Source organism: Cellulomonas sp. zg-ZUI22 (genome assembly GCF_017353535.1).
Lineage (GTDB): Bacteria > Actinomycetota > Actinomycetes > Actinomycetales > Cellulomonadaceae > Cellulomonas > Cellulomonas wangleii.
The window spans coordinates 1-56,586 of the sequence record NZ_JAFMUZ010000004.1; the positions used below are offsets into that span (position 1 = coordinate 1).

General features: G+C 75.3%; 52 protein-coding genes and 4 tRNA genes (1 of these 56 only partly in view). 24 read left to right on the plus strand and 32 right to left on the minus strand.

What is annotated here, in order from left to right:
* Positions 1 to 135: 135 nt before the first annotated feature.
* Complete coding sequence (locus J1G43_RS12750; protein ID WP_207340616.1) at positions 136 to 672, minus strand: hypothetical protein; 537 nt, start codon at positions 670 to 672, stop codon at positions 136 to 138.
* A gap of 5 nt (positions 673 to 677) precedes the next feature.
* Positions 678 to 1,298: a DsbA family protein gene (locus J1G43_RS12755; RefSeq protein ID WP_207340617.1), complete on the minus strand. Its 621-nt coding sequence runs from the start codon at positions 1,296 to 1,298 to the stop codon at positions 678 to 680.
* A 235-nt stretch (positions 1,299 to 1,533) separates the two neighbouring features.
* Between J1G43_RS12755 and pepN the strand changes: the two genes are divergently transcribed.
* Positions 1,534 to 4,140 carry an aminopeptidase N gene (pepN, locus tag J1G43_RS12760; protein ID WP_207340618.1) on the plus strand — a complete coding sequence of 869 codons (2,607 nt, stop codon included), beginning with the start codon at positions 1,534 to 1,536 and terminating at the stop codon, positions 4,138 to 4,140.
* A 123-nt stretch (positions 4,141 to 4,263) separates the two neighbouring features.
* Here pepN and J1G43_RS12765 read toward each other — a convergent pair whose 3' ends face one another.
* Complete coding sequence (locus J1G43_RS12765) at positions 4,264 to 4,806, minus strand: AAA family ATPase (RefSeq protein WP_207340619.1); 543 nt, start codon at positions 4,804 to 4,806, stop codon at positions 4,264 to 4,266.
* Positions 4,803 to 6,929, minus strand: a complete 2,127-nt coding sequence (gene malQ / locus J1G43_RS12770; protein ID WP_207340620.1) for a 4-alpha-glucanotransferase — start codon at positions 6,927 to 6,929, stop codon at positions 4,803 to 4,805. The genes J1G43_RS12765 and malQ overlap by 4 nt, the downstream gene beginning before the upstream one ends.
* Positions 6,930 to 7,045: 116 nt before the next feature.
* On the opposite strand from malQ, the gene J1G43_RS19645 reads away from it, so the two are divergent.
* Positions 7,046 to 9,250 (plus strand): prolyl oligopeptidase family protein, encoded by a 2,205-nt coding sequence (locus J1G43_RS19645; protein WP_207370793.1) that lies wholly within the window; start codon positions 7,046 to 7,048, stop codon positions 9,248 to 9,250.
* A complete protein-coding gene (locus J1G43_RS12780; protein WP_207378588.1) occupies positions 9,247 to 10,482 on the plus strand; it encodes a mechanosensitive ion channel family protein in 1,236 nt (411 codons plus the stop codon). The genes J1G43_RS19645 and J1G43_RS12780 overlap by 4 nt, the downstream gene beginning before the upstream one ends.
* Before the next feature lie 7 nt (positions 10,483 to 10,489).
* Here J1G43_RS12780 and J1G43_RS12785 read toward each other — a convergent pair whose 3' ends face one another.
* Both J1G43_RS12785 and J1G43_RS12790 read right to left on the minus strand, forming a co-directional pair.
* On the minus strand, positions 10,490 to 10,957 hold the full coding sequence (locus J1G43_RS12785; RefSeq protein ID WP_207340623.1) for a PTS glucose transporter subunit IIA: 468 nt from the start codon (positions 10,955 to 10,957) through the stop codon (positions 10,490 to 10,492).
* Positions 10,958 to 10,970: 13 nt separating this feature from the next.
* Positions 10,971 to 11,267, minus strand: a complete 297-nt coding sequence (locus tag J1G43_RS12790; RefSeq protein WP_256439610.1) for a glucose PTS transporter subunit EIIB — start codon at positions 11,265 to 11,267, stop codon at positions 10,971 to 10,973.
* 215 nt (positions 11,268 to 11,482) lie between these two features.
* Between J1G43_RS12790 and ptsP the strand changes: the two genes are divergently transcribed.
* The 5 genes from ptsP (at position 11,483) to J1G43_RS12815 (ending at position 17,467) form a co-directional block, all read left to right on the plus strand.
* A complete protein-coding gene (ptsP, locus tag J1G43_RS12795) occupies positions 11,483 to 13,168 on the plus strand; it encodes a phosphoenolpyruvate--protein phosphotransferase (RefSeq protein ID WP_207378589.1) in 1,686 nt (561 codons plus the stop codon).
* A gap of 74 nt (positions 13,169 to 13,242) precedes the next feature.
* Positions 13,243 to 13,626 (plus strand): globin, encoded by a 384-nt coding sequence (locus tag J1G43_RS12800; protein ID WP_089802120.1) that lies wholly within the window; start codon positions 13,243 to 13,245, stop codon positions 13,624 to 13,626.
* A 3-nt stretch (positions 13,627 to 13,629) separates the two neighbouring features.
* Positions 13,630 to 14,508, plus strand: coding sequence for an acyl-CoA thioesterase II (locus J1G43_RS12805; RefSeq protein ID WP_207340625.1), 879 nt, complete (start codon positions 13,630 to 13,632; stop codon positions 14,506 to 14,508).
* A gap of 137 nt (positions 14,509 to 14,645) precedes the next feature.
* Positions 14,646 to 15,638: a DNA topoisomerase IB gene (locus J1G43_RS12810; RefSeq protein WP_207340626.1), complete on the plus strand. Its 993-nt coding sequence runs from the start codon at positions 14,646 to 14,648 to the stop codon at positions 15,636 to 15,638.
* Between the two features lie 44 nt (positions 15,639 to 15,682).
* The gene (locus J1G43_RS12815) at positions 15,683 to 17,467 is read left to right on the plus strand and encodes an SDR family oxidoreductase (RefSeq protein ID WP_242635731.1); all 1,785 of its coding nucleotides are present in this window, start codon (positions 15,683 to 15,685) and stop codon (positions 17,465 to 17,467) included.
* Here J1G43_RS12815 and J1G43_RS12820 read toward each other — a convergent pair.
* The 7 genes from J1G43_RS12820 to J1G43_RS12850 all read right to left on the minus strand — a co-directional run bounded on the left by J1G43_RS12820 (position 17,448) and on the right by J1G43_RS12850 (position 27,611).
* Positions 17,448 to 17,942, minus strand: coding sequence for a thioesterase family protein (locus J1G43_RS12820; protein WP_207378590.1), 495 nt, complete (start codon positions 17,940 to 17,942; stop codon positions 17,448 to 17,450). The genes J1G43_RS12815 and J1G43_RS12820 overlap by 20 nt on opposite strands.
* A gap of 206 nt (positions 17,943 to 18,148) precedes the next feature.
* Entirely contained in the window at positions 18,149 to 19,741 is a 1,593-nt protein-coding gene (locus J1G43_RS12825; RefSeq protein WP_207378591.1) for a GTPase, read from the minus strand.
* Positions 19,738 to 21,702: a dynamin family protein gene (locus J1G43_RS12830; RefSeq protein WP_207378592.1), complete on the minus strand. Its 1,965-nt coding sequence runs from the start codon at positions 21,700 to 21,702 to the stop codon at positions 19,738 to 19,740. The genes J1G43_RS12825 and J1G43_RS12830 overlap by 4 nt, the downstream gene beginning before the upstream one ends.
* Before the next feature lie 130 nt (positions 21,703 to 21,832).
* A complete protein-coding gene (gene ettA, locus J1G43_RS12835; RefSeq protein ID WP_207340630.1) occupies positions 21,833 to 23,515 on the minus strand; it encodes an energy-dependent translational throttle protein EttA in 1,683 nt (560 codons plus the stop codon).
* A 142-nt stretch (positions 23,516 to 23,657) separates the two neighbouring features.
* Positions 23,658 to 24,209, minus strand: coding sequence for a single-stranded DNA-binding protein (locus J1G43_RS12840; RefSeq protein WP_207378593.1), 552 nt, complete (start codon positions 24,207 to 24,209; stop codon positions 23,658 to 23,660).
* A gap of 166 nt (positions 24,210 to 24,375) precedes the next feature.
* Complete coding sequence (locus tag J1G43_RS12845) at positions 24,376 to 25,938, minus strand: GTPase (RefSeq protein WP_207378594.1); 1,563 nt, start codon at positions 25,936 to 25,938, stop codon at positions 24,376 to 24,378.
* On the minus strand, positions 25,935 to 27,611 hold the full coding sequence (locus J1G43_RS12850; protein WP_307859588.1) for a dynamin family protein: 1,677 nt from the start codon (positions 27,609 to 27,611) through the stop codon (positions 25,935 to 25,937). The genes J1G43_RS12845 and J1G43_RS12850 overlap by 4 nt, the downstream gene beginning before the upstream one ends.
* 156 nt (positions 27,612 to 27,767) lie before the next feature.
* Between J1G43_RS12850 and J1G43_RS12855 the strand changes: the two genes are divergently transcribed.
* Positions 27,768 to 27,840, plus strand: a tRNA-Arg gene (locus J1G43_RS12855).
* Between the two features lie 744 nt (positions 27,841 to 28,584).
* On the opposite strand, the gene J1G43_RS12860 is transcribed toward J1G43_RS12855, so the two are convergent.
* A complete protein-coding gene (locus J1G43_RS12860) occupies positions 28,585 to 29,433 on the minus strand; it encodes a TIGR02391 family protein (protein WP_207378596.1) in 849 nt (282 codons plus the stop codon).
* A 216-nt stretch (positions 29,434 to 29,649) separates the two neighbouring features.
* Here J1G43_RS12860 and J1G43_RS12865 point away from each other — a divergent pair, with 216 nt between their 5' ends.
* A complete protein-coding gene (locus tag J1G43_RS12865) occupies positions 29,650 to 29,964 on the plus strand; it encodes a WhiB family transcriptional regulator (protein ID WP_207378597.1) in 315 nt (104 codons plus the stop codon).
* Between the two features lie 14 nt (positions 29,965 to 29,978).
* On the opposite strand, the gene J1G43_RS12870 is transcribed toward J1G43_RS12865, so the two are convergent.
* Entirely contained in the window at positions 29,979 to 30,419 is a 441-nt protein-coding gene (locus tag J1G43_RS12870; RefSeq protein ID WP_207378598.1) for a hypothetical protein, read from the minus strand.
* Between the two features lie 548 nt (positions 30,420 to 30,967).
* Between J1G43_RS12870 and J1G43_RS12875 the strand changes: the two genes are divergently transcribed.
* The 4 genes from J1G43_RS12875 to J1G43_RS12890 all read left to right on the plus strand — a co-directional run bounded on the left by J1G43_RS12875 (position 30,968) and on the right by J1G43_RS12890 (position 33,061).
* Positions 30,968 to 31,183 (plus strand): hypothetical protein, encoded by a 216-nt coding sequence (locus tag J1G43_RS12875; protein WP_207378599.1) that lies wholly within the window; start codon positions 30,968 to 30,970, stop codon positions 31,181 to 31,183.
* Positions 31,180 to 31,359: a hypothetical protein gene (locus J1G43_RS12880; protein WP_207378600.1), complete on the plus strand. Its 180-nt coding sequence runs from the start codon at positions 31,180 to 31,182 to the stop codon at positions 31,357 to 31,359. The genes J1G43_RS12875 and J1G43_RS12880 overlap by 4 nt, the downstream gene beginning before the upstream one ends.
* An 81-nt stretch (positions 31,360 to 31,440) precedes the next feature.
* Positions 31,441 to 31,851 (plus strand): hypothetical protein, encoded by a 411-nt coding sequence (locus tag J1G43_RS12885; protein ID WP_207378601.1) that lies wholly within the window; start codon positions 31,441 to 31,443, stop codon positions 31,849 to 31,851.
* Between the two features lie 712 nt (positions 31,852 to 32,563).
* Positions 32,564 to 33,061, plus strand: a complete 498-nt coding sequence (locus tag J1G43_RS12890; protein ID WP_207378602.1) for a hypothetical protein — start codon at positions 32,564 to 32,566, stop codon at positions 33,059 to 33,061.
* Between the two features lie 31 nt (positions 33,062 to 33,092).
* Here J1G43_RS12890 and J1G43_RS12895 read toward each other — a convergent pair whose 3' ends face one another.
* From J1G43_RS12895 to J1G43_RS12905, 3 genes are all read right to left on the minus strand, one after another.
* Complete coding sequence (locus tag J1G43_RS12895; RefSeq protein WP_207378603.1) at positions 33,093 to 33,620, minus strand: hypothetical protein; 528 nt, start codon at positions 33,618 to 33,620, stop codon at positions 33,093 to 33,095.
* 169 nt (positions 33,621 to 33,789) lie between these two features.
* On the minus strand, positions 33,790 to 34,545 hold the full coding sequence (locus tag J1G43_RS12900) for a hypothetical protein (protein ID WP_207378604.1): 756 nt from the start codon (positions 34,543 to 34,545) through the stop codon (positions 33,790 to 33,792).
* 251 nt (positions 34,546 to 34,796) lie between these two features.
* On the minus strand, positions 34,797 to 36,332 hold the full coding sequence (locus J1G43_RS12905; protein WP_307859589.1) for a DUF2079 domain-containing protein: 1,536 nt from the start codon (positions 36,330 to 36,332) through the stop codon (positions 34,797 to 34,799).
* A 208-nt stretch (positions 36,333 to 36,540) separates the two neighbouring features.
* Between J1G43_RS12905 and J1G43_RS12910 the strand changes: the two genes are divergently transcribed.
* The 3 genes from J1G43_RS12910 to orn are packed head-to-tail and all read left to right on the plus strand — an operon-like array spanning position 36,541 to position 37,834.
* Positions 36,541 to 36,750, plus strand: a complete 210-nt coding sequence (locus J1G43_RS12910; protein ID WP_207340635.1) for a hypothetical protein — start codon at positions 36,541 to 36,543, stop codon at positions 36,748 to 36,750.
* 54 nt (positions 36,751 to 36,804) lie between these two features.
* On the plus strand, positions 36,805 to 37,119 hold the full coding sequence (locus J1G43_RS12915) for a hypothetical protein (protein WP_207370805.1): 315 nt from the start codon (positions 36,805 to 36,807) through the stop codon (positions 37,117 to 37,119).
* 25 nt (positions 37,120 to 37,144) lie between these two features.
* The gene (gene orn, locus J1G43_RS12920) at positions 37,145 to 37,834 is read left to right on the plus strand and encodes an oligoribonuclease (RefSeq protein WP_207340637.1); all 690 of its coding nucleotides are present in this window, start codon (positions 37,145 to 37,147) and stop codon (positions 37,832 to 37,834) included.
* Between the two features lie 48 nt (positions 37,835 to 37,882).
* Here orn and J1G43_RS12925 read toward each other — a convergent pair.
* The 3 genes from J1G43_RS12925 to J1G43_RS12935 form a co-directional block, all read right to left on the minus strand.
* Positions 37,883 to 37,958 (minus strand) — tRNA-His (locus J1G43_RS12925).
* A gap of 151 nt (positions 37,959 to 38,109) precedes the next feature.
* Positions 38,110 to 39,033, minus strand: a complete 924-nt coding sequence (locus tag J1G43_RS12930) for a RimK family alpha-L-glutamate ligase (RefSeq protein ID WP_089802114.1) — start codon at positions 39,031 to 39,033, stop codon at positions 38,110 to 38,112.
* 106 nt (positions 39,034 to 39,139) lie between these two features.
* The gene (locus tag J1G43_RS12935) at positions 39,140 to 40,186 is read right to left on the minus strand and encodes an ABC transporter ATP-binding protein (protein WP_207370852.1); all 1,047 of its coding nucleotides are present in this window, start codon (positions 40,184 to 40,186) and stop codon (positions 39,140 to 39,142) included.
* Positions 40,187 to 40,323: 137 nt separating this feature from the next.
* Here J1G43_RS12935 and J1G43_RS12940 point away from each other — a divergent pair, with 137 nt between their 5' ends.
* The 3 genes from J1G43_RS12940 to J1G43_RS12950 all read left to right on the plus strand — a co-directional run bounded on the left by J1G43_RS12940 (position 40,324) and on the right by J1G43_RS12950 (position 42,920).
* Positions 40,324 to 41,055, plus strand: a complete 732-nt coding sequence (locus tag J1G43_RS12940; protein WP_207370806.1) for an ABC transporter permease — start codon at positions 40,324 to 40,326, stop codon at positions 41,053 to 41,055.
* Positions 41,043 to 41,837, plus strand: a complete 795-nt coding sequence (locus J1G43_RS12945) for an ABC transporter permease (RefSeq protein WP_207340639.1) — start codon at positions 41,043 to 41,045, stop codon at positions 41,835 to 41,837. Before J1G43_RS12940 ends, J1G43_RS12945 begins: the two co-directional genes overlap by 13 nt.
* 72 nt (positions 41,838 to 41,909) lie before the next feature.
* A complete protein-coding gene (locus J1G43_RS12950; protein WP_207340640.1) occupies positions 41,910 to 42,920 on the plus strand; it encodes a glycine betaine ABC transporter substrate-binding protein in 1,011 nt (336 codons plus the stop codon).
* A gap of 22 nt (positions 42,921 to 42,942) precedes the next feature.
* Here J1G43_RS12950 and J1G43_RS12955 read toward each other — a convergent pair whose 3' ends face one another.
* A complete protein-coding gene (locus J1G43_RS12955; protein ID WP_207340641.1) occupies positions 42,943 to 44,541 on the minus strand; it encodes an NAD(P)/FAD-dependent oxidoreductase in 1,599 nt (532 codons plus the stop codon).
* A gap of 171 nt (positions 44,542 to 44,712) precedes the next feature.
* Here J1G43_RS12955 and J1G43_RS12960 point away from each other — a divergent pair, with 171 nt between their 5' ends.
* The gene (locus J1G43_RS12960; RefSeq protein ID WP_207340642.1) at positions 44,713 to 46,182 is read left to right on the plus strand and encodes an SMI1/KNR4 family protein; all 1,470 of its coding nucleotides are present in this window, start codon (positions 44,713 to 44,715) and stop codon (positions 46,180 to 46,182) included.
* A 102-nt stretch (positions 46,183 to 46,284) separates the two neighbouring features.
* On the opposite strand, the gene J1G43_RS12965 is transcribed toward J1G43_RS12960, so the two are convergent.
* From J1G43_RS12965 to J1G43_RS12975, 3 genes are all read right to left on the minus strand, one after another.
* Positions 46,285 to 46,360: transfer RNA gene (locus J1G43_RS12965), tRNA-Lys, on the minus strand.
* A 77-nt stretch (positions 46,361 to 46,437) separates the two neighbouring features.
* Entirely contained in the window at positions 46,438 to 46,710 is a 273-nt protein-coding gene (locus tag J1G43_RS12970; RefSeq protein WP_207340643.1) for a hypothetical protein, read from the minus strand.
* A gap of 112 nt (positions 46,711 to 46,822) precedes the next feature.
* Positions 46,823 to 47,119: a co-chaperone GroES gene (locus tag J1G43_RS12975; RefSeq protein WP_207340812.1), complete on the minus strand. Its 297-nt coding sequence runs from the start codon at positions 47,117 to 47,119 to the stop codon at positions 46,823 to 46,825.
* A 129-nt stretch (positions 47,120 to 47,248) separates the two neighbouring features.
* Here J1G43_RS12975 and bcp point away from each other — a divergent pair, with 129 nt between their 5' ends.
* A complete protein-coding gene (gene bcp, locus J1G43_RS12980) occupies positions 47,249 to 47,716 on the plus strand; it encodes a thioredoxin-dependent thiol peroxidase (protein WP_207340644.1) in 468 nt (155 codons plus the stop codon).
* 44 nt (positions 47,717 to 47,760) lie between these two features.
* Positions 47,761 to 47,846 (plus strand) — tRNA-Leu (locus tag J1G43_RS12985).
* 40 nt (positions 47,847 to 47,886) lie between these two features.
* Here the strand turns inward: J1G43_RS12985 and J1G43_RS12990 are convergent.
* Together J1G43_RS12990 and trxA are read right to left on the minus strand one after the other, a co-directional pair.
* The gene (locus J1G43_RS12990) at positions 47,887 to 51,006 is read right to left on the minus strand and encodes a glycosyl hydrolase (protein ID WP_307859590.1); all 3,120 of its coding nucleotides are present in this window, start codon (positions 51,004 to 51,006) and stop codon (positions 47,887 to 47,889) included.
* 291 nt (positions 51,007 to 51,297) lie between these two features.
* Entirely contained in the window at positions 51,298 to 51,666 is a 369-nt protein-coding gene (gene trxA, locus J1G43_RS12995; RefSeq protein WP_207370809.1) for a thioredoxin, read from the minus strand.
* 125 nt (positions 51,667 to 51,791) lie between these two features.
* On the opposite strand from trxA, the gene J1G43_RS13000 reads away from it, so the two are divergent.
* The gene (locus J1G43_RS13000) at positions 51,792 to 52,346 is read left to right on the plus strand and encodes an NUDIX hydrolase family protein (protein WP_207370810.1); all 555 of its coding nucleotides are present in this window, start codon (positions 51,792 to 51,794) and stop codon (positions 52,344 to 52,346) included.
* Between the two features lie 64 nt (positions 52,347 to 52,410).
* On the opposite strand, the gene J1G43_RS13005 is transcribed toward J1G43_RS13000, so the two are convergent.
* The 5 genes from J1G43_RS13005 to murI form a co-directional block, all read right to left on the minus strand.
* A complete protein-coding gene (locus J1G43_RS13005) occupies positions 52,411 to 54,072 on the minus strand; it encodes an ABC-F family ATP-binding cassette domain-containing protein (protein ID WP_207378607.1) in 1,662 nt (553 codons plus the stop codon).
* A complete protein-coding gene (gene rdgB, locus J1G43_RS13010) occupies positions 54,069 to 54,692 on the minus strand; it encodes an RdgB/HAM1 family non-canonical purine NTP pyrophosphatase (protein WP_307859591.1) in 624 nt (207 codons plus the stop codon). Before rdgB ends, J1G43_RS13005 begins: the two co-directional genes overlap by 4 nt.
* A gap of 17 nt (positions 54,693 to 54,709) precedes the next feature.
* On the minus strand, positions 54,710 to 55,549 hold the full coding sequence (gene rph / locus J1G43_RS13015) for a ribonuclease PH (RefSeq protein WP_207378609.1): 840 nt from the start codon (positions 55,547 to 55,549) through the stop codon (positions 54,710 to 54,712).
* A gap of 85 nt (positions 55,550 to 55,634) precedes the next feature.
* Positions 55,635 to 56,423, minus strand: a complete 789-nt coding sequence (locus tag J1G43_RS13020) for an MBL fold metallo-hydrolase (RefSeq protein ID WP_207370814.1) — start codon at positions 56,421 to 56,423, stop codon at positions 55,635 to 55,637.
* A protein-coding gene (murI, locus tag J1G43_RS13025; RefSeq protein ID WP_207378610.1) for a glutamate racemase crosses the window boundary here: on the minus strand, positions 56,420 to 56,586 show its 3' end. Its footprint extends 646 nt past the window's final position; the window shows 167 of its 813 coding nt (coding positions 647–813); the start codon falls outside the window, past its right edge — the gene reads right to left on this strand; the stop codon is at positions 56,420 to 56,422. The genes J1G43_RS13020 and murI overlap by 4 nt, the downstream gene beginning before the upstream one ends.

Consider the following 56,586-nt stretch of genomic DNA (forward strand, 5'->3'; position numbering starts at 1 on the left):
GTGTGGGCGCCCCCCCCCGTCCCGGCTGTGTGGTGGTTCCCCCCCCGGGGGGGGGGGGGGGGCCCCCCCCCCCCCCACGCCCGTCCGGCGCGCACGTCCTCGAGGCGCTGCCCGCCGCTGCCCGGAGGCGGTCGCTCAGGGCAGGGCGGTCCACTGCGCGCGCGCCAGCCGGAACCCGATGCCCGCGGCGTCGGTGCAGGTCACGCCGTCCTTCCCCGAGGCACAGGTGTACCCGCCCTGGGTCTCCTGCGCGCCGTACGCGAGCTCGGCACGGTCCGGCGGCAGCTGCGGCACCCCGTCGTCCTCGCACACGAACCGGAACCCCTCGGCGTCGAGCCGCACGACGTGACCGGTCGGCGACTCGCACCCGGTGACCCGGGGCGCCGCGTACGTGAAGCTCCTGATCGTGCAGACGACGCCCTCGGGGCTCATCTCGCAGGCGATGTTGCCGCTGGGCAGGTCGAACGCGACCGACTCCGAGGACCCCGGCTCGTCGTCGTCCCCGGCGGCGGCGTCCGCCACCGCGGTGGGCGTCGGCGTCGCGGCCGCCGGCCCCGGGGCGTCGCCGCCCCGGGGCAGCGTGATCAGCAGCACCACCAGCAGCAGCACCAGCAGGACGTCGACCAGCAGGAACACCTGCATCCCGCGGCTCAGGCCCCGCAGCGGCCCCATGCCGTTCACTCCTGGTGCGTGGCCGGTGCGTCGAACACCGGGCCCTGCGTGCGGGTGCGCTTGAGCTCGTAGAAGCCGGGGACGCTGGTGACCAGCGCCAGACCGTCGAACAGACGCCCCGCGGCCTCGCCCGTCGGCGCCGGGGTGATGACGGGCCCGAAGAACCCGACCCCGTCGACCGCCACGACCGGCGTGCCGACCTCGTCGCCGACCAGGTCCATGGCGGCCCGGTGCGACGTGCGCAACAGGTCGTCGACCTCGTCGGTCGCCGCGACGTCGGCCAGCGCGGCGGGCAGCCCCACCTCGGCCAGCGACTCGGCGACGATCGCGGCGGTGTCCGTGCGGCCACCGGGGTGACGGCGCGTGCCCATCGCGTCGTAGAGCGGCTTGAGGACCTCGTCGCCGTGGTCGCGCGCCGCGGCGACGAGCACGCGCACGGGCCCCCACGACTCGGCCATGAGCCGCTGGTACCCGTCGGGCAGGTCACGGCCCTCGTTGAGGACCGACAGGCTCATGACGTGCCACCGGACGTCGACGTCCCGCACGCGGGTGACCTCGTCCATCCACCGTGACGTCATCCACGCCCACGGGCAGACGGGGTCGAACCAGAAGTCCACGACGGGCACACCGAGCTCCTCTCACCGACGGTCGTGGCCGAGTGTGCCCTCTCCCGCCTGGCGACGCACATCCCGTGCGCGCTCCGAGGTCGGCGCGGGCCCCCGTGGCATGATCGTGCGGTCGCGCACGTGCGACACCGCAGCGTCCTGCGCACCGACCGACCCGACCCCGCGTCGCCGCCGACCGCCACGCCGCTGCCGCCGTCCATCGTGGCCACCGCCGCAGAACGATCGGAGAACGTCCGTGCCCGGAGAGAACCTCACCCGCGCCGAGGCCGCCGAGCGGGCCGCGCTCGTCCGCACCCACGCGTACGACGTCGAGCTCGACCTGACGACGGGGCCGACGACGTTCACCTCGCGGTCGACCGTGCGGTTCTCGGCGACGGCCGGCGCGAGCACCTTCGTCGACCTCATCGCGCCCACCGTGCACGAGGTCGTGCTCAACGGCCGTCGGCTGGACCCCGCGGACGTGGTGGCGGACTCCCGCATCCGGCTCGACGACCTCGCCGCGGAGAACGAGCTGACCGTCGTCGCGGACTGCGCGTACATGAACACCGGCGAGGGCCTGCACCGGTTCGTCGACCCGGTCGACGACGAGGTCTACCTCTACAGCCAGTTCGAGGTGGCGGACTCGCGGCGCGTCTTCGCGGTGTTCGAGCAGCCGGACCTCAAGGCGACCTTCACGTTCACGGTGACCGCGCCGGCCCACTGGACGGTGGTGTCGAACTACCCGCAGCTCGGCGAGCCGCAGCGCGTCGAGGGCGGCCGCAACCGCAACGGCGGCCGGGACGACGGCACCGCCACGTGGCGGTTCGACACGACGCCGCCGATCTCCTCCTACATCACGGCGATCATCGCCGGCCCGTACCACGGTGAGCACGGCGAGCTGACGAGCAGCGACGGCCGCTCGATCCCGCTGGGCGTCTACTGCCGGTCCTCGCTGGCCGAGCACCTGGACACCGACAACATCCTCGACATCACCCGCGCCGGGTTCGCGTTCTACGAGGAGCGGTTCGGCCACCCGTACCCGTTCGCCAAGTACGACCAGCTGTTCGTCCCCGAGTTCAACGCCGGGGCGATGGAGAACGCGGGCGCCGTCACGTTCCTCGAGTCGTACGTGTTCCGGTCGAAGGTGCCCGACGCGACCGTCGAGCGCCGGGCCGTGACGATCCTGCACGAGCTCGCGCACATGTGGTTCGGCGACCTGGTGACCATGCGCTGGTGGGACGACCTGTGGCTGAACGAGTCGTTCGCGGAGTACGCGTCGACGCTCGCGACGGCCGAGGCGACGCGGTGGACGAGCGCGTGGACCACGTTCTCCTCCCTCGAGAAGTCGTGGGCCTACCGGCAGGACCAGCTGCCCTCGACGCACCCGATCGTCGCGGACATGCGCGACCTGGAGGACGTCGAGGTCAACTTCGACGGCATCACGTACGCCAAGGGCGCCTCCGTCCTCAAGCAGCTCGTCGCGTGGGTCGGCCAGGACGAGTTCTTCGCGGGTGTGCGCTCCTACTTCGCGAAGCACGCGTGGGGCAACACCCAGCTGCGCGACCTGCTGACCGAGCTCGAGGCCACGAGCGGGCGCGACCTGTCGGCGTGGTCCGCGCTGTGGCTGGAGCAGGCGGGCGTCACGCTGCTGCGCCCCGAGATCGAGGTCGACGCCGACGGCGTCATCACGTCGTTCGCCGTGCTGCAGGAGGTCCCTGCGGAGCACCCGGTGCAGCGGCCGCACCGCCTCGCGGTCGGTGGGTACGACCTGCAGGGCGAGGGCGACGACGCGCGCCTGGTGCGCACCGTGCACGTCGAGCTCGACATCGACGGACCGCGCACCGAGGTGCCCGCGCTCGTCGGGGTCCGGCGGCCCGCGCTGCTGCTGGTCAACGACGACGACCTCGCGTACGCCAAGGTCCGCCTCGACCCGCAGTCGCTCGCGACGTCGGTCGCGCACCTGGACAAGTTCACCGACTCGCTGCCCCGGACCCTGGTGTGGGGCGCGGCGTGGGACGCGACCCGGGACGGCGAGACCTCGGCACGCGACTTCGTCGAGCTCGTCCTCGGCAACATCGCGCACGAGACCGACTCCTCGGTCATCCTCGTGCTGCTGCGCCAGCTGACCACAGCGCTCGACCTGTACGTGGCGCCCGAGCACCGCGAGGCCACCGCCACGGGGGCGGCCGACCGGCTCCTCGCGCTCGCCGAGGCGGCGCCCGCCGGCTCGGACCAGCAGCTGCAGCTCCTCAAGGCGTTCGCCGCCCGGGCACGCACCGACGCCCAGCTCGACGTCGTCACCGAGGTGCTCGACGGTCGGCGCACGCTCGACGGCCTGTCCGTCGACACCGACCTGCGGTGGGAGCTCCTCACCGCCCTGGTCGCCGGGGGTCGCGCGGGCGACGCCGACATCGCGGCGCAGCAGGCCGCCGACGCGACGGCCACCGGGCAGCGGGCCGCCGCGGCCGCGCGGGCCGCCGTCCCGACCGCCGAGGCCAAGGAGCGCGCGTGGGCCGCGGTCGTCTCGGGCGACGACCTGCCGAACGCCCTCCAGGCCGCGACGATCAGCGGGTTCGGGCGCGTGCACGACACGACGCTGCTCGTCCCGTGGGTCGAGCCGTACTTCGCCGAGCTCGAGCGGGTCTGGGCGGACAAGACCAACGAGATGGCCCAGAACGTCGTCGTCGGCCTGTACCCGACGGCGCTCGCCGACGACCCGCGGGTCGACGTGCTGGGTGCCACCGACGCGTGGCTCGCCGGGCACCCGGACGCCCCCGCCGCGCTGCGGCGGCTCGTGGTCGAGTCCCGCGACGGTGTGCGTCGTGCGCTCGCCGCGCAGCAGGCGGACCGCGCACGCGACTGACGTGACACCGACGGCCGGGCACGCGGGTGCCCGGCCGTCGGCGTGTCCGGGTCACGGTGAGCGGGTGGGGTGAACGGGTGGGGTGAGCGGGTGGGGCGAGCGGGTGCGGCCGACCCCCACGGGTCAGCGGCCGGCCCCGCGCTCCACGGCCCGCAGCCACGCCTCCGCCTGGCGGCGACCGCGCAGCCGCACCATGCGCGGGTCGTCGGCCCGTGCGGCGTAACGCTCGCGCACGCGCCGGTGCGAGGTCCAGGACCACAGCACGATGTTCTGGTCCGGGTCGAGGTGCCGCAGGTTCGCCAGGCGCTCGCGGTTGCCGTGCCACAGCTCCTGGCGCGTGAGCCCGCGCCACAGCGTGCGCCGCACCACCCGCGCCATGACGATGCGCCGCGGGTGGTCGAGCCAGACCACGGCGTCCGCACCGTCGAGCAGGTCACCGAGCCGCGAGTCCCAGTTGCCGTCGACCACCCAGGCGGGGCCCGCGGTCCGTGAGCGCAGGTCCGCGTGCGCCTCGGCGACGTCACGCTTGACCCAGTCCGGACCCCAGAAGACCTCGTCCAGCTCGACGTGCGGGGCCGCGAGCGCCCGGGCGAGGCGCCGCGCGAACGTCGTCTTGCCGGACCCGGAGGTGCCGACGACCCGCACGCGGCGCAGCGTCGTCGTCACTCGCCCATCGCGTCGGCCAGCGACTGGGCGCGGGCGTTGGTGAACAGGTCCTCCAGGAGCACGACCTGCCCCGTCCCGTCGGCCAGCGGCACCTTCCAGTTCGGGTACTCGCGGTCCGTGCCGGGCTGGTTCTGCGCCCGCCGCTCGCCCACCGCGTCCGCCAGGGACACCCCCAGCAGCACCGCGGGTGTCGCGGCGACCCAGCGGTGCAGCGCCTCGACGATCTCCCGCTCGCTCGGGTCGTGCCCCAGCAGCCCGCGCTCCCGCAACGCGCTCAGCATGCGCTCGCGCTCCGCGGCCGCCTCGGCCCGCACCTGCTCGACCGGGGTCGACAGCAGACCCAGCCGGTCGCGCAGGGTCACGTGCTCCTCCGCCAGGTACCCGGCGGTGGGGGGCAGGTCGTGCGTCGTGACCGTCGCCAGGGCGAGCCTCCGGTACGACTCCGGCGGACGCGGGCGGCCGTCGTGCTCCTGCTCGAACCACAGCACCGACGTCCCGAGGATCCCGCGCTCCGAGAGGTAGTCGCTCACCCACGGCTCGACGGTGCCCAGGTCCTCGCCGATCACCACGGCCCCGGCGCGGTGCGCCTCGAGCGCCAGGATGCCGACCAGCGCGTCGTGGTCGTACCGCACGTAGGCGCCGTCGCGCGGCGAGTTGCCGACGGGCACCCACCACAGGCGGAACAGCCCGAGCACGTGGTCGATGCGGATGGCACCGGCGTGCCGCAGCACCGTGCGCAGCATGTCCCGGTAGGGCCGGTAGGCGGCGCGGGCCAGGGCGTCGGGGTGCCACGGCGGCTGCGACCAGTCCTGGCCCTGCTGGTTGTACATGTCCGGCGGTGCCCCGACGGAGGCCCCGGTCGCCAGGACGTCGCGCAGCGCCCAGGCATCGGCCCCCTCGGGGTGCACCCCGACGGCCAGGTCGTGCATGATCCCCAGCGCCATGCCGCCCTCGCGCACGACGCGCTGCGCCCGCTCGAGCTGCTCGTCGGCCACCCACTGCAGCCACGACCAGAACACGACACGGTCGGCCAGCTCGACGGCGGCGGCCGCGACGGCGTCCGACAGCGGGTCGCGCAGGTCGTCCGACCAGCCGGACACGGGTCCGTACCGCTCCACGAGCGCGCACCACAGCGCGAACTCGCGCAACCCCTCGCCCTGCTCCTCGACGAACGCGTCGAACTCCGCCTGGCGGGCGACCGAGCGCGGGTGGCCGAACACGACCTCGAGCGCGGCCCGCTTGGCCGCCCAGGCCGCGTCACGGTCGACCGGGCCGGGGTCGGTGTCCAGCGCGAGCACGGGCTCGGCCGCCCACTCGACGAGCGCGCGGTCCGCCGCGGACAGGTAGGCCGTCTCCCGGACGTCCTCCACGCGGATGTACAGCGGGTTGACGAACCGCCGGGTCGTCGGCAGGTACGGGCTGGGCGTCAGCGGCTCGACGGGCTCCGCGGCGTGCAGGGGGTTCACGAGCAGGAAGTCCGCGTGCCAGCGGTGCGCGGCCAGCCAGCCGAGCTCGGCGAGGTCAGCCAGGTCGCCCACGCCCCACGACGTCCGGGACCGCACCGAGTACAGCTGCGCCATGACGCCCCAGACCGCGCCGTCGCGCAGCCGCTCGGGCAGCTCGAGGCGCTCCGGGGTGACGACGACAGGGCTGTGCGCGTGGGCCGACGGGCCCTCCGCGCGGATCTCGTGCCAGCCCAGCGGCAGGTCGTCGGGGAGGGCGAACGTCGCGCGGCCCACGAGCCGCCCGTCGACCTGCCGCGGCTCGACGACCACGTCGACCTGGACGACCTCGCGCCGCCCGCCGCCGACCTCCGGGTCGAGCTCGAGCCACACCTCGACGGGATCGCCGTGCGTGACGTGCACCGGGACGTTCACCGAGCTGCCCTGCCGCAGCACGACCACCGGGGGCAGCACCCGCCGCCACGGCATGTTCTCGACGTGGTCGAGCGCGAGCGCGACCCGCTCGGGCGTCGACGCGTCCACGCCGAGGGCGCCGAGCACGCGGATGACGGTCTCGTCGCTCGCCTCGTGGTCGTTCCCGTCGTGGCCGCGGTAGGCCGGCACGACGTCGTAGGCGGCGGCGAGCCGCCACAGGTCCTCGTGCAGGGTGGTGTGTGGCACCCCTCGATCCTGCCAGAGCACGCCGGGTGCAGCGCCCCGAGACCCCGGCCCGGCGCGGCGCGGCCGGACGGGTGACCCACCGCGCGACCGCCGGGCGCGACGTAGCCTGGGGCACCGTGACGACCGAGCCGCCGCGCGCCACCGCGCGCCCCGTCCCCCACGCAGCCCCCTACCCGGACGCCCCGCGCGCGGACCTCGTCGAGGACCTGCACGGACGCCGCGTCGCCGACCCGTACCGCGTCCTGGAGGACGCGGACGACGAGCGCACCGCGCGGTGGTCGCGCGCGCAGGACGACCTGTACGCCGGCTACCGGGCGCGGGTGTCCGCCGCCGCGGCCGGCACGCCCTTCGCCGACGCGACGCTGCGCGACCGCCTGGCCGCCCTGCTGGGTGCCGGGTCCGTCGGTGCGCCCGCGTGGCGCGGTGCACGCCGCTTCTCCACCCGCCGCGCCGGCGACCAGGAGCACGCCGTCGTGGTCGTCGCGGAGGCGGGCGCCGACGGCACCGCGACCGAGCGGGTGCTCGTCGACCCGCTCGTGCTCGACGCCGCGGGCACCACCACCCTGGACGCGTGGCAGCCGTCGAAGGAGGGCGACCTGCTCGCGTACCAGGTCTCGCACGGCGGGACCGAGGAGAGCGTGCTGCACGTCCTCGACGTGGCGACCGGCCAGCTCGTCGACGGTCCGATCGACCGCGCCCGCTACTCCCCCGTCGCCTGGCTGCCCGGCGGCGAGGCGTTCTACTACGTGCGCCGCCTCGCCCCGGACCTGGTCCCGGCCGACGAGCAGCAGTACCACCGCCGGGTCTGGCTGCACCGCGTCGGGACGTCCCCGGAGCAGGACGTCGAGGTCTTCGGTGAGGGCCTGGACCTGACCAGCTACTACGGCGTGCAGGTCAGTCGCGACGGCCGGTGGCTGATCGTGTCGGCGTCCGCGGGCACGGCGCCGCGGACGGACGTGTGGATCGCGGACCTCACCGCACCGGGCGCGCACGAGGCACCGGCCTTCGTCGAGGTCGCGGTGGGGCTCGACGCCGAGGTCGGTGCGTGGGTGGGCCGTGACGGACGCCTGTACGTCCACACCGACCTCGACGCGCCCCGCGGCCGGCTCGCGGTCACGGACCCCGCGACCCCGGGCGTGGAGCACTGGACGACGCTGCTGCCGCAGGACGACGTGGCGGTCCTCGAGGACGTCGCGTTCGTCGACGACGGTGACCCGACGCGGCCCTCGGCCCTGCTCGCGTCGTGGCGGCGCCACGCCGTCAGCGAGGTGACCCGGCACGACCCCCGCACGGGTGCGCGCACGGGGCAGGTGCCGCTGCCCGGGCTGGGTTCGATCAGCGGCCTGGTGACGCGCCCCGAGGGGGGTCCCGAGGTCTGGTTCTCCTACACCGACCACGTGACGGTGCCCCACGTGCACCGGTACGACGCCCGCACCGGTGACGTCGACGTGTGGGCGACCCCGCCGGGCGCCCTGCCCGACGTGCCGGCGGTCCACAGCCGGCAGATCGAGGTCGTGAGCGCGGACGGCACGCTCGTGCGCGCGTTCGTGCTGGCGCGTGCCGACCGCGTCGACGCCGAGGGGCGCCCGCTCGCCCCGGCGCCCACCGTCCTGTACGGGTACGGCGGCTTCCAGATCAGCCTGGACCCGGCCTACTCCGCGACGACCCTCGCGTGGGTCGAGGCCGGCGGCGTCTACGTCGTGGCCAACCTGCGCGGCGGCGGCGAGGAGGGCGAGGAGTGGCACCGCGCCGGCATGCGCGGGTCCAAGCAGAACGTCTTCGACGACTTCCACGCCGTCGCCGAGCACCTGGTGGCCGAGGGGTGGACGACCACGGACACGCTGGCCTGCTGGGGCGGCTCGAACGGCGGCCTGCTGGTCGGCGCGGCCGTGACGCAGCGCCCCGACCTGTGGGCCGCGGCCGTCTGCTCGGCGCCCCTGCTCGACATGGTCCGCTACCAGCGGTTCGGCCTGGGCGTGACGTGGACCGAGGAGTACGGCGACGCCGAGGTCCCCGAGGAGCTGGACTGGCTGCTCGGGTACTCGCCCTACCACCGCGTGGTCGACGGGACCGCGTACCCCGCGGTGCTGTTCACCGTCTTCGAGGGCGACTCCCGGGTCGACCCGCTGCACGCGCGCAAGCTCGCCGCCGCCCTGCAGGCGGCCACGACGTCCGACCCGGCGGAGCGGCCCGTCCTGCTGCGCCGCGAGATCGGCGTGGGCCACGGCGCCCGCGCGCTGTCCCGCACCATCGGCCTGTCGGCCGAGCAGCTGCAGTTCGTCGCCGACCGCACCGGTCTGCTGGAGGTCGAGGAGGCATGAGGACCCCGACCGTGTCCGCGGGCGCGTCCCCGAGCGCGTCCCCGACGGCGACCGCGCCGGCGGCGACGGCCGAGGTGACCCCGCCGTCGTTCACCAAGCCCGCCGGTGACAGCTGGCCCACATGGCTCGGCGACTGGTGGGAGTGGTTCGTCGGGGTCCCCCTGCGCATCGTCCTCATCGTCGTCATCAGCGCCCTGGTCCTCCTGCTGCTGCGGCGCACCATCTCCGGCGTCACCCGGCACGTGGCGGAGGGCGATCCCGTCATCGAGCGCGGTGTGCTGCGCCCGATCGGCCGGTCCGAGGTGGGCTCCGTCCTGCTCAAGGCGAACCCGCTCGCCACGGCCCGACGCGCGCAGCGCGCCCGGACCATCGGGTCCGTGCTGCGCTCGACCGCGTCGATCGTGGTCGGCTCCATCGCCGGCCTGCTGGTGCTCGACGCGCTGCACATCAACCTGGCGCCGTTCATCGCGTCCGCCGGGATCGTGGGCGTCGCCGTCGGCTTCGGCGCGCAGAGCCTGGTCAAGGACTTCCTGTCCGGCCTGTTCATGCTGCTGGAGGACCAGTACGGCGTGGGCGACGTCGTGGACATCGGCCCGGCGACCGGCACCGTGGAGAACGTCGGGCTGCGGGTGACCAAGGTGCGCGACGACAGCGGCACCCTCTGGTACGTCCCCAACGGCTCCATCGTCCGCGTGGGCAACAAGACCCAGGGGTTCAGCACCGCGCTGGTCGAGGTGGACGTCGACTACTTCGTCGACCTCGACGAGGCGCGCGGCCTGCTGACCGAGGCGGCCCGCCGGGTGGCGACCGACCCCGTGGTCGGCGCCTACCTGCAGGGCGAGCCCGAGGTCACGGGCGCCGAGAAGCTCGCGGCCGACGCCGTCGGGCTGCGCCTTTCCGTGAGGACCGCCCCGGCCATGCAGTGGGAGGTGGCCCGGCACCTGCGCCTCGCGGTGCGGCAGGCGCTCGAGGCGGCCGGCGTGCCGCTGGCCGGGCAGCGGGACGCCCTGGTGGCGCACCAGGAGCGCCTGGGGCTGATCCCGACGTCGGCGGACGACGGCGCGGGGGGCAGCGGCGGCACGACTCCCGGCGGGGCCGCCGGCACCCCGCAGGGCGACGCGCAGCAGGGCGACGTGGAGCAGCAGGGCGACGCCTCGCCGCGGGATCCCCACGACACCCCGGTGCACGACGTGGTCGAGCGCCGCGAGCCCCCGCCACCGCCGGCGGGCTGACGGTCCGTCAGCCGGCCGTCCAGCCCAGTACCGGACGGCCGGCCTCGACCCGCTCGCCCTCGGGGACGAGGAGCGTGACGTCGACGGCCTCGGCCTGCAGCGCCACGACCGGGCACATCGTCGACAGGCCCGCCGCGGCCACGTCCACCGGCGACCAGGTGAGCACGCGGTCACCCGCCCGCACGCGACGGCCGCGCTCGACGTGCAGCTCGAAACCCTGACCCGCCAGGGTCACGGTGTCGATGCCGACGTGGACCAGCACCGCGCGTCCGTCGTCGAGCTCGAGCGCGAAGGCGTGCGGGTGCAGCGCGCCGACGACGCCGTCGCACGGCGCGAGCACGTCCTGCCGACCGGTCCGGTCCGGTTCGACCGCGAGCCCGGGCCCGACCATCTGCTCGGCGAACACCGGGTCGGGGACGGCCGTCAGCGGCCGCACCACTCCCGGGACGGGGCTCGTCAGCCGCAGCTGCGCCACGCGGCGGCCGGTCTCAGCGCAGGGTGTCGAGCTCGGCGGCGAGGTTGTCGGCCTCGGGTCCCACGATCACCTGCACGATGCGGCCCGAGCGCACGACGCCGAACGCGCCGCTCGCCTTGAGCGCCGCCTCGTCGACCAGCTGCGCGTCACCGACCTCGACCCGCAGCCGCGTGATGCAGGGCTCGAGGTCCACGACGTTGGCCTCGCCGCCCAGTGCGGCCAGGATCTGCTCTGCCTTGCTCAATGGGTCTCCCTGGTTCGTCGTCGCCGGCGCCCGGGTGCGGCGACGACGGGTACCCGCCGACGGCATCGACCGGGCGTGCGCGGTCGGACCCCAGGCTACCGCCGCGCCACCGCCCGGCGCCCCTGCCACCGCGGCAGGGGCGTGGCGCACGCCGGCGGGGTGTGCCGGGTGCGCGACCGCGTTGGACCTCGGCGTGGGCCCGGGCCAGACTGCGGGGGCACGGCGACGACGGCGGCCGCACGACCGTCCCCTCGTCCCGGCGGGTACCGAGGAGGTCCGGGGTGGGCAGCACGTACGTCGTCCGAGGCATCGGCGTGAGCCCGGGACGCGTGGTGGGGCCCGCGGTGCGCCTGCCCGACGCCGTCGCCGAGCCGCCCGCCGGCCGGCGTCTGCCGCCGGGCTCCGACACCGGCGCGGCCGCCGAGCGGGTCGCCGCGTCCGCGGCGGCCGTGCGTGACGAGCTCGACGCCGCGGCGCAGGCCGCCGAGGGCGACAGCGCCGCGCTGCTGCACGCGACGGCCGCGATGGCGGCGGACCCCTCCCTGGTCGCCGACGCCCAGCAGCGGGTGCGTGACGAGCACCTCGTCCCCGAGCGGGCCGTGTGGGAGGCCGCGGACGCGGTCGCCGCCGAGCTCCAGCTGCTGGGCGGGTACATGGCCGAGCGCGTGCGCGACGTGACCGACGTGCGGGACCGGCTGGTGGCCCACCTGACGGGACTGCAGGCACCCGGCGTGCCGGTCCGCCCGTACCCCTACGTGCTGGTCGCGCCCGACCTGGCGCCGGCCCTCACCGCGACGCTCGACCCGCAGCGCGTGCTCGCGGTGGTCACGGCCGCCGGCGGGCCCACGTCGCACACCGCGATCCTCGCGCGGTCGCGTGGCATCCCGGCGGTCGTCGCCGCGGCCGGGGCGCTGGACCTCGCCGAGGGCACGCAGCTGCTCGTGGACGGCGCCGCCGGCACCGTCGTCCCCGACCCGACGGACGACGCCGTGCGGCGCGTCCGCGCCCGGGGTGCGGCGCCGCGCACCTTCGACGGGGACGGACGCACGGCGGACGGCCACCGCGTGGAGCTGCTCGCCAACGTCGGCGACCCCGCCGACGCGCAGGCGGCGGCCGACGCGGGCGCCCAGGGTGTCGGGCTGTTCCGCACCGAGTTCGCGTTCCTCGACCGCACGCAGGCGCCGGACGTCGACGAGCAGACCGCCGCGTACGGCCGCGTGCTGGCAGCCTTCGCGGGCCGCAAGGTCGTGGTGCGGACCCTCGACGCGGGGGCGGACAAGCCCCTGCCGTTCCTGCACGCGGCACCCGAGGCGAACCCCGCACTGGGGGTGCGCGGCCTGCGCGTGGCCCAGGAGCGCCCCGACGTCCTCGAGGACCAGCTCACGGCGATCGCGCGTGCGGCCGCCGAGCACCCGGGCACCACCACGTGGGTCATGGCACCGATGGTCGCCACGGTCGACGAGACCGAGGCGTTCGTCGCCGCGTGCGCCCGGCACGGCCTGCCCACCGCCGGGATCATGGTCGAGATCCCGAGCGCGGCGCTGCTGGCCGGCCCCCTGCTCGCCCACGCGCACTTCGCGAGCATCGGCACCAACGACCTCACGCAGTACACGATGGCCGCCGACCGGCTGCTCGGGGCGGTCGCGGGCCTGTCCGACGCGTGGCAGCCGGCGGTGCTGCGGCTCGTGGAGGCCACCGCGCTGGGTGGGGCCGCCCAGGCGCGGCCCGTCGGTGTCTGCGGGGAGGCGGCCGCGGACCCGGCACTGGCGGTGGTCCTGGTCGGGCTCGGTGTGACGTCGCTGTCGATGACGCCCCGGGCGCTGCCCGACGTCGCCGCGGTGCTGGCCGCCACCGACCTGGCGACATGCCGCGTGCTGGCACGTCGTGCCGCCGACGCGGCGAGCGCCGCCGACGCCCGTGCCGCGGTGCGCGCGGGCCTGCCCGTGCTGGACGAGCTCGGGCTGTGACGGCCGTCGGGGGTGGCGCGACGCACACCCCGGCCCCGTCCGGCCAGGCGGGGCAGCGTGTGAGGATGGGCGGCGTGAGAGACGACTCGTTCTACGCGGCCGTCGGCGGGCACGAGACGTTCGTCCGGCTCGTCGACGAGTTCTACCGCGGCGTCGCGGCGGACCCGGTGCTGCAGCCGATGTACCCCGAGGAGGACCTCGGGCCTGCGGCCGAGCGCCTCACCCTCTTCCTCGAGCAGTACTGGGGCGGACCCACGACCTACTCCGAGCAGCGCGGCCACCCCCGCCTGCGGATGCGGCACGCCCCGTACAAGGTCAACCCCGACGCGCGCGACCGCTGGCTGCGGCACATGCGGACCGCCGTGGACTCGCTCGACCTCGCACCCCTGCACCGCGGCCAGCTGTGGGACTACCTCGAGCGCGCGGCCCACTCCATGCTCAACACCTTCGAGGACTGACCCATGACGCTGCCCGACGCGAGCCACGACCCCGTCGGGGCGGTGCTGCGTGCCCTGGACCTGACCGCCGACCCGAGCGAGCCGGACACGTTCGAGGGGCTCAGCCTCCCGCAGCCGCAGGGCCGCGTGTTCGGCGGGCAGGTCCTGGCGCAGGCGCTGCTCGCGGCGGGCCGCACCGTCCCGGACGGCCGCCTGCCGCACTCGCTGCACGGCTACTTCCTGCGGCCCGGGGACGACTCCGCGCCCATCGGCTTCGCGGTCGAGCGGCTGCGCGACGGCCGCTCGTTCTCCGCCCGCCGCACGCACGCGCTGCAGGGCGGCGCACCGATCCTGTCGATGATCGCGTCGTTCCAGGAGCGGCAGCCCGGCATCGAGTACGCGCAGACGCCCCCCGACGTCCCGGACCCGGAGGAGGTCGGCTCGGCCCTCGACGCGCTCGGTGACGTCGACCACCCGATGGCCCGGTTCTGGGCGCAGGAGTCCGCGTTCGACCTGCGCCACGTCGACGGGTCGATCTACCTGCGCGCCGGCGCCCAGGGCAGCCAGGGCGACCAGTGCGTCTGGGCGCGGGCCCGCGGCCCCGTCCCCGACGACCAGCTGCTGCACCGTGCGCTGCTGGCGTACGGCTGCGACCAGATCATGCTCGAGCCGGTGCTGCGCCGCGCCGGCCGGCCGTGGGCGACGCCGGGGCTGTCCATGGCGAGCCTCGACCACGCCATGTGGTGGCACCGCGACGTCCGCGTCGACGACTGGCTGCTGTTCGTCCAGACGTCCCCGAGCGCCCAGGGCGGGCGCGGCCTGGGTGCGGCGCGGGTGTTCGACCGGGAGGGCACGCTCGTCGCCTCCATCGCGCAGGAGGGCATGGTCCGGGTCCCGGACTGACGCCGGCGTCCCCGCGGGCACCGGGTCCGCGCCGGGTCCGCACCGGTCCGTCCACCGCCGGTCCGCCCGTCGCGGTCCACGGCTCCCGCGTCCCGCTCGACGAGCGCGGCCCGCGCCGGCGGGCGAGACTCTGCGGCATGGTCCGGCTCCGACGTGTGCGCCTCGACCAGCCCGGCTGGACGCGCCGCCGGGCCGGGCGCGGCTTCGTGTACCTCGACCACGAGCGGCGCCGCATCGACGAGCCGGAGCACCTCGAGCGCCTCTCCACGCTCGCGATCCCGCCGGCCTGGCGCGAGGTCTGGATCAGCCCGTGGCACAACGGCCACATCCAGGCCGCCGGGCTGGACGAGGCGCAGCGCCGTCAGTACCTGTACCACCTGCAGTGGCAGGCCCGGCGGGCCCGGCTCAAGCACGAGCACGTGCTGCAGGTGGCCCGCCGGCTGCCGGCCGCGCGCCGGCGGGTGCGGGCGGACCTGGCGCTCGAGGGCATGCCGCGGGACAAGGCGCTGGCCCTGGCGTTCCGCCTGCTGGACCGCGCCTACCTGCGGGTCGGCACCGAGGGCTACACCCGCCGGCACGGCTCGTTCGGCCTGGCGACGCTGCGCCGCGAGCACGTGCGCGTGCTGTCCGACGCGGACGGCTCCCCCGGCGCGGTGCACCTCGTCTTCCCCGCGAAGTCGGGGCAGATCCGCGACACGGTCGTCGACGACGAGACGGTCGCCGAGCTGGTCCGCACGCTGCTGCGACGCCGCGACGACAGCCCGGAGCTGCTGGCGTGGCGCGACGACGCGGGGTGGCACGACGTGACGAGCAACGACGTCGGGGCGTACGTGCGCGACCGGCTCGGCGAGGCGACACCCAAGGACTTCCGCACGTGGCACGCCACCGTGCTGGCGGCCCGCGGCCTGGCGGAGGGCGGTCCGCCCCCGCGCAGCGAGCGGGGACGCCGCCGCGTCGTCGCGTCGGTCGTCAAGGCGGTCTCCGAGGAGCTCGGCAACACCCCCACGGTCGCCCGGTCGTCGTACATCGACCCGCGGGTGATCGAGCTGTGGGAGCGCGGCGAGACGATCGCGCCGACACGCTCGCAGCACGTGGCGGAGCGGCGCACCCTCGCGCTCCTGACGGGCTGAGCGCCCCGGGTGCGGCCCCGCTCGCCCGGCCGCAGACTGCCCGGATGAGCGACGCGCGCCCCGACGCCCCGGGCCCCGGGCACGGCGACGACCCCGGGCACGGGACCGGCCCCCAGGCCGACCTCGCGCCCGAGCCGGTCGTGCGCACCCTGGAAGGGCTCGTGCCGGGCACCGGCCCGGACGGCCGACCCCGCCCCGATGCCCCGCTCGTGGCGGTCACGGGGGTGACCGGGTACGTCGGGGGACGGCTGGTGCCCGAGCTGCTCGCCGCCGGGTACCGGGTGCGGGCCCTGGCGCGGCACCCGGAGCGGCTGCGCGGACGACCGTGGTACGACGACGTGGAGGTCGTTGCGGCGGACGCCGGTGAGCCGGATCAGATCCGTGCGGCACTCGAGGGCTCCGACGTGGCGTACTACCTGATCCACTCGCTGGGCACCGGCCGGACCTTCGAGCAGCGCGACCGCCACACGGCGCTGGTCTTCGCCCAGGCGGCGCGTGAGGCGGGCGTGGGTCGGATCGTCTACCTGGGCGGTCTGTACCCCGAGGGCGAGGAGCTCTCACCCCACCTGGCGTCGCGCACGGAGGTCGGGGAGATCCTGCTGGCGTCCGGCGTGCCGACGACGGTGCTGCGTGCGGCGGTGGTCCTCGGCTCGGGCTCGGCGTCCTTCGAGATGATGCGGTACCTCACGGAGCGGCTCCCGGCCATGACCGTGCCGCGCTGGGTGCAGAACCGGATCCAGCCCATCGCGATCCGCGACGTGCTGCGCTACCTCGTCGGGTCGGCCGCGATGCCGCCCGACGTGTCGCGGGCCTTCGACATCGGCGGGCCGGACGTCCTGACGTACCGCGACATGATGCAGCGGTACGCGCGCATCGCCGGGCTGCCGCGGCGGGCCATCGTCGCGGTCCCGGTGCTGAGCCCACGGCTGTCGAGCCTGTGGGTGTCGCTGGTCACGCCCGTGCCCGGCGGGCTCGCACGCCCGCTGGTGGAGTCCCTGGTCCACGAGGTGGTGTGCGACGAGCACGACATCGCGCGGTACGTGCCGGACCCGCCGGACGGGCTCATCGGCTTCGACCGTGCCGTGCGCCTCGCGCTGGCCCGCGTCCAGGGCGCCGGCGTCACCACCCGGTGGTCGTCCGCGACGCCGCCCGGGGCTCCCAGCGACCCGCTGCCCTCCGACCCCGACTGGGCGGGCGGCACCCTGTTCGTCGACGAGCGCCGCGTCCGCGTCGACGCCTCCCCCGCCGCGCTGTGGCGCGTGGTGGAGGCGGTGGGCGGCGAGCGCGGCTGGTACTCGTGGTCGCTCGCCTGGCGGGTGCGCGGGCTGCTGGACCGGGTCGTGGGCGGTCCGGGGCTGCGCCGCGGTCGCCGCGACCCTGCACGGCTGCTGCTCGACGACGCCGTCGACTTCTGGCGCGTGGAGCAGATCGTCCCTGGCCGGCTGCTGCGGCTGCGGGCCGAGATGCGGCTGCCCGGGCTGGCGTGGCTCGAGCTGCGCGTGGAGCCCGCCGACACGCCCCTGGACGACGACGGGACGCCCGCCGTGCCCGACGACACCCCGTGGGAGCCGTCCGAGTGGCGACGGCCGCCCGTGGTGTTCGCGCAGCGCGCCCTGTTCCACCCGCACGGCCTGGCCGGGCAGCTGTACTGGTGGGCGGTCTACCCGTTCCACGGGGTGGTGTTCGGCGGCATGCAGCGCAACGTCGCCCGTGCGGCCCGGTCGGCCGAGCGGGCCCGGCGCGACCTGGCACCGTCGGCGGGTGGGGGCACGACGGCCGCGGCGACCACCGGCCCGTACCCCGCCGCGGTCATGCCCGGCGGCGGATGACCACCGGCTCCTCGACGTACGGCTCCCAGACCGCACGCTCCTGCGCGGTCAGCCGGCGCGGTGCGCCCGTCGCGGAGTCGACCAGCACGATCGTCGTCGTCGCGCGTGCGTAGACCTCCGAGCCCGCCACGGCGGTCGGCGCGTCCCGGACCTCGTAGCAGACGTCGAGGCTGGCACCCCCCAGGTGCCCGATCCACAGCTCGATGACGACCGGCGCGCGCCGGTACGGCAGCGGCCGGACGTACTGGATCTCCTGCCGAGCGACCAGCGTCGAGGTCAGCGCACCCGGCCCGGCGTCGAGCACCGCGGTGGCCCGTGCCCCGTCGGGGACGACGCCGTCCGGACCCTCGGGGTGGCGCCAGAACACCTCGATGCGCGCCTCCTCCAGGAGCCGCAGCATCTCGACGTTGTTCACGTGGGCGTACGCGTCCATGTCGGACCAGCGCAGCTGGACCGGGACCTCGATCCTCGCCATCGACTTCCCTCCTGTGCCGGCCGCGACGGTTCGTCCGGCCTCGTGCGGCCCCGCGCGGTGCCCCGCGGTGCGACGGCGGGCACGGCGGCCGACGTCGATCCTGCCGCACGGACGGGTGGGAGTACGCACGACCGGCACGGGTCCAGGCCCTTCGCGGGTCCACCCCCCACGGCCCTCGTCCGCCACGGGCGCGCCGCCCGCCGGGGTCAGCGAGCCGCGGCGCGGGCGGCCAGGTCCCGGCAGCTGCGCAGCGAGGCGACCTCCTGGGCGACCGGGTCGACGACGAGACGACGTGCCACGTCCTGGACCGCTGCGCGCAGCCGACGCCGGGCGGACCGGGCACGCGCCCGGGCACCCCACCGAGCGGCCACCGCACCGAGCGCCGCCACCAGCAGCCCGGCGAGCACGCCGCCCACCAGCAGCACGGTGGGGGCAGGTGCGGGTCCCCACACCGGGGTCACCGGGTCGGGCAGCTGCAGGTACGCCAGCACCGCGAGGCCGGCCAACCAGAGGGCTCCGGCGACGGCGGCTGCGAGCAGCAGCCACTGCACGGCACCGACCGCGCGCCACCACCAGACCGGGCGCTCGGGGAGCAGGCGGGTACGGGCGACGGCCAGGTCGAGGGCGTCGGGCAGGTCCGCCGTGGTGACGCGCGCCCGCGCCGCCAGCACCCACGCGTCCGGTGCCCCGGCGAGGACCGCGTCGGTGTGGTCCCGCACCGCCGTCGCGGCACGCGCCCGCTGGGCCGGGCCGGCGGGCGGCAGCGACGTGGGCGCCACCTCGTCGCCCACCGCGCGTGGCGCCAGGTGCAGCCGGCGCAACGGGTCCGGGCGCAGCCGGGCGAGCCACCGCACGGGCGGCCAGCCGGTGTGCGCGACGGCCCGGCGCACCGCGGACCGGCGCACGGCCGCGACGACGGTCGGCACCCCCGCGGCGTCCTCCAGCGCTGCGACCAGGTCGTCCGCCCGCGCGGACCGCTGCCGTCCCCCCGGGACGTCGCGGCACGCGTCGGCCACCTCCAGCGCTGCCGCGCGCACGTCCGCCACCCACCGCCGGTTGCCGGCCTCGCGACGCTCGACCGCCCGCGCGACGAGCGCACGCAGGTCGGCCACGCCGTCGCCGCTGCGGGCCGAGGCGGCCACGACACGGGCACGCGGGAGCCCGTCGTCCGCGGCGAGGCGGCGCAGGTCCGCCACCACCGCGGCCACGTCGGCGGCCGGGAGGCGGTCCGCCTGGTTGAGCACGAGCACCACGACGTCGTCACGGCCCGCGAGCGGGCGCAGGTACCGCTCGTGCAGGGCCCCGTCGGCGTACTTCTGGGGGTCGACGACCCACACCAGCAGGTCCGCGCGCGCGACCAGCCGCTCGGCGCGCAGCCGGTGCTCCACGACCACGGAGTCGTGGTCCGGCAGGTCCAGCAGCACGAGCCCGGTCGCGAGCCCCGCCGCGGGCGGCACGGCGTGTCGTCGACGCACCTCGAGCCAGTCCAGCAGCCGCCCGGGGCCCGTGCCGTCCGGGTCCTCGCCGACGACGACCGCCAGCGGGTGGGACGTCGTGGGTCGCTGCACGCCGGTCGCCGCGAGCTCGTCCCCGACGAGCGCGTTGAACAGCGAGGACTTGCCCGACCCGGTGGCTCCCGCCAGTGCGACGACGGTGTGCTCGGCCGACAGGCCCGCGCGCTCCCGCACCCGGTCCAGCACGTCCCGGGTGCGCGCGACCAGCGGCTCGGGCAGGCGCTCCCCGCCCGCGTCCAGGGCTGCGGACAGCGCGTCGAGGCGCTCGTCCAGGGTCGGGCTCATGCGTCGTCCCGCGGGCGGCCGCCGAGCAGCCGCCGCCACCAGCCGCCGCGCGCGGTCGGCTCGTCCCCCGGCGGTGTGGTCTCCCCGGGCGCGCCGGTCGCGGTGCCAGGGGTCCCGTCCCCGCGCGTCCACCCGGCACCGCGCAGCGCGGCGCCGACAGCGGGCGACGAGGCGCTCGGCGCCGCGGCAGGGCGCCCGGCACGGTCGGCGTGCGCGGCCCGCTCGACGTCCGCGGCCACGGCGCGCAGCCCGGCACCGTCCGCCCGGGCGGCACCGAGCGCGTCGAGCTGGGCCGTGTACCGCTCGGCCTCGCGGGCCAGCAGGTCCGTCACGCGGGCGTCGAGCCGCTCGCGGGCCTCGACGGTGAGGCGCCGCACGGCGTCGTCACCGAAGACCGCCTCCAGGAGCTTCTGGGCGACGACCGCCGTGCCACCGGCGATCCCGACCTCGATGCCGGTCAGCCCGCCCGTGGACGCGAACGCGAGGACCATCAGGCTGACGCCGGCGACGTTGACGCCGAACGAGAGGTAGCGGGCGGTGCCGCGACGGGACTGCCCCTGCTCGCGCACGAGCTCGAGGACGTCGGACTGCCAGCCGCGGACCTGCGCGTCCACCTCGGCCCGCAGCGTGGTGGACGCGCGGGCGAGGTCGAGGCCCTGGAGCAGCGCGGCGCCCGCGGGGTCGCCCCGCCACGCGGCGTGGGTGCGCTCCGCGGCCTCGTCCGCGGCATCCAGGACCACCGCCGCCAGCCCGTGCGCGATGGCCTGCTCGACGCGCGGCGCCGGCGCGGGCGTGCCGCGGAAGAACCCCGTGACGGCGTCGCGCACCCGCCCGACGCCCTGCTCGACCGACCGCAGCAGGTCGCCCGTGCCGACGAGCTCCTGCCAGCGGGCCAGGACCTCGCCGCGCAGCATCGCGCCGTCGGAGGTCGCGGCGCGCACGTGCGCGGCGCCGTCGTCGTAGGCGGCCGCCACGGTCCGGCGCAGTCGTGCGTCGGTCGCGACCTGCACGTCGGCGGCGTCCGCGAGCACGTGGCTGCGCCGTACCAGGTCGTCCACCACACCGTCGCGGGTCGCCGTCGCCACCGCCTCGCGCGCGGGTGCGTCGGCGCCCAGGGCGGTGAGCCACGTGGCCACGTCCGCGACCGCCTGCTCCGGCAGCAGCCCGTCCGTGAGCGGCGCCTCGGGCACCAGGAACAGCGGGGCGTCCGGCAGCCCGTTCTCGTCCATCATGCGGCGCAGGTCCTGCACGACCTCCTCCGTGCCGGGGTCGACGCGGTCGACGACGAGCGCGACCTGCGCGTGCCGCGCTGCCGCCCGGTGCAGCAGGTCCCACGGGACGGCGTCGGCGTAACGTGCCGCGGTGGTGACGAACAGCCACAGGTCGGCGGCGTCGAGGAGCTGCGCCGCCAGGCGCCGGTTGCCGACGTCCACGGAGTCCACGTCGGGGGCGTCGAGCAGCGCGAGCCCGCGCGGCAGCGCGTCGGAGGCGACGAGCCGCAGAGCGCGCGCCGGGTCGACCTGTGCGTCGTCCCCGCGCGCGCCGGCGCCGGGGTGACCGGTGAGCCGGGCGAGGCCGGGCAGCACGCGGTCCGTGGAGTACCAGCGCTCGTCGAGCGGGTGGTGCACGAGGACCGGTGCCCGGGTGGTGGGGCGCAGCACGCCCGGCGCCGAGACCTCCGACCCCAGGAGGGAGTTGACGAGGGTGGACTTGCCCGCACCGGTCGAGCCGCCGACGACGACCAGGAGCGGCGCGGACCGTGCCCGCAGCCGCGGCAGCAGGTAGTCGTCGAGCTGGGTCAGCGCGGCCGCCCGGTCGGTGCGCGCGACGTCGACCCCGGGGGCCTCGAGCGGGAGGGTGAGGGCGCCCAGGCGGGCCTGGAGCCGCTCGAGCGTGCCGAGGAGCCCGTCCCCCGCGTCGGCCGGGGCCACGTGCGGGTCGCTGACCTCGGGCTCCGTCATGCCGGACAGTCTGCCCGACCGTTCCCGAGGCAGCCCGTCGACGGAGGCCGGTGCCGCTGAGAGCGGACGCCGGACCCGCGACGGCCCGGACGCGCGTGCTCGTCCGGGCCGTCGGGTGGTGCGGGCTGCGTCAGTCGCGGCGCAGCTTGCGGTATGTCACCCGGTGCGGGCGGGCCGCGTCGGCGCCGAGCCGCTGGACCTTGTTCTCCTCGTACGAGGCGAAGTTCCCCTCGAACCAGTACCAGCTCGCCGGGTTCTCCTCGGTGCCCTCGTACGCGAGGATGTGCGTGGCGACACGGTCGAGGAACCACCGGTCGTGGGACACCACGACGGCGCAGCCGGGGAACTCGAGCAGGGCGTTCTCGAGCGAGCCGAGCGTCTCGACGTCGAGGTCGTTGGTCGGCTCGTCGAGCAGCAGCAGGTTGCCGCCCTGCTTGAGCGTGAGTGCCAGGTTGAGGCGGTTGCGCTCACCACCGGACAGCACGCCCGCGGGCTTCTGCTGGTCCGGGCCCTTGAAGCCGAACGCGGCGACGTACGCACGCGACGGCATCTCGACGTTGCCGACCTTGAGGTAGTCGAGCCCGTCGGACACGACCTCCCACAGGGTCTTCTTGGGGTCGATGCCACCGCGCGACTGGTCGACGTACGAGATGGAGACCGTCTCGCCGACCTTGAGGTCGCCCCCGTCGAGGGGCTCCAGGCCGACGATCGTCTTGAAGAGCGTCGTCTTGCCGACGCCGTTGGGGCCGATGACACCGACGATGCCGTTGCGCGGCAGCGTGAAGCTCAGCCCGTCGATGAGCTGGCGACCGTCGAAGCCCTTCTGCAGGTTCGTGGCCTCCAGGACGACCGACCCCAGGCGCGGGCCCGGCGGGATCTGGATCTCCTCGAAGTCGAGCTTGCGCGTGCGGTCGGCCTCGGCAGCCATCTCCTCGTAGCGCGCCAGACGCGACTTCGACTTGGTCTGCCGGCCCTTCGCGTTGGACCGCACCCACTCGAGCTCGTCCTTCAGGCGCTTGGCGAGCTTGGCGTCCTTCTTGCCCTGGACCTGCAGGCGCTCCTGCTTCTTCTCCAGGTACGTGGAGTAGTTGCCCTCGTACGGGTACAGCCGGCCACGGTCGACCTCGCAGATCCACTCCGCGACGTGGTCGAGGAAGTACCGGTCGTGGGTGACGGCGAGGATCGCGCCGGGGTACTGCTGCAGGTGCTGCTCGAGCCACAGCACGGACTCGGCGTCCAGGTGGTTGGTGGGCTCGTCGAGCAGCAGCAGGTCGGGCTTCTCGAGCAGCAGCTTGCACAGCGCGACCCGGCGACGCTCACCACCGGACAGCACCGACACGTCGGCGTCCGGCGGCGGGCAGCGCAGCGCGTCCATCGCCTGCTCGAGCTGGGCGTCCAGGTCCCAGGCGTCGGCCGCGTCGATGGCCTCCTGCAGCTGACCCATCTCCGCCAGCAGCGCGTCGAAGTCGGCGTCCGGGTCCGCCATCAGGGCGGAGATCTCGTTGTAGCGGTCGAGCTTGCCCTTGATCTCGGCGACGCCCTCCTCGACGTTGCCGAGGACCGTCTTCTCCTCGTTCAGCGGCGGCTCCTGCTGCAGGATGCCCACCGTGTAGCCCGGGGAGAGCCGCGCCTCACCGTTCGACGGCTGGTCGAGGCCCGCCATGATCTTGAGGATCGTGGACTTACCCGCCCCGTTGGGTCCGACGACGCCGATCTTCGCGCCGGGCAGGAAGTTGAGGGAGACGTCGTCGAGGATGACCTTGTCGCCGTGCGCCTTGCGCGCCTTGTACATGGTGTAGATGAACTCAGCCACTGAGTGCTCGTCCGCTCCTCGTAGGTCTGGTGGTGCCGCGGGCCGGGGCGCGCGCTCCCCTGCCGCACCGAGGTGCGGGCAAGGGGTCGCGCTGTCACCGCCCGGCCGCCGGCGCCGGATGCCGATCCACCAGCCTAGGCGATCACCCGCGTGCGGCGAGCGCCAGACCCTCCGGCTCGTCCGCCGGCGGCGCCTCGTCGGCGGCGGACGCCCACGGGTCGTCCGGGAACACGCCGCCGTCCGACCCCGTGACCTCGGGCAGGACGGTCAGGTCCGACTCGGAGCCGTCGCCCGGCAGGTCGTCCCGGCGGCGCGCGCCCGCCATGGTCCGGCGGAACTGCGCCGTGCCGTACGCCAGGTCGTGGCCGACCGCCAGCGCCTCCAGCACCAGCTCGGTGCGCGCCGTACCGTCCTGCGCGACCCACTCCGACTGCCCGAGCCGCCCCACCACCACGACCGGGTCGCTCTTGCGCAGCGACGCCGCGAGGTTGACCGCGACCGTGCGCCAGGCCTTCACCGTGAACCACAGCGTCGGGCCGTCGCGGAAGGCGCCGGTCTGCCGGTCGAGCACGCGCCGGGTGGAGGCCAGCCGGAACTGCGCGTACGGCACGCCGCCGACCCCGTCGAGGTGGTAGCTGCGCACGTCGGATCCGACCCACCCGACGACCGTCACGTCCTGCGTGTGCGTTCCCATCGAGGTCCCCTGTCTGCCCTGGCCCCGCGAGCGCGGGGCGTCGAGCAGCCATCGTGGGACGCGAGCGGGCGGCACCGGGCAGGGCGGTGCCCACCGGTGGAGCCGGGCGGCACGGGCGAGGGCTGTGGGCGGCTCGAGAGCCCCGAGGACCCCGTCGGACGTGGCGTCAGTCCGCTGCGAGGGCCTGCGCGGCCAGCTCCCGCGCGTGCCGGTGCTCCGCGAGCACGTCCTGCGTGGGGGTCAGCAGCCGCCCTCGGGCAGCAGCCTCGATCGCGGCACGGCCGTCCGTCACGACACGTTCCCCCCGCGTCCGGGCGGCCCGCCCCCGCACCAGCAGCGACGCCACCAGGAGCACGAGCGCCAGCGCGAGCACGCCGGCCACCACCGCGCCCGGCGGCACCCAGGGCAGCGCCGCGCCCTGCGCGTCGGCGACGAGCAGCCCGGCGCCGACGAGGCCGGCCACCCCCGCCAGCGCGGCCAGCACCAGCAGCACCACCGCAGCCCGGGACCGGCGGGCCGCCACCGGCACGTGCGCGAGCGCGTCCGTCACCGCCAGCCGCAGCTCGACCGTGGTCGCGACACGGTCGCGCAGGTCGGCCGCCCACCGCTGCGGCAGCCCCTGCGTCGCCCCGGAGAGCCAGGACGCGCGGGCCAGCCCCACGCCGTCGGCGTGCACGTCGCCCAGCCGGGGTGCCCGGCCGGACCCGCCGCGCACGGCCGCCGCGACGGCCGCCCCGACGGCCGTCAGCCCGGCCGCCGCGGCCAGCCGGTCGACGACGACCCCGAGCGCCAGCGCGTTCGGCGCAGGCTCACGCGGTGCGACCTGCGTGAGCACCGCACGGGCGGCGTCGGCGAGCTCGGCGTCGGCGTGCGCGGCCGCCACGGACCGGCGCGCCACGGCCTGGGCGAGCACGTCGCGCAGCTCGCGGACCCCGTCACCGGTGAGGGCCGACACGGGGTGCACGGCGACGTCGGGCAGCCCGTCCTCGACGAGCAGCCGCCGCACGTCCGCCGCGAGGTCGGCACGCACCTCGGCGGGCACCGTGTCCACCTGGTTCAGCACCACGAGCATCGAGGAGTCGCGCCCCGTCATGCGCTGCAGGTAGCCGGAGTGCAGCGCGTCGTCGGCGTACTTCTGGGGGTCGACGACCCACACGAGCAGGTCGACCTGGGGCAGCACGCGGTCGACGACGTCGCGGTGCTCCGGCGCGATGGAGTCGTGGTCGGGCAGGTCGAGCAGGACCAGCCCGCGCAGCGACGCCTCCCGGTCCCCGTCCAGCAGGCTCTCGCGCTCGATGCGGTGCTCCGGCTCCACGCCGATCCAGTCGAGCAGCGCGTCGCCGTCCCCGCCCCAGACGCACGCCGTGACGCGCGAGGTCGTGGGCCGCCGCACTCCGACGTCGGCGAACTGCAGCCCGCTGACGGCGTTGAACAGGCTGGACTTGCCGGAGCCGGTGCCCCCCGCCAGGGCGACGACGGTGTGGTCGACCCCGAGGGCCAACCGCTCGCGCACCCGGTCGATGGTGGCGCCGACCTCCGCCACGACCGCGGGGTCGAAGCGTGCACCGCCGACCGCCAGCGCACCGTCGAGCGCGTCGACGCGCCCCTCGAGCGCGGCGGTCGTCGCGCCGCGGACGGCGCCGTCCGGTGTGGCCGGCACCACCGGCGGGGGCTCGTCACCGTCCGGGACGGGCGGTGCCGCCGGCGTGCTGGTCGGGTCGTCGCTCACGTCAGGCCCTTCAGGACGGCGAGGCGCAGCCGCAGCCGCGACGACGCGTCGGCCGCGAGGTCGGGGTCGTCGAGCGCCCGGCCGGCGATGGTGCGCTCGAGGTCGACCTGGGCGCGGGCGCGCCGCTCGAGGTCGTCGCGCAGCGTCGCGACGAGGTCGTCCCCCGCGCCACCGAGCAGTGTGCGGGCAGCCTCGGCAGCCTCGTCGACACCGCTCGCGGCGGCCAGCGCGAGGGCTGCCAGCGCGTCCTCACCGACGGCCTTGGCGACCTGCGCGCGACGACGGGCGTCCGCGCCGCCGCCCGCCAGGGTCGCGCGTGCGGCGCGGGAACCCTCACCGACCCAGGCACGCGCGGCCCGCTCGGCCGCGGACACGCGCGAGGCGTCGCCGTCCGGCCAGCGCTCGAGGACCGACGATGCACCGGCGGGTGCGCCCGGACCGGTCAGCGCGGCCCGCAGGGCCTCGTCGCCACGCTGCCCGACGGCCGTGAGCACCGCCGTCGTGGACGTCGTGAGGTCGGTGAGCAGCGGGGCGACGGCCGTCCCGCGGCCACGGCCGGTGCGGGCGGTGCCGCGCACGCGGCCGGATCGGCCGACGAGCCGGGCGAAGGGCGCACGCTGCGCGGCGAGCTCGGCCCAGCGGGCCCGCACCGCGCCGTCCGCGACGGCCCCGGCGCGGATCGTCTCCACCGCCGCGTCACGGGGCGCCGCGGTGGCCGCGTCGAGCACCTGCGCCACGTGCTGCGCGGCGTCGGCCTGCTCCTGCACGGCCTCGGCCAGCTCGTCGACCCAGGGCCGCAGGGCGCTGAGCGCACCCCGCAGCGTCCGCGCGACGACGGTGCGCGCCCGGTCGGGGCCGGCGAGCATCGTCAGCCACCGCAGGACGGGTGCGACCACCGCGCCCGACAGCGGACCGGAGTGCGGCCCGACGTCGGGGATCACGAACAGCGGGGAGCCCGCCAGCCCGTGGGTGCGCAGCCGGTCGAGCAGGTCGCCGCGGATCGTCGGGAGCGACGCCGCCGGCACCCGGTTGAGGACCATCGCCACGGACGTGCTGCGCTCCACGGCGGCCTCCAGCACGCGCCACGGCAGCGCGTCGCCGTACCGGGCGGCCGTGGTGACGAAGAGCCACAGGTCCGCGGCCTCGAGGAGCCGGTGCGCGGTGTCACGGTTGGAGTCGAGGACCGAGTCGAGGTCGGGGGCGTCGAGGATCGCGATGCCGCGGGGCACCGTGTCCGCCGCGACGGCCCGCACCTCGTCGAGCACCGGGTGGTGGGACAGCAGGTCGGTGTCGAGCGGGTGGTGCACCAGCACGGGCTCGCGCGTGGTCGGGCGCAGCACACCGGCGGCGGTGACCTCCCGCCCCACCAGCGAGTTCACGAGCGTGGACTTCCCCGCGCCCGTCGAGCCGGCGACGACCACGACGGCCGGCGCCGACAGCTCGGTCAGGCGCGGCACCAGGTGCTCGTCGAGCTGGTCCACCAGCCGCGCCCGCGACGCCCGTGCGGCACCGACACCGGGGATCTCCAGCGGGAAGGAGGTCGCCTCGACGTCGCGGCGCAGGTCGCGCACGGCGTCCAGCAGGGACGTCTGGGCCAGCGGGCGGGCCAGCATCGGCGCGTCCGCGGGCACGTCGGAGCGACCCGGCGCAGACGTGGACGGCTGCGCAGGCACGGTTCCAGGCTGCGCGCTCACAGGACCATTGTCGGTGCCACACCTGACCAGGCCAAACGCGGCGCGCGGGTGACAGGTCACAGGTCTGCGCGCCGGGGTCACGTCGCACGTCCACGCAGGGCCGTCGCGCCCACGCCACTACGCTGGTCGGCACTGGCCCCCGTAGCTCAATGGATAGAGCAACGGCCTTCTAATCCGTCGGTTGCAGGTTCGAGTCCTGCCGGGGGCGCCGTTCTGACCAGCGTGGACGCACTCGGCGTTGCTCGGCGGTCGTGCGCCGGTGCTAACAGGCTGCTACCGCCGTCCACAGGGCCGCCCCCGGGCCCCGTCACGCGCCGAACACCACCCTCGTGAACACGTCGACGGCCCTGCCGTCGTCATCCGGGATCGCGTCGGCGTAGACGTTCAGCGTGACCGACGGGTCCTTGTGCCGCCAAGGGAGCCAACGGACTGCGCATCCGCCGCGGCATCGCCGTCAGCGCAGACGGCGAAGGGGACGAATCGTGAGAACCAACAGCCCAGGTGGCGCATGTGGCGCGTCTCCGTGTTCGCCCTATGCCCGGGCGGGTGATCCGTTCATGCGGGAGACGCGCCACAGGCGCCACCTGCCATTCCTGCCATGACCCACGCGCGCCCGCGCACGCACCCGAGATGACACCGCTGTTACCGAATCGCCGGCCGCGTGCTGCTAGTGCCCACCGGCGCCCGGGCGGTGCACAAGCTTCCGTAGCGCCCACTCGGACCGGAAGCCGCGTATGTCCCATGCCAACGGCTACGCGCACCACATCGCCGACGGCCGTGCGGCAAGCTAGTTCCACATCCGACTCGCTGATCGCACCAGCGTGTCCGCGCCCAGCTCAGAAGGGCCTGGACCCGACCGGCCGCCGCACCAAGGCACGACTCTGTGGCTACGACGGCGCCGCCGGGCGTAGTTCGCGCCTCCTCGCCGCGGTCCGCGGATGGCGCTGGGTTTCTAGTCGTCGACGTCAGCCTTCTCGGGCTCAAGCACCTCGCACTGATCCAGGAGCCGCGCGAAGTAGCTGTAGGCCGCAAGACGCTCCATACCCTCCTGCTCGGATAGGTCGACTCGGGTGTGCGTCGTGACGTTACGAACCGTGAGGTTCAGCCCGGAGGCGAGATGATTGAGCCCTTCACGGAGGCCCTTGACCGTCTTGTCCTTCGGATCATCGCCGGGCCAGCGCACCTTCGGCCTATCCGGCGTGGGGTCGCCAGGCGAGAGGGTCTGTTGCCAAAACACGGTGTCATCGATGTCGTGGCGCCTGAGCTTCGCCTTCCAGTCCTGGGTCAGAGCCTCGGCTGCTTCCCGCACTGCGACGCGGTAGTGGTGCGCCGTCCAGTGCGCCGCGGCAGCGGTCCAGATCGTTGGATGGAGCTGCGAGGGCGCGAAGGCGGGCAACTCGGAGGCGGCAGCCGTCTCCGCCTCATTGATCATCGTTCGTAGGCGGCCGCGGATCGTAGCCGCCGTGGTTCGGATGTCAGACGGGGCGAACACGGCTCTGGGCGAACTCATCAGCGACCAGTTCGCGATCGGGTCCAACACTCCCCTGCCAGCGACTGCGAAGTACGCGCCGGTGACGGCGACGGCTCTTGCTGCGGCGCCGGCTGCCTCCGCTAAATCGAGCTCGCGAGCACGGACCTCAGCGGGATCTGCGTCTTCGCGCGGCCAGGCAGTCGGGAAGATCCCCCGCGAGTCCATGTGGTTGCCTTCGACCTGGGTCTGCATCCAAGCCTCGAACGCCGTCTCGAACTCGCTGACGGTGGTGAGGAGTCGTCCGAGATAGTCCGCGCTGTAGGTCACCATGCCGACCATGCTGGCAGCGAATCGCCGATCGACGACGCGCCCCGCGGTTCGTCTCCCGGGTCACGTCGGCACCATGCCAACGTGGCCCGCCCGGCAAGCTCGAGAGCGTGACAAGCGCGGTCACCCGCCGCTGGACGGCACGATGAAGGGCTCACAGGCGTCTTGATGGGCGGCGATCGCCGGACTACGTATCCGTTCGCGGGGCCCCGCGAGACTGTGACCTGCGACGACGCGGATCCTGCTAACGGGCTGCTGCGCGGCGGTGACTACGAGCCCGACGAGGTCCCGTCGTACGAGCAGCTCGTCGACCACCTGCTGACTCTGACCGCGGCCGGGCGCAGCCCGCTGTGCGTGCTGCGTGAGGACCCGCGGTTCACCTCGCACAAGGCGACCGAACAGGCCGCCGCGGCCCGCACGTGTCGGCGGTGCCGGGCGCTGACGCCGTGCCGGGCGTACGGGGAGGCGAACCCGCGCGACGTGGGCGTGTACGGCGGCCTCACTGAGCGGGCAGCGCGCCGGTTGGGAGGGTGACGAGCTGTGACCGCTCAGCCCATGCCGGCGGCTCGCGCGAGCACCGCGGCGACGACGCTGACGCCGACGTCGCGCGTCACGCCTCCGAGCGCGTCCGCGGCCTTGCGCAGCCGACCGCGCTCGTCCTCGTCGGGCTGCTGCTCGGCTGCCTGCCGGAGCGCACTGACGAGCTGCGAGAGCACGTCGTCGCCGTCCGGGTGCAGGCCGGTCATGAGGTACGCGGCACCCGAGACGTCCGTGACGAAGAAGTTCCCACCCATCAGCCACTCCACCTTCAGCAGCCGGCGACGCTCGAGGGCGCGGGCCGCCTGGACGACCGCCTGCTCGTCGAGTCCTGTCGACGCGATCAACTCGGCCGGCTGGATGATGCTCGCGCCCGCATCGAGCCGCCGCGCCACCTCCACCAGCACCGGGAAGTCCCGGCTCGCCCACACGTCGCCCAGCCGCTCAACCATGACCGCTCCCACCATCGCAGTGTCCCCTGCGTCGCGACCGTACGACGGAGCACCGACATGAACGCCGGCGCCGCGCTCGACCTCACCCCCGTGCTGGCGCGGTGGTTGCTGGTCGCCGTGCACGCCGGCGTGACCCCCGCCCTGCGCAAGGGCGGGCGGGTCCCGGTGTTCGCCGCCGACGTGCTGCAGCAGCTCGCGGCCGTCGCCGACGCTGACGTGCCCGCTTGGCTCACCAGTGCCGCTAGCGGAACCACCCCGGGCACGGTGGGTGACGTGTCGGGCGACATGCTCCCGACCGCGTCAGCCGCCGCCCGCGTCGGCGTCTCCGCCGGGTACGTACCCCGGCTGGCGCGGTCGGGACGGGTCCGCCGGCGCCGCGTCGGCCGCGACTGGCTCGCCGACGTCAGCTCGTTGGAGAACGTCCTGCGGAGGACCGCAGCACGAGCCAGACCATCGAGGACACGGTCGACGACCTCGACCGTCTCGCCGCGGACGCCGCCGCCGAGGCCGAGCGACCCGAGCAGCTCGTCGCCGCGCTCGAGGACCGGGTGCGCGACGGCGACGACAGCGTCGACCTCGAGCAGGTCGAGTCCACCCGCAGGCTGTCCCGGTTCGCGTCCCGGCGCGTCGAGGGCACCCGCCGCAAGGCGCAGGACTTCCTGCCCCCGGCGAACGCCGGCGTGCCCGGCTTGGTCGGCAACCCCCACGGCCCGACCGTCATCTCCCTGCGCAGCATCCCTGCGGCGCTGGACGGTGACACGTGAGCGGCCTTGGTGATGCCCTCGAGGCGGACTACCGCGAGCACCCCGAGGCTGGCGTCACCTTCGACCCGGCGCCCGAGCCGCCCCACGTCGAGCCCACGGCGACGGGTGGCCTGCAGTACGCCCTCGGGGTGCGGTTGCGCGACGCCGCGGACGGGCAGGAGCGCAGCACCTCATGAGCGACGCCTCGGCGGACCAGCGTGCCGACGATCCCTGCGCACTGGTCACCGGTCCGGGGTCGTCGACGCGACGGTCACGCCGTGGTGACCGTCGGGATGCTCGCATCACAGTTGAGCGTCTTGCATCGCAACGAGCTCTGGCAGCTCCTACGGTTGCTGCCGGGTCACTCCCCTGCCGAGCAGATGCACCTCGTCGAGGAAGCCGAGAGCGCCGGCACCGTCGACCTTCGCCGCCGCCCGGATCACCGGTTGACCCTGGCACCGTTCTGGTCCCGCATCCGCGCGTCCCACATCGATGTCGCCGTGTGGCGACACCTGTTCACCGCGGCCGGGCATGTCCACGTCGGTGCAACCTGGCACCCGGTGTCGACTGCTCCGCTTGAGCGGCCTGTCCGCCTGTACCGGTTCACCACGCCCGAGCGGGTTGCCCGCACACCGTGGGCCAGCCGCGACGACGCTATCGAGTACGGCAGGCTACGCCGCTGGGCCTAGGCCACCGCCGGGCAGCCCTTCGGCGCTGAGGCGGACCGGGCACGCCTCTACACGGCCGTGTTCACACCCGAGCGGGTCCGCTGTCCTAATCGCGAAGCTTGCGCTGTGTGGCGCGGCGCGCCCCGAGGCCAGACCCGGGGTAGCGAACTGATCATCGACCTCTTGCGCACGGTGGTTCAAGCAGCCGACCTCATCGGTGGTCGGTTCACACTGTGCAGGCAACGAACAACAAGGTCTTCGACCTGTATCAGAGTTGGGACTTCGTGCCCGTGAGTGGCGGGTACCGGCTCTGGATGAAGGTCACGACGGCCCGGGCGGCCCTCGGCCCTCCGCCGCCAGACACCGGCTTAATGCCGACCGTGTCTCCGGCTGGGCCCTGAGGAGGAGATGACCCTCTCGCGGTCGACCGGAGGGTGCGGGTGGGGCAGGCCGTGACGAGCGCGTCGTCGTCGTGCATTCGCGCGGCATCGACGCGGTGCCGGACCGTCGCCGTGCCCGTGGTGCGCTCCGGACACGACGAAGCGCCCCGTCCCCAGCCGTGAGGCAGGAAGCGGGAACTTTCGTGGTGGGACGAGTCGGGTCGCTAGGTCCACGACTTCACCCGCGATCCCCGGGCCGCTGCTGTCGGCGTCGTGCTGTCCTGGACCCCCCTGCGCCGACCAAGAGGACGACCATGCCCCGCCACGCGCCCCCAGTACTGCTCGCTGCTGCCGTGGCGCTCGCGCTGACCGCGTGCGCCGGCGGCGACGGCGCGGCACCTGCCGCGACCGATGCTTCCTCGAGCTCGGTCGAAGGGCTCACTCAGGCACCGACGCCCACGCCGTCACCGACCCCGACGGTTATGTCGAAGGAGCAGGCTGGCGCCAAGTACCTCGAGCTGGTGGCGCCGTCGAACGCACTCGTCGCGCCGTTCAACGCGGCGCTCGAGGCCGACGACGTCGCGACGGTGCGGACCCTGTGCGCGCAGAGCGCCACTGCGTACCGCGGGTTCGCGGACGGTCTCATCGCCGCCCAGTGGCCCGCTGAGGTGCAGCCCGCCGTAGACCGGCTGGTGACGGACCTCGCAGGGGAGATCTCAGCCTTCGCCACTGCTGGCGCCTCGGAAACGGACGACCAGCTCTGGGCGGCCCTCAACGCCCGACCCGCACCATCGGGCGCAGGGCAGGAGATCCGGATGCTCCTCGGCCTGGGGAACGTGCCCGCCGGCTGACCGCACGCCGGCGCGTCTACATGACCGGTCCTTACATGCCGTCCAGCAGCAGGGCGTGCAGCTTCAGCAGCGGCAGCGTGGAGTGCAGGGCCTCGAGCTCGAGCGGCTCGACCCGTCCCCGCAGGCGAACACGTAGCTTCGCCTCCCACGGCAGGCGGGCGCCGTCGTCCTCGTCGTCGACGTCGTCAACCCAGGCGTCGGGTCTCCTGCGCAACGCGGGCTGGTCCAGTGTCACCACCTCGACGGCGGACCGCGGGTGCACGTCGATCGTGAACGGCCCGTCATCGCGGCTGCCCCCCATCGCGTACGCGAGGTCCGTGAACGTGGCGTAGGCGATGTACGACGCGGTGACGACGACGAGCTCCCCGCTGGCATGGGCCGTCTGCATCTGCGTCGGGTCCTTCGGTCGTGCCACCACCGCTAGGGGCTCCTCGCCACCCACGGTCCCGTCCACGACGCTGGCCCACGACCGGTATGGCCTGAGCCGCCGCCGGCTCGCCTTGTCGATGAGTTCGACGAGCCGTGCGGCTCGATCCTTGCCGTCCTGCTGCTGGTTCATGGTTCCTCCGTCGTGTCTGTGGCTGGCGGCCATGCCGTGCCGCGTCGCGCGATGGTTCGTGCCTCGAGCTGTGCAGGGACGGTGCGTCGAGGATGTGTCGCTGCGAGTTCGGCGAGGGCTGCGGCCAGCAGCTCGCCAGCGCGTCGGATCGCTTCCTCCCTGGTCGGCTTCATGCTGTGCCCGCCGAGGGCTCGGGACCACGGTCATTCGCCTGCCGAAACTCGCCGTGCTCGGGGCGCACGCGCACCTGTGGGTGCCCCGAGTCGGTCAGAGCCCGTTCCCGGATCGTGCGCACGACCGTGCGCCGATCGCAGACGGCGCCCGGCCGGGCGCCCGCGTGCCCGCACGTCGGCGTCGTCACGACGCACCACCGGTCCGCGCGAGCATCCACACGAACGCGAGCACCGCGACGATGGCTCCGCCGGCGGCCGCAGCCTTGCGCTTGATGACGTCCACGTCTCTGCCTCCCGCAAGCCCGGGACAGTCCCAGGCGTCGCGCGGAGCGTCCCAGGGCCCTCTGACACGAGAACGCCCCTGTACGACCGAGCATGCGCTGCACCTCGTCGAGCACCTCCTCGCGCGTCCGGTTGGTGCCGCCCGCGACGTACGCGGCCAGGACGGCCCCGATAGCCGCCAGGGCGGTGACGGTGTCCGCCGACGGCGCGGCCGTCAGGGCCGTCACCTTCGTGCGCTCGTACTCGATCGCGTCGTCGACGCTCTCCGCCGCGTACGTGCGAACGAGGGTGATCGCATCGAGATCGCGGTCGGGCGGTCGCGGATCGCCGCGGCTCCGCTCGTCGAGCTCGTCGACGAGCCGGTCGGCCTTGGCGGCGAGCTGCGCAGCGTCCGCCCCGTCGGTGTCGACGTCCTCGAACAGCGCGTCGGCGTCAGGCCGACGCAGCAACGCGGACAGCGCGTCGAGCACTGCATGGCGTCTAGCGCGTCGTCGTCGCTGATGGTCACGAACCGCTCGAACATGCCGTTCTCCCGGGGGCCCTGGTGCTACGCCGCTGCTAGGCAACGCAACCGGGCGGGCCACGACCAGACCTGACGAACAGGCGCCGATATGCGCCGTGACCTGCGTGGATGTGCCCACAAGGAGGGGCCCGGACGGGCGCATTCCGACTTCTAATCCGTCGGTTGCAGGTTCGAGTCCTGCCGGGGGCGCCGGACGCCTCAGTCCGCCACGGGGCGCGCCACCTCGTACCCGTCCTGCACGTGGACGACCTCGAACGGGACGCCCGGGTGCAGGATCTCGGCCACCTGCAGGACGTCCCCCCACTCCTGGGGGACGCCGCCCGACTGCCGGTCGACCAGCAGGTAGTCCGGCACGGGGTTGCGGTTGCCGAGGTAGTACACGTCGGTGCGGTCGACGAGGTACGACATCAGGCCGACGTCCGTCTCGACGACCGCGCCGTCCGGGATCGTGGCCAGCGTGTCCCGCGCGGCCTGGGCGCGCGGCGCACCGAAGTGCAGGCCGGGGTTCGTCAGCTGCCACAGCGGCAGCTGGGGCAGCAGCATGAGGCACGCCGTCAGGCCCACCACCGGCGCGTACCGGCTGTAGTGCCGCAGCCACCGGACGCGGCCACGCCGGGCGCGGTCGACGCCGTCGAGCATGGCCATGAACGCGATCGGCATGAGCACGGCGCTGTAGTGCCACGTCGGTCCCCAGTACCCCGGCTCGGGCGACAGGAACCGCCACGCCAGCGTGGGACCGGCGACGAGCACGAACGGCGAGCGCAGCGCGATGCCGCCCGTGACGACCACCAGCAGCCACAGGGTGTGCCCCTTGGCGGGGTCGTAGAGCGCGAGGGGGTCCGCGAGCGCGGCGGCCAGGTCGAGGCGCGACCCGTAGGCCCACTCCCCGTCGGGGTTGAGCAGGGGCAGCACCACGCGCGTGGCCAGCAGGAAGCCGCCGACGCCCCACGCGGTGAGCAGCAGCAGCGCGGGACGCCGCGCCCGCCACGCCAGCACGACCCCCAGGACGGCGGTCGTCAGGCCCAGGTCCTCCTTGACCAGCACGAGCAGGGCCCCGGCCACGGCCGCCGTGCGCCACCGCTCGCGCATCGCCGCTGCCAGCGAGACCGCGAGCAACGGGACGGCGAACGCGATCTCGTGGAACTGCGCCTCCACCGCGCTCTGCAGGCCCCAGCTCAGGCCCGCGGCCACACCGACGAGGCCACCGGTGACGCGGCCCAGGACCGGCACGGCCGCCCACGTGACCACGGCCGCGGCCACGCCGAAGAGCACGTTCTGCACGACGAGCAGGGTGAACGCGTGCGGGAACGCGGCGTACACCGGACCCAGCAGCACCAGCAGCGGGTGGAAGTGGTCGCCCAGCAGGTTGTACTCCGGGCCCTTGATGTGGACGACCGGCGCCTCGAGCGCCGCGTACCGCGCCGCCAGCTGCGTGAAGATCCCCAGGTCCCACGAGCGCACGACGAACGTCTGCCACTGCGCGACGGAGTACGCCGTGAACGCCAGCGCGACGGCGAGCCCCACACCGGCGGGCAGCAGCCAGCCGCGGGCGGTCGATGAGGCTCCCGCGCGGGCGGGGTCGGCGGCCGGGGCGTCGGAGGCCGGGTCGCCGGTGGCCGGGGCGTCTGCGGCCGAGGCGTCGGCGGCCAGGACGGGCGCCGGGGCGCGTCGCTGCCCGTCCCCGGGCGCGTGGTCGTCCGGACCGGTCTTCGGCCCGACGGCACGGCCGGTCACGGCGGCAGGGTCTGGGGACGACACGGCACCTCCCGTTCCCCGCCCCGGCGACGGCCCGCCGGTGGACCTCGCAGATCCTGCCACGGGCCCCCCGGTGCCGGAAATGTCGTGACGCCGGCGGGCGCGCTCTGGTCCAGTGGAGGCATCCCGTTCCACCACGACGCACACCCCGCCAGGGGTGCGCCCCCGCACGCCCTCAGGAGCCCTCATGCATCCGTCCACCACCTACGACATCCACCGCCAGGAGCACCTCGAGCGGCTGCGCGGCCTGGCGCTGGAGCGCGCGAACGACGAGGCGCGGACCACTCGGTCGGACGCCCGCGGACGCCCACCGGACCCGGCACGCTCCCCCGCTGCGGCACGCCGTCCGGCGCCCGCCCGGCGGTACACCCGGCGCACCCCCCACGTGGCACCATGACCCCGTGCTCACGCCCGCCCACAGCCACCCCGCCGCCGGCGGGCGTCGCGCGTGATGGGGCGGCACGACGGCCGACGCTCGGCACCCCCCACGCCCTGGTACCGGCGTGCGGCGCTGACCGCCCTGCGATGGCTCGGCCGGCTCGCCCTCGGTGCCCTGGCCGGCGGGGTCGTGCTGGGGGCGACGCTGTGGGCGGGCACGTCCTGGCAGTCGGCGCGGCTGCTGGGCGCCGCCGCCGGGGTCCTGGTCGTGGTGGCGGCCGCGCTGGCGGCGACCCTGCCGGGTCCCGCCCCCTCCGTCGCGCCGCCGTCACCCACCCGCCCGGGCGACCCCTCGCCCCCTCGTGACGCGCCGCGCAGCGACCGGTGACGCACGGGCGTCCTAGTCTGTCGGCGTGACCAGCACCGCCGACGACGCACCGACCACGACCACCGCCCCCACGACGGGCGCCCACACCAGTACCGACCGCATCGTGTGGGTGGACTGCGAGATGACCGGGCTCGACCTGGCCCACGACGCCCTCGTCGAGATCGCCGCCGTGGTCACGGACTCCGAGCTCAACGTCCTCGGGGAGGGCGTCGACGTCGTCGTCGCGCCGCCGCCGGACGCCCTGGCCCAGATGGGTGACTTCGTCCGGACGATGCACACCACGTCCGGGCTGCTCCCCGAGCTCGAGCACGGCACGACCCTGGCGGACGCCCAGGCGCAGGTGCTCGAGTACGTGCGCACGTGGGTGCCGGAGCCGGGCAAGGCGCCGCTCGCCGGCAACTCGGTGGGCACGGACAAGGCGTTCCTCGACCGCGACATGCCGGAGCTCGTCGCGCACCTGCACTACCGGATCGTCGACGTGTCCTCGATCAAGGAGCTCGCGCGCCGCTGGTACCCCCGCGTCTACTTCGCCGCACCGGAGAAGAAGGGCGGGCACCGGGCGCTGGCCGACATCCTCGAGAGCATCGACGAGCTGCGCTACTACCGGGCGGCGCTGCTGCCCGCCGCGCCCGGCCCGGACTCGGCGCAGGCCCGCCGCATCGCCGCGGAGGTCGTCGCCACGAGCGTCAAGCGCGGGGTGCTGCCCGACGCCTGACCCCGGGAACGCCGCAGGGCGCCGACCGGAGTCGGCGCCCTGCGCACGTGGGGTGGCTAACGGGACTTGAACCCGCGACCCCCTGGACCACAACCAGGTGCTCTACCTACTGAGCTATAGCCACCGCGGTGCCGGTCCGCACCGCTCCCCGGAGGGAGCCGTGCCACGGCACCTGGTCCGACGCGAGCGCCGGGCCGACGACGAGTGTAGCGGGTACCGGGGCCCTGGTCGTCACGCGGCGCCGCGGTGGACCGCTGTGACGCGTGACGGACGCGTCACAGTCGGGCGCGCACCGCGTCCGCGAACCGCTCCACGGCCCCGGGGGCGTGCTCGAAGAACAGGGACGGCTCGGCCAGCTCGACCTCGAGGACGACCGGCTGGTTCTCGTCGTCGGGGATGAGGTCGACGCGGGTGTAGAGCAGCGGTGCACGGTCGGGGAAGATCTTGCCCAGCTCCGAGACGACCATGTCGGCCACGGCGCGCTCCTGCTCGGTGGCGTCACGGGCGGCCAGGACCCGCTCGCGGAACAGGACGCCCTCCTTCTCCCCCGCCCGGTACGGCCCCTCGAGCAGCGGCTCCTTGCGCACGCAGTGGCTGAACTCGCCGTCGACGTAGACCAGCGCGCTCTCGCCCTGGGTGTCGACCTGCGTGAGGTAGCGCTGCAGCATCACGCGCCGGCCCACGGCGAGCAGGTTCTTGGCGTGCGTGATGGCCAGGGACCGCGACGGGGTCACCCCCGCGTCGTACCGGCCCGTGTCACGCGAGCCCGCGCTGACGGTCGGCTTGATGACGAAGTCACCGAACGCCGGGAACCGGGTGTGGATGGCGCGCGCGTTGAGGTTGCGCTCCGGGTCGAGCCAGATGGTCGGGACGATCGGGACGCCACGCTGCTCGAGGTCCCGCAGGTACGCCTTGTCGATGTTCCAGGCCACGACGTCCGCCGGGTTGAACAGCGTGGAGGTGCGCTCCACGCGCCGCGTCCAGTCGGCGAACTGGGCGGGACGGTCCGTGTAGTCCCACGTCGAGCGGATGAGGACGTGCGGGTAGGCGGCCCAGTCGACCGTCGGGTCGTCCCACACCACGACGTCCGTGGGGACGCCCCGCGCGGCCAGCGCGTCGCGCAGCGGCAGGTCGTCGGGGTCGAGGTCCGGCAGCTGGGCGCAGGTCGCGAGGGCGAGGCGCGCGGTGGATTCGCTCACGTCCGCACTGTACCCACGGCGTGTGACGTGCACGCACCGGGCGCGTGACCGCCCGGGGACGTGACGACGACGCGTCGGCGTCCCAGGGGCGGGACCCCGCACCGGCTCAGGCCTCGGCGTCCTCCGACGCGGTCAGTCGGTGCAGCGCGCGCACGACGCTGCCCGGCGAGGCCGTGCCCACCGCACGGCCGTCGGCGTCGAGCACGTCCAGCCGGCCCCCGTCCGGGGCGTCGGCGACCTCGGTCAGGGCGGCGACGACGTCCCCGAGCTCGGCACCGAGACGCACCGTGGGCCGCACCGGCGGGCCCGCGGCGGACTGCTCCCTGTCCGTGCCCACCCCCGTGCCCTGCGGCGTGCCGTCGTCCAGGTCGGCTGTCTCGAGACGGCCGAGCGCCAGCAGGCGCGCGGTCCGACCCCGACCCACCAGGTCCGCGACGGCCGGCGACGCCGGTCGGGCGACGACGTCGAGCGGGGGCGCCAGCTGCTCGACCCGCGCACCGCGGCTGAGGACGACCACGCGGTCCGCCATGCGCACCGCCTCGTCGATGTCGTGCGTGACCATCATCACGGTGGTGCCCAGCTCCCGCTGGAGCCGGGCGAACTCCTGCTGCAGCCGCGCCCGGCCCACGGGGTCGACCGCACCGAACGGCTCGTCCATCAGCAGCACGGGCGGGTCGGTGGCCAGGGCGCGGGCGACGCCGACGCGCTGCCGCTCGCCGCCGGACAGCTCGTGCGGCCAGCGCCGCGCGTACCGCTGCGGGTCGAGCCCCACGAGGGTCAGCAGCTCGTCGACACGCTCGCGCGCACGCCGCCGGTCCCACCCGAGGAGCCGGGGCACGGTCGCGACGTTCTGGGCCACCGTGCGGTGGGGGAAGAGCCCGACGTTCTGGATGACGTACCCGATGCGGCGGCGCAGCGCCACGGGGTCGACGTCCGTGACGTCCTCCCCGCCCAGCACGATGCGCCCGGACGTGGGCTCCACCAGGCGGTTCGCCATCCGCAGCGTCGTGGACTTGCCGCAGCCCGACGGCCCGACGAGCACCAGCAGCTCCCCCTCGCGCACCTCGAGGGTCAGGTCGTCGACCGCGACCGAGCCCGCGTACTCCTTGCGGACCGTGTCGAACCGGATGGCGGCACCCGGCGACGCGGGCACGGCCGACCCGGCGGTCGGCCCGGTGCGCGCGGACGTGGTCACGGGCAGCGACGCTAGCGGCACGTGCCGACACCCGCGAGGCGGCCCGCCCGGCGCTCACCGCGCGGGTGTCCGAGGTCGTCAGTAGGTTCGGGCGCATGCCGACCGCGCAGGTGCTGGCGACCGCCACGAACCCGTGGTTCTCGTGGGAGTACCTCGAGCGCAACGGGAGCGACGTGCTGCGCTACACCCAGCAGCACGCGTCGCTGACCGCCGAGGCGGTGCTCATCGCCCTGGTCGTGGCGCTGCCGCTCGCGGCGCTCGCCCACCTGCGCCCCCGCCTGGCCGGTCCCGTGCTGGCGGCCACCGGGGTGCTGTACACCATCCCGTCCCTCGCGCTGTTCGCGCTCCTCGCGCCGGCCACGGGCATCGGGCGGACCACGGTGCTCATCGGGCTGGTCGTCTACGCGCTGCTCGTGATCGTCCGCAACGTGCTGGTCGGGCTGCAGGGCGTCGACCCCGCGGTCCGGGACGCCGCGCGCGGCATGGGGTACGGGCGGCTGCGCCTGCTGCTGACGGTCGAGCTGCCGCAGGCCGTGCCCGCCGTCGTGACCGGCCTGCGGCTCGCGACGGTCAGCACCGTCGCGCTGGTCACCGTCGGCGTCGTGGTCGGCTACGGCGGGCTCGGGCAGCTGATGTTCCGCGGCTTCCGCAGCGGCTACCACGCCGAGATCATGACGGCCACGGTCCTCTGCCTGGTGCTGGCCCTCGTCGCGGACCTCGCCCTCGCGCTCCTGGGTCGCGTCCTGACGCCATGGCGACGGGGCTCACGCACCCGGCCCGCCGCGCGCGACGCCGTCGGCTCGCAGGAGGCCGCATGGACGTCCTGACCGAGGCGCTGCGCTGGCTCAACGACCCGCTCAACTGGACCGGCCGCCAGGGGGTGCTCGCCCTGGCGGGCACGCACCTGGCGATCTCCGCGGTCGCCGTGGTGATCGCGCTGGTGGTGGCCCTGCCCGTGGGGCTGTGGCTCGGCCACCGGGGGCGCGGCGCGACCGTCGGCGTCGTGGTGGCCAACACGACACGCGCGCTGCCCACGCTCGCGCTGCTGACCCTGCTCGCCGCCGCCGGCTGGTTCGGCAGCACGGCGACCGCCATCGCGTGCGCGGTCTTCGCCGTCCCACCGGTCCTGGCGAACGCCGTCACCGGCGTCGGCGGCGTCGACCCCGACGTGCGGGACGCGGCACGAGGCCTGGGCATGTCGGGCGCCCGCGCGCTGTGGACCGTCGAGGTGCCGCTCGCCCTGCCGCTGCTCGCCGCCGGCATCCGCACGGGCACCGTGCAGGTGCTCGCGACGGTGCCGCTGGCCGCCCTCGTGGGGGGCACGAGCCTGGGAACCATCGTGGTGAGCGGCTTCGCCACCCAGCGGTACGGCAAGGCACTGGCCGGCGGCATCCTCGTGGCGGCGCTGTGCCTGGTGGTCGAGGGGCTGCTCGCCGTGGTCGAGCGCGCGGTGACCCCGCGCGGCCTGCGCGGGCGCGGCCGTGCCGCGACCGCGGACGAGCGCGCCGACGTCCGCCCCCACCGCCACCGCGTGCCTGCCACCGCCACACCCGCCACCGCCGTGCCCGCCACCACCACCGGGGAGCCCGGGGCCCGCAGCGCCCCCTGATCCCTCCGACCGTCCGAGGTCGACCGCTCCACAGCCCGCCGCACCCGGCCCACCCTCGACAGGAGACCTCCGATGCGCATCAGCCCGCGCCACCGCACCCTCGGCGTCCTCGCCGCCCTCACCCTGACGCTCGGCGCCTGCGGCACACCCGGGTCCGGCGGCGGTCAGGCCGAGACGGCCGCCGCCGGCTCCGACCTGCCGGCCTGCGAGCCGATCGCCGGCGAGAGCCTGGTCGTGCTCGAGGACGACAAGGGCCTGCAGAACGCCGACAACATCATCCCGGCGGTCAACGCCCAGGTGGCCGCCGACCACCCCGAGGCCGTCGAGCTCCTCGACTCCGTCTCGGCCGCGCTCGACACCGAACGGCTCATCGGTCTCAACAAGGCCGTGGACGTCGACCGGCGCACCTCCACCGAGGTCGCAGGAGAGTTCGTCGCCGAGGAGGGCCTGGCGGCGGACGACGCGAGCACCGGCACGGGCACGTCGCTGACGATCGGTGCGGCGAACTTCTCCGAGAGCATCACGCTGGCGGAGATCTACGCCGAGGTGCTGCGCAGCGCCGGCTTCGACGCCCGGGCCCAGACCATCGGTGCCCGCGAGACGTACCTGCCCGCGCTGCAGTCCGGTGAGCTGGCGGCGGTCCCGGAGTACGCCGCCACGCTGGCAACGTTCCTCAACGCGCAGGTCAACGGCGCCGACGCACCCACCGTGGCGTCCAGCGACGTGGACGAGACCGTGACCGCCCTGACACCCCTGGCCGAGGAGAGCGGGATCGTCGTCGGCGAGGCGTCGGACGCGCAGGACCAGAACGCGTTCGCCGTCACCGGGGAGTTCGCCCAGGAGCACGACCTGCAGACGCTGTCCGACCTCGCCGCCACCTGCGGCGACGTCGTGCTCGCCGGCCCGCCGGAGTGCCCCGAGCGGCCGTTCTGCCAGGTGGGGCTCGAGGAGACGTACGACCTGTCGGTCGGCGAGTTCAAGTCCTACGACTTCGCACTCATCGGCCAGGCGGTACGGCAGGGTGACGCGGCGGTGGGGCTCGTGACCTCGTCCGACGGCTCCCTGGCAGCCACGGACGACTGACCGACCCGCGGGAGGCGGCGGGTCAGCGACCCGCCGCCTCCAGCAGCCGCAGCCACACCTCGCTGAGGGTCGGGTACGAGGGCACCGCGTGCCACAGCCGCGCGAGCGGCACCTGCCCGACGACCGCGACGGTCGCCGCGTGCAGCATGTCGGCGACGTCCGGGCCGACGAACGTCGCCCCGACCACCACGTCGCGCGCGCGGTCCACGACGAGCTGCGCCCGGCCCGCGTAGTCCGCCGCGGTGACGGTGGCACCGGCGAGGTCACCCAGCTCGTAGGACAGGACCTCGACGTCCAGCCCCTCCGCACGCGCCGCCGCCTCGGTCCGCCCGACCCAGGCCACCTGGGGCCGGGTGAAGACGACCTGCGGCACCGCCGCCGCGTCGGCGGTGGCGCGGTAGCGGCTCCAGGGCGCGGCGGCGGCCTCGGCGGCACGGGACAGCCCCGCCGGGTCGTCCGAGACGGCGCCCGGGTCCCGCGGGTCGAACCGGGCGGCCACGACGTCCCCCACCACCCGGGCGTCGTACTTGCCCTGGTGGGTGGTCGCCGTGCGGCCCGTGACGTCGCCCGCCGCGAACAGCCAGCCACCCTCGACCGACGTCACCTGCAACCGGTCGTCCACGGCCAGCGGATCACCCGGTCGCAGGCCGAGCACCTCGAGCCCCAGGTCGTCCGTGGCCGGTCGGCGACCCGTGGCGACCAGCACCTCGTCGACCGTGACGACGTCGGCGGCGCCCGGCGCGCCGTCGTCGCCCGCGCGCTCCACGGTCAGGTGCACGCCCTCCTCGTCGCGCGACGCGGACGTCACGGACGCGCCGAACGCGACGCGCACGCCGCGGTCGGTGAGGCTGCGCGCCACGGCGTCCCCGGCGAACGGCTCGGCCGCCGGCAGCAGCCGCCGCCCGCGCACCAGCACCGTGACCTCGCTGCCGAGGTCCGCGAAGGCGGTGGCCATCTCGGTGGCCACCACGCCACCGCCGACGACGGCGAGCCGCGGGGGCACCCGGTGCGCGGACGTCGCCTCGCGGCTGGTCCACGCCCGCACGCCCGCGAAGGCGTCGGGCACGACGGCGACCGACCCGGTGGCCACGACCACCGCGTGGCGGGCGCGCAACGGGCGGGCGGTCCCGTCGGCCCTCTCGACCGTGAGTGTGCGCGGCCCCGTGAACCGCGCGTGCCCCCGCACGAGCGTCAGCCCGGCACCCTCGACCCAGGCGACCTGCCCGGCGTCGTCCCAGTGGGCGGCGACCTCGTCGCGGCGGGCCAGCACGGCCGCGACGTCGAGGTCACCGGTCAGCGCGGCGTCCGCGCCGGGCACCGCGCGCGCCGCGGCGAGCGCGTCGCCGGGCCGCAGCAGCGCCTTGGAGGGCATGCACGCCCAGTAGGAGCACTCGCCGCCGACCAACGCCGGCTCCACGACGGCGACGCGCAGCCCCGTGCGCGACGCGCGGTCCGCGACGTTCTCCCCCACCGCCCCGGCACCGAGGACGACCACGTCGAACTCGTCGTCGGCGCGGGTCGAGCGGTCCACGGTGCCGCCGCCCTGCGGACCGGGGTCGGCGGCCCGTCCTGCCTCGCCCGTGCCGTCCCGCTCCGGGGACCCGCTCCGCTCGTCGGCCATCACCGCTCCGTCCTCGACAGGTGACGACATCGTGACGCGCTGCGCCGCGGCATGCCCGCCGGGACACGCAAGGGCCCGGGCGGACCGTGCGCGCACCGTGGTCCGAGCAGGGTCCAGGGAGAACGGGCGAGAGCCTCGACCTCACCCGCCCGACGCTGCCAGGATGGACGCGTGTTCGGACGCCGCCGCGAGCCCCCCGGACCCGACGGGCACGGCAGGGAGCCCGAGCGTCCGGCGCCGGTGTCGCACGACGCGCTGCTCGCCGCGGTCGTGGCGCAGCACCTCGACGGGGCGCAGGTCGTGGAGGGGACGGCGCGTGTCGTCGGTCCTGAGCTGACCGTGCTGTGCCACGTCCCCGTGGTCACCGACCTGGGCCGGCAGCGGCAGGCGGCGTGCTTCTTCCAGCTGTCCGGTGGAAGGCTGGGCAGCACGCCGGTCTTCACGTCGGTGCCCGGGTACGGCCCCAGCGAGGAGGAAGCCGTCGCCCAGGGCGGCCACTCCCTGGCGGGCCTCGTGTCGGCGTTGCTCGGGGCGATCGCCGGCCGCGAGCCGTCGGCCGCGCACCCGGTGGTGCGCTGCCAGGTCGTGCTCGACGGGCGACGGTTCGGGCTCGTCGTGGCAGGGCTGGACCGTGGGCCCGCCGGGCCGGACGCGGTGGTGCGGCTCGGTGAGTTCCGGGAGGCCCTCGGTGGCACGCCGTTCCTGCTGCCGCCGTTGATCGGCGATGTCGGGTGCCTGCCGTTGCTCCAGGGCGACGACGCCGCGCTCGTCAGCCTCTTCGTGGCCCAGTGGCCGAGCTCCCGGACGGTCGAGCTCAAGGTCCACGGCGCCGACTGGACGACGACCGGCCTCCTCGACGACCCGGTGGGGCTCGCGTCCGGCGACGACGCCGCGCTGCTGCGTGAGCTCGCGATGCTGGTGCCCCTCGACCCGCCGGCGCCCGTGACGCGCGAGGCCGTCCAGCGGACCCTCGACGGCCTGGCCGAGCGGCGTACGCCCCGCCAGGCGGCCGGCTGGCAGGGCTGGACCGTGCACGGCGGCCGGCTCGGGCCGGTGCTGGACCACGAGCAGCTCGCGGCGGTGGAGGCCGGGACCGGCCCGCTGCCGAACGACGTGCGGGACTTCCTCCTGCGGGTCGCCGGCCCGGGTGCGGGCCCGGGGTACGGGCTGCTGCCGCTGCGGCGGGCGGGCGACGTCGTCCCACTCGCGCACGCGGGGTGCGGCAACGCCTGGGTGCTCGCGCTCGAGGGGCAGCGGCGGGGGACCGTCTGGCTGGACGCGTCCGGGTCGGCCGGAGAGACCACCCAGGTCGCGTCGTCGTTCACCGAGTGGTTCACCGACTGGCTGGACGCAGCCGTGCGTGACACCGGCCCATGGCTGCAGTACGACGTCCGTGGGTGCTCGCCGGTCAGCGCCATGTCACGGGCGCTCACCGCCAGGTCGGACCACGCGGCTGCCGCGGGCGAGCCGGAGCCCACGTCGCTCGTCGGGATGCCGGACGGCGCCATCTGCACGGTCGGGGAGGCGACGTACCTGCCGCACGGTCCGATGGACCCGTGCCACGGGTGCGTCTCGCTGGCCGGGTCCCTGGGGTTGGCGCCGACCGTGTTCGCGCCCGGCTTGCTCATGGGCGCGCGCTGAGGCCACCGGGATCCCGTCCGCCGTGCTGGTCGCGGTCGTCGGTGGTGGGTCGCCCCGGGAACGACGAAGCCCCGTCAGGCGGACCTGACGGGGCTTCGTGGCTGGTACGCCCCCCGGGACTCGAACCCGGAACCCGCTGATTAAGAGTCAGCTGCTCTGCCAGTTGAGCTAGAGGCGCGCGGCTGGTTGAGATTAGCAGGATCCCGGGGTGGTGGTCGAACCGGAGGGCCGCCCACGGGCCTGTTGTGACGACCCTCACGCCCCGGTGGGCGTGCCGCCGTCCGCGCTCCACCACGCGTCCTCGGGGAGCCCCTCGGCCGCGAGCAGCTCCTCGGACGTCTGCCCCGTCGGGGCGAGCAGGTCGACGAGCAGGGTCAACGGCACGTGCTCGGCCAGCAGCTCCTGGGCGTGCTGCGCCGCGTCGAGCCCGGGGAGCATGACGTTCTCGTCAGGTGCAGGCACGCCCTCCGCGCCGGCCCCGGCCTCCTGGGCCCGGCCCGGGTCGTCCGCCGGGATGCGCTCGTCCATGGTCCTCCTCGTCGCACGCGCGACAGTCGCGGTCCCCCGACCTTCACCCGGACCCTACGACGCGAACCTCGCCGTCATGAAGACACGACGGCGGGTGCGCACGACACGCCGGTCACAGGTACAGGCCGGTGCCCTCACCGGTCGCCCGCGGCTCCGCCACGCCGTGCACGTCCTTCTCCCGCAGGAGCAGGTACGTGCTCCCGGAGACCTCCACCTCGGCGCGCTCCTCCGGGTCGAACAGCACGCGGTCGCCGACCTTGACCTGACGCACGTGCTCACCCGCCGCGACCACCGTGGCCCACGCCAGCCGCTTGCCCATGGCCGCCGTCGGCGGGATGAGGATGCCGGCGCCGGTACGGCGCTCGGCCGCGTCGGAGTCGAGCTCGACCAGCAGCCGGTCGTTGAGCATGCGCAGGGGAAGGTCACGGCCCGCGCCCTCGCGGGGCGTCTCGTTCGGTGCACTCACGTCGCCGACGCTACCCCGCTGCGATCTAGGCTGGCGTCCGTCGTCCCGCCCCCACGACCCGCAGGAGTGACCGTGCCCCGCCTCGCCGTCGGCGACACCGCGCCCGACCTCACGCTTCCCAGCAGCACCGGCGAGGAGGTGTCGCTGCGGGACCTGCGCGGCCGCTCCGTCGTCGTCTACTTCTACCCCGCCGCCGGCACGCCGGGCTGCACGGCGCAGGCCTGCGACTTCCGCGACTCGCTGGCCTCGCTCACGGGCGCCGGGTACGTCGTCCTCGGCGTCTCGCCCGACTCGCCCGAGAAGCTGGCGCGGTTCGCGCAGGCCGAGGCGCTGACGTTCCCCCTGCTCTCGGACCCGGAGCACCGCGTGCTCGAGGCCTGGGGCGCGTGGGGCGAGAAGACCAGCTACGGGCGCACGTCGACGGGCGTCATCCGCTCGACCGTGGTGGTCGACCCCGAGGGCAAGGTCGCGCTCGCGCAGTACAACGTGCGCGCCAAGGGCCACGTCGCCAAGCTGCGGCGGGACCTCGGCATCGACTGACCACCGGGCGGCCCCGGGTCGGCGCGTGCCAGACTCGGGCGCGCGCGGGAGTGGTGAAACGGCAGCCACGCCAGGTTTAGGTCCTGGTGCCCGCAAGGGCGTGCGGGTTCGACTCCCGTCTCCCGCACCACGACGGGGCCGGGGCGTACGCCCCGGCCCCGTCGCCGACCTCAGCGGAACGGCAGCCCGATCACGGACCCTCCGGTCGCCACCGTCGACGGACCGCTCCCGATGGCGTTCCACAGCGCCACCCGGACCGTGCCACCGCGCAGGTCACCCAGCGCACCGGTCGCGCGGTCCAGGCCGACGGCCTGGGTGTAGCGCTCACCGCCCGGCAGGGGGTCGGTCGCGAGGTACCGGTAGACCTCGACCCGGTCCCACGTCCCGTCCCCGGTCAGGTCGTACTGCACCGAGAGGCGCGTGCCGTTGCCCACGTGGGTGCCGGCGTCGACCAGCAGGTCGAACGTCGTCGTCCCGCCCGTGGCCCGGGCGGTGAGGCCCGTGGCCTGCAGGACGACGGCTCCCGGCGGCTCGGCCGCGGTGTCGGTCCCGCGCGCGGCAGGCACCTGGAGCTCGCCCGCCGGACCCGGGGTCCGGACGAGCGCACCGTCCCGGCCGAGCGCGAACGTGAGTCCGGTGCCGGGCGTCGGTGTCGGGCTCGCCGTCGGACGCGGGGTGCGTGTCGGCGTCGGGCTCGCCGTCGGACGCGGGGTCCGTGTCGGCGTCGGGCTGACCGTCGGACGCGGGGTCCGCGTCGGCGTCGGGCTGACCGTCGGACGCGGGGTCCGCGTCGGCGTCGGGCTCGCCGTCGGACGCGGGGTCCGCGTCGGCGTCGGGCTGACCGTCGGACGCGGGGTCCGCGTCGGCGTCGGGCTGACCGTCGGACGCGGGGTCCGCGTCGGCGTCGGGCTCGCCGTCGGCCCGGCCGTCGGGCCGCCCACGGCGCCCCCGCCGGACCACGTCTGCGCCCCCGTGGCCACCGTCCTGCCGGCGGGCACCGACACCCGTGTGCCGTCGCTGAAGGTCACGGTCCGCGGCGCCGACGTCACGTTGGCGGCGACGTAGGTGCGCGCGCCGTCCTTCACGAAGACCACGGAGAGCGGGCTGTCGCCGTGCACCGTGGTGTCGAGCGTCCCCAGCGCCGCGAGGTTCGCGATCCAGTGGAACGTGTGCGCCCGCGACTCCCCCTCCTCCACCGGGTAGCCGGGGTTCGCCTGCAGCAGGCGCAACGCCTCGTCGGGGTCGCCCAGCGCCAGGTAGCTCCACAGGATGTCCTGCCACACCGTGGGCGGTCCGCCGTTGGCCTTCACCAGCTCGGCGTAGTTGGACCGGACGTCGTCCGGTCGCGTGCCGAGGTACAGGTGGGACCCGGTGATGGGCAGCGTGTTGATCCCCTGGATCATCTCGGCCTCGCCGGAGAACCACGTCGAGTACGTGCCGCCGTCGCCCCAGACCATGCCGAGGGTCGAGTGGCCGAACCCGTCCGGGATCGCCTCGGCCCGGTCGAACCAGTACTCCTGGATCGCCGCGGCCTGCGTCGCGTACAGGTACGCGCCCGCGTCCCGCACGGCGGTGTCACCGGTGGCCTCGCCCCACTGCACGAGGGCGCCGGCGAAGTTCATGCCCTCGGAGCTCGACTCCTGGTTGTTGCCGGCGACGAACGCCCCGTGGCCCGACGCCCAGTCGTGGCCGGCGTACACGTCGAAGTCCCGCAGGTACGGGAACCGGGTCTCGGACCGGTCGTACCCGTTGGCGTCCCGGATGAGCAGGTCCACCATGCCGCCGTACTGCCCGTCCGACGCCCACTGCGGGTCGAACCGGGCCAGGGTGGCGGCGGCGGCGACGAAGTACCCGTAGTGGAAGTGGTGGTCGTTCAGCTCGGTGTCCGAGCCGTACGACGCGGGGTACCCGATGAGGGTGCCCCACCGCTCGTCGTAGGCGAAGACCTGCCCGGTCTTGCCCGGCGTGGCGGTGAACCAGTCGGTGAGCGTGGCGCGCACGCGCGCCAGGGTCTCGTCCCTCAGCTGCGTCTCCCCCAGCTGGTCGGCGATCTCGACGATGCGCGTCGCCCGCCCCAGGGCCTTGCCGGTCCAGTAGGTGTCGGCCCGCAGGATCGGCATCGGGTCGGCGGCCACCTCGGCCAGCAGCCCGTCCAGCGTCGCGCGCGCCGCACCGGACGACGTGGCGACGGCCGGCACCTCCGGGAGGACGCCCGTGAACGGCGTGGCGGTGGTGAAGGACGTGGTGCCCGCGTACGGCGTCATGGCCCCGCGCGGGCTGGGGTACGCGGCGTCGAGCTGCTCCCCGTCGACGGCGGTGACGTACCGCTGCTGGTGGGGGTACAGCGCGACGAGGGCGCCGGTCGCACCGGCCTCCAGCGGCGTCGTCTCCAGCCGGTAGGTGGTCCGGACCACGCCGGCGGCGGCGTCGTAGGTGTAGTCGGCCGTGGTGCCCGTGACCTCGGCGAGGGCGGAGCCGTCGACCGCGGCGAGCGCGGCGGCCCGGTCGGCGTCGGTCGCGTCGGCCGCCGTGGCCAGCGCGGTCACGGCCAGGTATCCCCGACCACCCAGGGAGGACCGGAGCGTGGACCCCGTGACGTCCCACGTCGCACCCGTGGGTGCGTGCGCGGCGTAGTCGTGGCCGTTGGCGGTGAAGCCGAGCGTGGCGCCGTCCCGCGCCCACACGCGCACGTCGTGGGTGGACGACAGCACGGCGTCGCCGCCCTGGACGTGGTACCAGGAGGTGGGCAGCCCGTGCCCGATCGTGGCGCGCAGGCTGCGTGTGCCGTCGGACCAGGACGGCGTGACCGTCCAGTCCGTCCAGCCCGCGACCTGCACCGTCGGCGCCTCGAGCCCGGCGACGCCGACCACGACGTCCTGGACGAACTGGAAGTGGAACTCGCCGATGCCGCCGGGCGTCCCGGACAGCGTGGCCTCGCGCGGCGTCGACAGACCGAGGCCCCCGGGCGTCGGCTGGTACGACACCGGGTGGGCGTGCAGCGGCTCGCTCAGGCGGCAGTCCAGCCGCTTGTACAGCAGCGACGACCACCAGTCGTTGGTCGGCAGCGCACCGGACGGTGCGTCGTCCGTCAGGGCCGAGCGCGGGTCCGCCTCGACCGAGTCGCACCCCTCGGGCGTGGGCCCGACAGGTGCGGCGGCGTACCCGCCGGCACCCACGTCGACGATCCCGTCGGCGGCGACGGCGTCGTCCCGCGGGACGATCACGAGGGCCGCGGCGCCGGCCAGCGCGAGCGCCGCCGTCGTCGCGATGCCACGCCTCCACCACGGCACCGTGACCGTGTCCAGGGCGTGCTGAGATGAGGACCCCCGAGGGGTCCGTGCTGTTGGTTGCATGGTGTGAAGCCCCCAAGGCGACCCCGTCGCGCGCTGCGCGCGCGGCGGTCGCCCCTGCGACCGGTGCGCCGCTCCGTTGCGCCGCACCGCGACCGGTCCCCGCGCGACCCCCGTTGGTCACGCTGTGGTGAGAGCGATCTCACATCACGCTAACACCGCGTCCAGGTCCTGCAACCGCGAGCGGCGGGACGCCCCGAAACGGTTCGTCCCGCCGCTCGGCGAGGGGTCTCAGGCGGCCGCGGACCGCTCGGCGATCTTGGCGCGCACCTCGTCCATGTCGAGCTCCTTGACGCCCGCGAGGACCCGCTCGAGCGCCGGGGCCGGCAGCGCACCTGCCTGGTTGAAGACGAGGATCCCGTCCCGGAACGCCATGAGCGTCGGGATGGAGGTGATCTGGAGCTCCGCGGCCAGCTGCTGCTCGGCCTCGGTGTCGACCTTCGCGTGCACGACCTCCGGGTGCGCCTCGCTGGACGCCTCGAAGACGGGTGCGAACATGCGGCACGGGCCGCACCACGCCGCCCAGAAGTCGATCAGGACGATGTCGTTGTCCTTGACCGTGCTGGCGATGGTGTCGGCGGTCAGCGTGATGGTGCTCATGGGTGTGTCTCCGTCCTGCAGGGGTTCCCCCGGTACAGCACCGACCCCTCCGGCCCTATTCCGCCGCCCGCTGCCCCCAGCGAGGCGATGCGGCCCGCACGCCGCGGACGGGGTAGAACTGCACGGTGACCGCGTCCGCCGAGTTCCCCCCTGGCCCCGAGCGTCCTGCCGGCTGGTTGTCCGCCGAGCAGATCGGCGCCGCGCGCCGGCAGCTGCCCATCCTCTACGTCGACGCCGTGCCCGTGCGCGTGGACGAGTCGGGCGACGTCGTCGCCGTCGGGCTCCTGCTGCGTGTGACGAACGAGGGCGTGATGTCCCGCGCACTGGTGTCGGGGCGCGTGATGTACCACGAGCGGGTGCGCGACGCCCTGCTGCGGCACATCGAGAAGGACCTGGGCCCCGTCGCGCTGCCGCAGGTGCCGGCGTCGCCGCAGCCGTTCACCGTCGCCGAGTACTTCCCGACCCCCGGCGTGACGCCGTACCACGACCCCCGCCAGCACGCGGTGTCGCTGGCGTACGTGGTCCCGGTGGCCGGTGACTGCCGCCCGCAGCAGGACGCGCTGGACCTGGCCTGGTTGACGCCGGAGGAGGCGTGCGCCGAGGCGGTGCAGGTCGAGATGAACGGCGGGCAGGGTCTGCTGCTGCGCCAGGCGATGGCGTGGGCGGGCCGCCTGCCCTGACCCGCGCCGCCGTCGGCGCCGGGCCGCATCAGGTGCCGCGTCAGGTGCCGTGTCAGGTGCCGTGTCAGGTGCCGAGGTCGAGCTGCGGCCAGTCGGCCAGGTCGGCACGCAGCTGCCGGTCGTGGGTCGCGACGACCACGGCGGCCGACGTCGCCCGCAGCGCGACCGTGAGGTCGTCGACCAGCCCGACGGACAGGTGGTTGGTCGGCTCGTCGAGCACCAGCACGTGCGGCGCCGCCAGCAGCGCGCACGCCAGGTCGAACCGGCGGCGCTGACCGACGGACAGCTCCCGCAGGGGACGCTCGAGGTCCTCCTCGGTGAGCAGGCCGAGCGCCGCGACGGGCACCAGCGCGTCAGGGTCCAGGGCGCCGGCCTCGAGCAGGTCCAGGGCGTGGCGCGCGTAGGCGTCGAACGCGGTCGGCGACGCGCCACCCGGTGCCGCGGCGCGCTCCCCCGGCCCCTCCTGGGCCAGGACGCCCAGCCGGACGCCCGGCGCCACGGTCCGCGTGCCCCGGTCGAGCACGAGCGAGCCCACGAGCGCCGCCAGCAGGGTCGACTTGCCGGCGCCGTTGGGGCCCGTGACCAGCAGCCGGCTCGCCGGCATGACGTCCACCCGGCGTCCGGGCAGGTCGAGCCGCCCCGCGACGCGGGCGCCCCGCAGGTCCACGAGGGGACCACCCGTGTAGTCCGTGGGGACGGACGGCAGGTCCGGGAACTGCAGGGCGGGCGGGGGCACGGGCACCTCGACGGCCTGCGCCTCGAGCCGCTGGACCAGGCGGTCGGCGGCCTTCACGTGCTGCCGCGCCCGGGTGGCGCGGCGGTGGGCGTGCGACCCCTTGGGCGGGCGCCACTCGTCCGACAGGCCCTCGTACGACGCGTCGAGGCGCTGGGCCAGGACCCGGGCGCGCTTGCGCTCGGCGCGGTAGCGGGCCCGCCACCGGCGCAGCATCTGGTCGCGCGCGAACCGGTAGTCCGCGTACCGCGCCGCCCCGTACAGCACCGGCCGCCCGTCCATCGACGGGTCCATGTCGAGGATGGCCGTCATGACGTCGTCCAGCAGGCGACGGTCGTGCGTGACGATGACGAGCCCACCCGCCCACCCCCTCAGCTGCGCGGTGAGGTGCTCGACCCCGCCGGTGTCCAGGTGGTTGGTCGGCTCGTCGAGCAGCAGCAGGTCGGCGCGCTCGGCGAGCCGGCAGGCCAGGCGCACGCGGTAGCGCTCGCCCACGCTGAGCTCGGCCAGCGGGCGGTCGCGGTCCCGGGGGGCGCGCAGCCGCGACAGGCTCTCGTCGACCCGCCGGTCGACGTCCCAGGCCGCGAGGTGCTCGTAGCGCGCGATCGCCGCGGACAGCGCGGCCACGTCCCCGCCCTCGTGGTCGAAGGCGTCGATCGCGGCCTGCAGGTCGGCCGCCGCGGCGCGCGTGGCCGCACCCGTGGCCTCGACGAGCGTGCCGATCGTGTCCCCCTCGGACACGGCGAGGTCCTGCTCGACGACCGCCAGCGTTCCCTGCCGGCGGACCGCGCCGCCCTGCGGGTGCAGCCGACCGGCGAGCACGCCCAGCAGGGTCGACTTGCCGGCCCCGTTCTCCCCGACGAGCCCGACGCGGTCGCCGGGGCCCACGGTGAGGTCGAGCCGGTCCAGCACCGGGCGCCCCGGGTAGCCGAACGTCACGGACTCCGCGACGAGCTGCACCTCGCCCGGACGCGAGGTCGGCGGCGCGCTCATGCCTGCAGCGCCGCCACCAGGTGCGGCACGAGGGCACGGAACGCCTGTCCGCGGTGGCTGATCACGTTCTTCTCGGCCGGCGTCAGCTCGGCGCACGTGCGCGTCTCGCCGTGCGGCACGAGCACCGGGTCGTAGCCGAAGCCGTACGCACCGCGCGGTGCCGTGGCCAGCGTCCCCTCCAGCGTGCCCACCTCGACGTGCTCGGTGCCGTCGGGCGTGACGAGGGCCGCCGCGCACACGAACCGCGCACCGCGGTGGGCGGGGGCGATGTCGGACAGCTGGGCGAGCAGCAGCGCCAGGTTGGCGGCGTCGTCGCCGTGGCGTCCGGCCCAGCGCGCGGAGAAGATGCCGGGCGCACCGCCGAGCACGTCGACGCTCAGCCCCGAGTCGTCGGCGACGGCGGGCAGGCCGGTGGCCGCCGCGAGGGCCCGCGCCTTGAGGAGCGCGTTCGCCTCGAACGTCAGCCCGTCCTCGACCGGCTCGGGCGCGTGCACGTCCCGGGCGCCGAGCACCGCGGCCGGGTCCAGCCCGGGCAGCACGGGCGCCAGGATCGCGCGCAGCTCGGCGACCTTGTGCGCGTTGTGGGTCGCCAGCACGAGCCGTGCGCCGACCGGGACCACGACACCCTCGGCCGGTGTCACGCGCCGGCCCCGGCTGCGGCCGGTCCGGCCGTCCGCGTCGCGGTCCCGTCGGCGGCGGGCGCCGCCAGCACGGAGGCCTGCAGGGCCGTGAGCCGGGCGGTGCCCGCCACCGCGAGGTCGAGCAGGGCGTCGAGCTCGGCGCGGTCGAACGGCGCGTGCTCCGCCGTGCCCTGCACCTCGACGAACGTCCCCGAGCCGGTCGTCACGACGTTCATGTCGGTCTGCGCGCGCACGTCCTCGCGGTAGGGCAGGTCGAGCACCGGGACGCCGTCGACGATCCCGACGCTGACGGCCGCGACGGAGTCGCGCAGCACCCTGCGTCCGGGCTTGACCAGCCGCTGCGACGTCGCCCACGCGACGGCGTCGGCGAGCGCGACGTACGCACCGGTGATGGCGGCCGTCCGGGTGCCGCCGTCCGCCTGCAGGACGTCGCAGTCGAGGACGACGGTGTTCTCCCCCAGCGCGGCGACGTCGACGACGGCGCGCAGCGACCGGCCGATCAGCCGCGAGATCTCGTGCGTGCGCCCGCCGACCTTGCCGCGCACCGACTCCCGGTCGGACCGGCTGTTGGTGGCCCGCGGCAGCATCGCGTACTCGGCGGTCACCCAGCCCTCGCCCGAGCCCTTGCGCCAGCGCGGCACGCCCTCGGTGAACGACGCGACGCACAGCACCTTGGTGCCGCCGAACTCCACGAGGACGGACCCCTCGCCCGCGTCCAGGAAGCGCCGGGTGATCGTCACCGGCCGCAGCTCGTCGGGCCGTCGCCCGTCCGCCCGCAGCACCCCCGCCGTACCGTCCGCCACCGCACCCGCCGTCGTCCCGCCACCGCTCACCATGCCCACGACCCTACGTGCGCACGGTGCCCGGCTCCGAACCGGCCCCCCGGGGGGGTTGCGCCCCGGCGCCGGGGCACGGCCGGCGTCACACGGGGTAGGTCGCCCCCGGTGCGGCCAGCACGACGGGGCCGTCGTACACCGCGCGGGCCTCCGCCACGGCGACGTGCGGGTCGTTCCAGGCCGGCACGTGCGTGAGCACCAGCGCCCGCGAGCCCCCGCGCGCGGCGGCCTGCCCGGCCCGACGGCCGGTGAGGTGGACGCCGCGGACGTGGTCGTCACGGCCCTCGACGAACGCCGCCTCCGCCAGCAGCAGGTCGGCACCCGTCGCCAGGTCGTCCAGGCCCGGGCACGCGTCCGTGTCCCCGCTGTACGCCAGGACGACGCGGCGTGCCGGGTCGTCCTCCGACGGGCCGGTGACGCGCACGCCGACGGCGGCCACGGGGTGCTCCACCGGCACGGCCTCGAGGGTCATCGGCCCGACGACGACGGGCACGCCCGGCGCCCAGGTGCGCACGTCGAACTGCTCGGCCGTGTCGGTCGCGGGGTCGTGGCCGGACATCTGCACGATCCGCTCCCGCGTGCCCGCCGGTCCCTGCACCACGAGCCGCGGCAGCGGGCCGGCGGGCCGGTAGCGGCGGTACACGCCGAGCACCGCGAGGTCGGCCACGTGGTCGGCGTGCAGGTGCGAGAGCGCGACGAGGTCGAGCGCGGCGGGGTCGCCCCAGCGCTGCAGCGCACCGAGCGCCCCGTTGCCCAGGTCGAGCAGCACGGACCAGGTGCGGCCGTCCGCGTCGTCAGCCTGGACGAGGTACGACGACGCCGCCGAGTCCGGTCCCGGGAACGACCCGGCGCACCCCAGCACGACGAGCCTCATCGCAACGCACCCCGGGGCTCGACCGCCTCGACCTCGGGACCGAGGAACCGGCGGGCCAGCGACGCGAACGACGCCGGGTCGCCCGTCGCGAGGAACCGGTGGGTCGCCGGGCCCGACGCCGGGTCGCGCTCCATGTCGTGCGCGACCAGCGTGCGGTAGACGT

Excerpts from the sequence above, each read along its gene's own strand:
- rph (WP_207378609.1), bottom strand. The coding sequence starts at position 55,549 with ATGGTGAGCGGTGGCGGGACGACGGCGGGTGCGGTGGCGGACGGTACG.
- J1G43_RS12945 (WP_207340639.1), top strand. The coding sequence starts at position 41,043 with ATGGACGTCCTGACCGAGGCGCTGCGCTGGCTCAACGACCCGCTCAAC.
- J1G43_RS12915 (WP_207370805.1), top strand. The coding sequence starts at position 36,805 with ATGGGGCGGCACGACGGCCGACGCTCGGCACCCCCCACGCCCTGGTAC.
- J1G43_RS12790 (WP_256439610.1), bottom strand. The coding sequence starts at position 11,267 with ATGCCGTCGGCGGGTACCCGTCGTCGCCGCACCCGGGCGCCGGCGACG.
- J1G43_RS12815 (WP_242635731.1), top strand. The coding sequence starts at position 15,683 with ATGAGCGACGCGCGCCCCGACGCCCCGGGCCCCGGGCACGGCGACGAC.
- J1G43_RS13005 (WP_207378607.1), bottom strand. The coding sequence starts at position 54,072 with ATGAGCGCGCCGCCGACCTCGCGTCCGGGCGAGGTGCAGCTCGTCGCG.
- J1G43_RS12830 (WP_207378592.1), bottom strand. The coding sequence starts at position 21,702 with ATGACGGAGCCCGAGGTCAGCGACCCGCACGTGGCCCCGGCCGACGCG.
- J1G43_RS12780 (WP_207378588.1), top strand. The coding sequence starts at position 9,247 with ATGAGGACCCCGACCGTGTCCGCGGGCGCGTCCCCGAGCGCGTCCCCG.
- J1G43_RS12840 (WP_207378593.1), bottom strand. The coding sequence starts at position 24,209 with ATGGGAACGCACACGCAGGACGTGACGGTCGTCGGGTGGGTCGGATCC.
- J1G43_RS12820 (WP_207378590.1), bottom strand. The coding sequence starts at position 17,942 with ATGGCGAGGATCGAGGTCCCGGTCCAGCTGCGCTGGTCCGACATGGAC.
- J1G43_RS12950 (WP_207340640.1), top strand. The coding sequence starts at position 41,910 with ATGCGCATCAGCCCGCGCCACCGCACCCTCGGCGTCCTCGCCGCCCTC.
- J1G43_RS12810 (WP_207340626.1), top strand. The coding sequence starts at position 14,646 with ATGGTCCGGCTCCGACGTGTGCGCCTCGACCAGCCCGGCTGGACGCGC.
- J1G43_RS12955 (WP_207340641.1), bottom strand. The coding sequence starts at position 44,541 with ATGGCCGACGAGCGGAGCGGGTCCCCGGAGCGGGACGGCACGGGCGAG.
- trxA (WP_207370809.1), bottom strand. The coding sequence starts at position 51,666 with ATGAGCACCATCACGCTGACCGCCGACACCATCGCCAGCACGGTCAAG.
- J1G43_RS12910 (WP_207340635.1), top strand. The coding sequence starts at position 36,541 with ATGCATCCGTCCACCACCTACGACATCCACCGCCAGGAGCACCTCGAG.
- J1G43_RS12870 (WP_207378598.1), bottom strand. The coding sequence starts at position 30,419 with ATGGTTGAGCGGCTGGGCGACGTGTGGGCGAGCCGGGACTTCCCGGTG.
- J1G43_RS12895 (WP_207378603.1), bottom strand. The coding sequence starts at position 33,620 with ATGAACCAGCAGCAGGACGGCAAGGATCGAGCCGCACGGCTCGTCGAA.
- J1G43_RS12805 (WP_207340625.1), top strand. The coding sequence starts at position 13,630 with ATGACGCTGCCCGACGCGAGCCACGACCCCGTCGGGGCGGTGCTGCGT.
- J1G43_RS12970 (WP_207340643.1), bottom strand. The coding sequence starts at position 46,710 with ATGGACGAGCGCATCCCGGCGGACGACCCGGGCCGGGCCCAGGAGGCC.
- J1G43_RS12860 (WP_207378596.1), bottom strand. The coding sequence starts at position 29,433 with ATGGTGACCTACAGCGCGGACTATCTCGGACGACTCCTCACCACCGTC.
- J1G43_RS12975 (WP_207340812.1), bottom strand. The coding sequence starts at position 47,119 with ATGCTCAACGACCGGCTGCTGGTCGAGCTCGACTCCGACGCGGCCGAG.
- J1G43_RS12750 (WP_207340616.1), bottom strand. The coding sequence starts at position 672 with ATGGGGCCGCTGCGGGGCCTGAGCCGCGGGATGCAGGTGTTCCTGCTG.
- J1G43_RS12940 (WP_207370806.1), top strand. The coding sequence starts at position 40,324 with ATGCCGACCGCGCAGGTGCTGGCGACCGCCACGAACCCGTGGTTCTCG.
- J1G43_RS12825 (WP_207378591.1), bottom strand. The coding sequence starts at position 19,741 with ATGAGCCCGACCCTGGACGAGCGCCTCGACGCGCTGTCCGCAGCCCTG.
- J1G43_RS13020 (WP_207370814.1), bottom strand. The coding sequence starts at position 56,423 with ATGAGGCTCGTCGTGCTGGGGTGCGCCGGGTCGTTCCCGGGACCGGAC.